The organism is Streptomyces sp. PT12 (genome assembly GCF_003311645.1).
Taxonomy (GTDB): Bacteria; Actinomycetota; Actinomycetes; order Streptomycetales; family Streptomycetaceae; genus Streptomyces.
Window position 1 is genome coordinate 1 of record NZ_QEST01000182.1, and the last position, 50,955, is coordinate 50,955.

The 50,955-nt window shown below is 74.1% G+C and carries 39 protein-coding genes and 4 pseudogenes; 30 read left to right on the plus strand and 13 right to left on the minus strand.

Features of this window, described 5'->3' with window-relative positions:
* Positions 1-245: 245 nt before the first annotated feature.
* Positions 246-1,508: a BNR repeat-containing protein gene (locus DEH69_RS20020; protein WP_258534812.1), complete on the minus strand. Its 1,263-nt coding sequence runs from the start codon at positions 1,506-1,508 to the stop codon at positions 246-248.
* 180 nt (positions 1,509-1,688) lie between these two features.
* Here DEH69_RS20020 and DEH69_RS20025 point away from each other — a divergent pair, with 180 nt between their 5' ends.
* Genes DEH69_RS20025 through DEH69_RS20040 form a run of 4 tightly spaced genes read left to right on the plus strand, consistent with a single transcriptional unit; the run spans position 1,689 to position 5,736 of the window.
* Positions 1,689-2,528 (plus strand): IclR family transcriptional regulator, encoded by an 840-nt coding sequence (locus tag DEH69_RS20025; RefSeq protein WP_113688366.1) that lies wholly within the window; start codon positions 1,689-1,691, stop codon positions 2,526-2,528.
* On the plus strand, positions 2,525-3,436 hold the full coding sequence (locus DEH69_RS20030; RefSeq protein WP_113688367.1) for a carbohydrate ABC transporter permease: 912 nt from the start codon (positions 2,525-2,527) through the stop codon (positions 3,434-3,436). Before DEH69_RS20025 ends, DEH69_RS20030 begins: the two co-directional genes overlap by 4 nt.
* Entirely contained in the window at positions 3,433-4,362 is a 930-nt protein-coding gene (locus DEH69_RS20035; RefSeq protein WP_258534813.1) for a carbohydrate ABC transporter permease, read from the plus strand. The genes DEH69_RS20030 and DEH69_RS20035 overlap by 4 nt, the downstream gene beginning before the upstream one ends.
* A 36-nt stretch (positions 4,363-4,398) precedes the next feature.
* Positions 4,399-5,736: an ABC transporter substrate-binding protein gene (locus tag DEH69_RS20040; protein ID WP_258534814.1), complete on the plus strand. Its 1,338-nt coding sequence runs from the start codon at positions 4,399-4,401 to the stop codon at positions 5,734-5,736.
* 68 nt (positions 5,737-5,804) lie between these two features.
* On the opposite strand, the gene DEH69_RS20045 is transcribed toward DEH69_RS20040, so the two are convergent.
* Positions 5,805-6,599, minus strand: a complete 795-nt coding sequence (locus tag DEH69_RS20045; RefSeq protein ID WP_113688369.1) for an IclR family transcriptional regulator — start codon at positions 6,597-6,599, stop codon at positions 5,805-5,807.
* Between the two features lie 167 nt (positions 6,600-6,766).
* Between DEH69_RS20045 and DEH69_RS20050 the strand changes: the two genes are divergently transcribed.
* The gene (locus DEH69_RS20050; RefSeq protein ID WP_113688370.1) at positions 6,767-8,761 is read left to right on the plus strand and encodes a hypothetical protein; all 1,995 of its coding nucleotides are present in this window, start codon (positions 6,767-6,769) and stop codon (positions 8,759-8,761) included.
* A gap of 30 nt (positions 8,762-8,791) precedes the next feature.
* On the opposite strand, the gene DEH69_RS31645 is transcribed toward DEH69_RS20050, so the two are convergent.
* Positions 8,792-9,820 (minus strand): hypothetical protein, encoded by a 1,029-nt coding sequence (locus DEH69_RS31645; RefSeq protein WP_181727521.1) that lies wholly within the window; start codon positions 9,818-9,820, stop codon positions 8,792-8,794.
* Positions 9,821-9,864: 44 nt separating this feature from the next.
* Between DEH69_RS31645 and DEH69_RS20060 the strand changes: the two genes are divergently transcribed.
* The 16 genes from DEH69_RS20060 to rfbH all read left to right on the plus strand — a co-directional run bounded on the left by DEH69_RS20060 (position 9,865) and on the right by rfbH (position 27,282).
* Positions 9,865-10,482 (plus strand): TetR/AcrR family transcriptional regulator, encoded by a 618-nt coding sequence (locus DEH69_RS20060; protein ID WP_258534820.1) that lies wholly within the window; start codon positions 9,865-9,867, stop codon positions 10,480-10,482.
* Positions 10,483-10,493: 11 nt separating this feature from the next.
* Positions 10,494-11,753: an MFS transporter gene (locus tag DEH69_RS20065; protein ID WP_113688372.1), complete on the plus strand. Its 1,260-nt coding sequence runs from the start codon at positions 10,494-10,496 to the stop codon at positions 11,751-11,753.
* Positions 11,750-13,381, plus strand: coding sequence for an ATP-binding cassette domain-containing protein (locus tag DEH69_RS20070; protein ID WP_113688396.1), 1,632 nt, complete (start codon positions 11,750-11,752; stop codon positions 13,379-13,381). The genes DEH69_RS20065 and DEH69_RS20070 overlap by 4 nt, the downstream gene beginning before the upstream one ends.
* Before the next feature lie 293 nt (positions 13,382-13,674).
* Entirely contained in the window at positions 13,675-14,739 is a 1,065-nt protein-coding gene (locus tag DEH69_RS20075; RefSeq protein ID WP_113688373.1) for a glucose-1-phosphate thymidylyltransferase, read from the plus strand.
* Complete coding sequence (rfbB, locus tag DEH69_RS20080; protein WP_113688374.1) at positions 14,736-15,749, plus strand: dTDP-glucose 4,6-dehydratase; 1,014 nt, start codon at positions 14,736-14,738, stop codon at positions 15,747-15,749. Before DEH69_RS20075 ends, rfbB begins: the two co-directional genes overlap by 4 nt.
* The gene (locus DEH69_RS20085; protein ID WP_113688375.1) at positions 15,749-16,732 is read left to right on the plus strand and encodes a GNAT family N-acetyltransferase; all 984 of its coding nucleotides are present in this window, start codon (positions 15,749-15,751) and stop codon (positions 16,730-16,732) included. Before rfbB ends, DEH69_RS20085 begins: the two co-directional genes overlap by 1 nt.
* Positions 16,733-16,758: 26 nt before the next feature.
* Complete coding sequence (locus DEH69_RS20090; protein ID WP_113688397.1) at positions 16,759-17,250, plus strand: nucleotide pyrophosphohydrolase; 492 nt, start codon at positions 16,759-16,761, stop codon at positions 17,248-17,250.
* Positions 17,240-18,349 carry a DegT/DnrJ/EryC1/StrS aminotransferase family protein gene (locus tag DEH69_RS20095; RefSeq protein WP_113688376.1) on the plus strand — a complete coding sequence of 370 codons (1,110 nt, stop codon included), beginning with the start codon at positions 17,240-17,242 and terminating at the stop codon, positions 18,347-18,349. The genes DEH69_RS20090 and DEH69_RS20095 overlap by 11 nt, the downstream gene beginning before the upstream one ends.
* A gap of 24 nt (positions 18,350-18,373) precedes the next feature.
* Complete coding sequence (locus DEH69_RS20100; RefSeq protein ID WP_113688377.1) at positions 18,374-19,894, plus strand: glycosyltransferase family 4 protein; 1,521 nt, start codon at positions 18,374-18,376, stop codon at positions 19,892-19,894.
* A gap of 5 nt (positions 19,895-19,899) precedes the next feature.
* Positions 19,900-20,640, plus strand: coding sequence for a trans-aconitate 2-methyltransferase (locus DEH69_RS20105; RefSeq protein WP_113688378.1), 741 nt, complete (start codon positions 19,900-19,902; stop codon positions 20,638-20,640).
* Positions 20,637-21,254 carry a hypothetical protein gene (locus DEH69_RS31650; protein ID WP_181727517.1) on the plus strand — a complete coding sequence of 206 codons (618 nt, stop codon included), beginning with the start codon at positions 20,637-20,639 and terminating at the stop codon, positions 21,252-21,254. Before DEH69_RS20105 ends, DEH69_RS31650 begins: the two co-directional genes overlap by 4 nt.
* Positions 21,251-22,552, plus strand: a complete 1,302-nt coding sequence (locus DEH69_RS20110) for a hydroxymethylcytosylglucuronate/cytosylglucuronate synthase (protein ID WP_181727518.1) — start codon at positions 21,251-21,253, stop codon at positions 22,550-22,552. Before DEH69_RS31650 ends, DEH69_RS20110 begins: the two co-directional genes overlap by 4 nt.
* The gene (locus tag DEH69_RS20115; RefSeq protein ID WP_113688380.1) at positions 22,549-23,880 is read left to right on the plus strand and encodes an NDP-hexose 2,3-dehydratase family protein; all 1,332 of its coding nucleotides are present in this window, start codon (positions 22,549-22,551) and stop codon (positions 23,878-23,880) included. The genes DEH69_RS20110 and DEH69_RS20115 overlap by 4 nt, the downstream gene beginning before the upstream one ends.
* Positions 23,877-24,887 carry a Gfo/Idh/MocA family protein gene (locus DEH69_RS20120; protein WP_113688381.1) on the plus strand — a complete coding sequence of 337 codons (1,011 nt, stop codon included), beginning with the start codon at positions 23,877-23,879 and terminating at the stop codon, positions 24,885-24,887. The genes DEH69_RS20115 and DEH69_RS20120 overlap by 4 nt, the downstream gene beginning before the upstream one ends.
* Positions 24,884-25,798: an NAD(P)-dependent oxidoreductase gene (locus DEH69_RS20125; RefSeq protein WP_113688382.1), complete on the plus strand. Its 915-nt coding sequence runs from the start codon at positions 24,884-24,886 to the stop codon at positions 25,796-25,798. The genes DEH69_RS20120 and DEH69_RS20125 overlap by 4 nt, the downstream gene beginning before the upstream one ends.
* Positions 25,799-25,881: 83 nt before the next feature.
* Positions 25,882-27,282: a lipopolysaccharide biosynthesis protein RfbH gene (gene rfbH / locus DEH69_RS20130; RefSeq protein ID WP_113688383.1), complete on the plus strand. Its 1,401-nt coding sequence runs from the start codon at positions 25,882-25,884 to the stop codon at positions 27,280-27,282.
* Here the strand turns inward: rfbH and DEH69_RS31655 are convergent.
* From DEH69_RS31655 to DEH69_RS32930, 5 genes and pseudogenes are all read right to left on the minus strand, one after another.
* Entirely contained in the window at positions 27,194-27,814 is a 621-nt protein-coding gene (locus DEH69_RS31655; RefSeq protein ID WP_258534823.1) for an LLM class flavin-dependent oxidoreductase, read from the minus strand. The genes rfbH and DEH69_RS31655 overlap by 89 nt on opposite strands.
* A 30-nt stretch (positions 27,815-27,844) precedes the next feature.
* Positions 27,845-28,461: pseudogene (locus DEH69_RS31660) on the minus strand (ATP-binding cassette domain-containing protein); the annotation flags it as partial.
* A pseudogene (locus tag DEH69_RS20140) lies at positions 28,458-28,679 on the minus strand (ABC transporter permease); the annotation flags it as partial. The pseudogenes DEH69_RS20140 and DEH69_RS31660, both read right to left, overlap by 4 nt.
* Positions 28,680-28,810: 131 nt before the next feature.
* Positions 28,811-29,611 carry an NrtA/SsuA/CpmA family ABC transporter substrate-binding protein gene (locus tag DEH69_RS20145; protein WP_309302883.1) on the minus strand — a complete coding sequence of 267 codons (801 nt, stop codon included), beginning with the start codon at positions 29,609-29,611 and terminating at the stop codon, positions 28,811-28,813.
* A gap of 88 nt (positions 29,612-29,699) precedes the next feature.
* Positions 29,700-29,912: pseudogene (locus DEH69_RS32930) on the minus strand (ABC transporter substrate-binding protein); the annotation flags it as partial.
* Positions 29,913-30,377: 465 nt separating this feature from the next.
* Here DEH69_RS32930 and DEH69_RS20150 point away from each other — a divergent pair.
* From DEH69_RS20150 to DEH69_RS20165, 4 genes and pseudogenes are all read left to right on the plus strand, one after another.
* Positions 30,378-31,194, plus strand: a pseudogene (locus tag DEH69_RS20150) (IclR family transcriptional regulator).
* A gap of 42 nt (positions 31,195-31,236) precedes the next feature.
* Complete coding sequence (locus DEH69_RS20155) at positions 31,237-32,562, plus strand: cytochrome P450 (RefSeq protein WP_220131313.1); 1,326 nt, start codon at positions 31,237-31,239, stop codon at positions 32,560-32,562.
* 335 nt (positions 32,563-32,897) lie between these two features.
* Entirely contained in the window at positions 32,898-33,653 is a 756-nt protein-coding gene (locus DEH69_RS20160) for a transglycosylase SLT domain-containing protein (protein ID WP_113688384.1), read from the plus strand.
* Positions 33,654-33,802: 149 nt separating this feature from the next.
* Positions 33,803-34,249 carry a DUF6508 domain-containing protein gene (locus DEH69_RS20165; protein WP_113688385.1) on the plus strand — a complete coding sequence of 149 codons (447 nt, stop codon included), beginning with the start codon at positions 33,803-33,805 and terminating at the stop codon, positions 34,247-34,249.
* Positions 34,250-34,300: 51 nt separating this feature from the next.
* On the opposite strand, the gene DEH69_RS20170 is transcribed toward DEH69_RS20165, so the two are convergent.
* On the minus strand, positions 34,301-37,087 hold the full coding sequence (locus DEH69_RS20170) for an AAA family ATPase (RefSeq protein WP_113688386.1): 2,787 nt from the start codon (positions 37,085-37,087) through the stop codon (positions 34,301-34,303).
* A gap of 536 nt (positions 37,088-37,623) precedes the next feature.
* On the opposite strand from DEH69_RS20170, the gene DEH69_RS20175 reads away from it, so the two are divergent.
* A complete protein-coding gene (locus DEH69_RS20175; RefSeq protein ID WP_181727519.1) occupies positions 37,624-40,281 on the plus strand; it encodes a BTAD domain-containing putative transcriptional regulator in 2,658 nt (885 codons plus the stop codon).
* A 262-nt stretch (positions 40,282-40,543) separates the two neighbouring features.
* On the opposite strand, the gene DEH69_RS20180 is transcribed toward DEH69_RS20175, so the two are convergent.
* A complete protein-coding gene (locus tag DEH69_RS20180; RefSeq protein ID WP_113688388.1) occupies positions 40,544-41,590 on the minus strand; it encodes an ROK family protein in 1,047 nt (348 codons plus the stop codon).
* 7 nt (positions 41,591-41,597) lie between these two features.
* Positions 41,598-42,032 (minus strand): type II 3-dehydroquinate dehydratase, encoded by a 435-nt coding sequence (locus DEH69_RS20185; RefSeq protein WP_113688389.1) that lies wholly within the window; start codon positions 42,030-42,032, stop codon positions 41,598-41,600.
* A gap of 254 nt (positions 42,033-42,286) precedes the next feature.
* Here DEH69_RS20185 and DEH69_RS20190 point away from each other — a divergent pair, with 254 nt between their 5' ends.
* The 3 genes from DEH69_RS20190 to DEH69_RS20200 all read left to right on the plus strand — a co-directional run bounded on the left by DEH69_RS20190 (position 42,287) and on the right by DEH69_RS20200 (position 45,404).
* Positions 42,287-43,453 (plus strand): DegT/DnrJ/EryC1/StrS family aminotransferase, encoded by a 1,167-nt coding sequence (locus tag DEH69_RS20190; protein WP_113688390.1) that lies wholly within the window; start codon positions 42,287-42,289, stop codon positions 43,451-43,453.
* Entirely contained in the window at positions 43,450-44,622 is a 1,173-nt protein-coding gene (locus DEH69_RS20195; protein WP_258534819.1) for a Gfo/Idh/MocA family protein, read from the plus strand. Before DEH69_RS20190 ends, DEH69_RS20195 begins: the two co-directional genes overlap by 4 nt.
* 80 nt (positions 44,623-44,702) lie before the next feature.
* Positions 44,703-45,404 carry an HAD-IA family hydrolase gene (locus tag DEH69_RS20200; RefSeq protein ID WP_113688391.1) on the plus strand — a complete coding sequence of 234 codons (702 nt, stop codon included), beginning with the start codon at positions 44,703-44,705 and terminating at the stop codon, positions 45,402-45,404.
* 93 nt (positions 45,405-45,497) lie between these two features.
* Here DEH69_RS20200 and DEH69_RS20205 read toward each other — a convergent pair whose 3' ends face one another.
* Together DEH69_RS20205 and DEH69_RS20210 are read right to left on the minus strand one after the other, a co-directional pair.
* Positions 45,498-46,535 carry a 3-dehydroquinate synthase gene (locus DEH69_RS20205; protein WP_113688400.1) on the minus strand — a complete coding sequence of 346 codons (1,038 nt, stop codon included), beginning with the start codon at positions 46,533-46,535 and terminating at the stop codon, positions 45,498-45,500.
* 84 nt (positions 46,536-46,619) lie between these two features.
* Positions 46,620-47,417 carry a hypothetical protein gene (locus DEH69_RS20210; RefSeq protein ID WP_147255726.1) on the minus strand — a complete coding sequence of 266 codons (798 nt, stop codon included), beginning with the start codon at positions 47,415-47,417 and terminating at the stop codon, positions 46,620-46,622.
* 265 nt (positions 47,418-47,682) lie between these two features.
* Here DEH69_RS20210 and DEH69_RS20215 point away from each other — a divergent pair.
* On the plus strand, positions 47,683-50,955 hold a 3,273-nt coding region (locus tag DEH69_RS20215; RefSeq protein ID WP_113688393.1), incomplete at its 3' end, for an AMP-binding protein.

Consider the following 50,955-nt stretch of genomic DNA (forward strand, 5'->3'; position numbering starts at 1 on the left):
CCCCAGACTCCGTCCGGGAGGTGCCCCCACCCCAGACTCCGTCCGGGAGGTGCCCGGGGCCGGGGGGCCGCGCGGGGGCGCCTACCGGGCCCGAAGTGCCCCGCTCGTGTGGGTACTTCCCGTGCTTCGGGGGCCGTCCATGGGGACACGGGCCCTGAGGGGCCCGCGGCGTGGCCCCCAAACGGAGTCCGGGCGCGGCAGGTGCCACGCCGCGGACCGGTCCCCGAAAGCCGCCCGGCCAGGTCCTAGTGACGGGCGTAGTGCAGCCTTCCGCCCTGGGTGTCCACCAGATAGAGGATGTCCTGGCCGCTGGCGTTGCGCCGCACCGCGAGTCGGTCGATCGGCAGCCCAGGGGCGACGGGCGCGCTGCTCCATGTGCCGCCCGACTCGGTGGCGACCCGCGCGCGGTCGGCCCCTGACGCGGTGGCGAAGTAGACGCGCTTGCCCTCCGTCTCGTCCCACGTGAGGCCGAGCGCCGCGGTGGTCTGGCCGCCCGAGTACACCGTCTGCCGCGCCCACGCGCCGTCGCGGAGATAGGCGTACCGCACATGGAAGAGTCCGCCGCTGGTCGCCGAGCGGTAGCGGTAGGCGACCTTGGGCGAGGTGCCGTCGAGCGTCAGCTTGGCGCTCTGCACCGCGGGGCCCGCCTCGTCCTGGTAGCTCTCCCCGGCCTCGATGGGCTGGATCACATCGGCGCTCGCCGGGGTCACGGGGACGGCGGCCTCGGCGCCCGCATGGTCCCTGAACACCCCCGTGGACGGGCTGTACTTCAGGTAGGACAGCTCGTGCCTGAAGGCGGACGAGGGGGCGAGCGACCACTCGAAGAGGAGGTGCAGATCGCCCTCGGAGTCCACCTGGAGGTCGTCGGGGTAGACCGAACGCCCGTCGGCGACGGCGAAGCTGCCGACCTTGCTCCAGGACGAGGCGTCGTTGTCCCAGTGGTACAGGTTGCCCGCGCGCCGCGTTCCCTCCTGCACCCGGGCGATCAGATAGAGGTCGCCGTCCGGGGTGCTGGTGAGCACGGGATAGGTGACGTTCTTCCCCTGGTCGGGGAGGTCCGCCGCGTGGTTGGTTGGGGCGCCGCCCGTGGTGTCCGAACGGAAGTAGCGCCACGTGTTGTTGTGCATCGAGGCGAAGACGTGGAATCTGCCGCTGCCGTCGCGGGCCATGGAGGGCTGGTTGTGGCCGATGTCGTCGGTGTACTCGGCGGGGCTGCCGCCGTTCAGCACCGGCAGCCTGCTCCAGCCGCCCGAGGGGTCGCGGCGGGCGATGGCGACGCGGTGGGTGCCGGGCTCCGAGCCCGGCTCGTTGAACGCGAAGTAGGCGTACTCCCCGGCGCCCCGGTAGGTGGCGACGGGTGTCCACCAGGCGGCCTGGTTGGAGGAGTCCATCGGATAGGGGACCTCGGTGAGGTCGGCGGGCGCGGCTGCCGCGGGCGTGCCGAGCGGCAGCACGGTGGCCAGTGCGGTCGCCAGCACGAGGAGCAGGCGCCTCAGGGGCACGTTCATGGAATCATCTCCCTTAACATGCATGGAACATGCGTGATGCAGGGAGCGTTGCCACATGATGCGCGTCTGTCAATGCTTCCCGCGCCGCCCGGTGCAATTGATACCCGCAGAGGGGTTGACGCGGGCTCAATATGCGGTCGACCATCCCACATGTTGCAAGTGAGATTCACTGGAGAGGGCATGGCTTCCGATCAGGGCAACAACCAGAGCGTCGAACGCGCGGTCTCCGTGCTGCGCGCCTTCCTCGCGGGGCCGCCCGAGCTGCGCGTCTCCGACGTCGTGCGGCACACCGGGCTCGGCGCCTCCACCACCTCCCGGCTCCTGACCACCCTGGAGTCGCTCGACTATGTCGAACGCGACGGCGTCAGCGGCCTCTACCGGCTCGGCGTCGCCCCCATCACCCTGGGCGGGGTCGCCCTCAACCAGCACCCGGTGCACCGCGAGGCCAGGCAGCTCGGCCAGGAGCTCGCCGCCCGCGTCGGCCTCGGCGTCAACGTCGCGGTGCGCCGCTCCGCCTCGCTGTTCTACCTCCTCAACTTCGAGGGCCCGCTGGCCCCCCGCAACACCGTGCTCAGCGGCCAGCGCAAGCCCCTGCACGCCACGGGCCTCGGCAAGTGCCTGCTGCTCGCCCTCGACGCCGGCGAGCGCAGGGCCCTGCTGCCCGAGGAGGCCCTGCGCCCCTTCACCGCCCGCACTCTCGCGAGCCACCGCGCGCTCGACGAGCAGCTGGCCGAGGCGGCGCGGCGCGGCTACGCCACCGAGGTCGAGGAGCTGGCGCACGGCCGGTCCTGTGTGGCGGCCCCCATCAGGGACCGCTCGGGCTCCATCACCGCCGCCATCTCCATATCGGGGCCGCTCTCCACCGTCGATCTCGACCACCGCGAACGGGAGTTGGCCCGCGCCGTGATCGAGGCGGCCGACTCCGTGAGCGTCGCCCTCGGCTATGTGGGACCACCGGGGCCCGGCGCGGACCCCGGGCCGCGAGCCGGTGCCGCGGCGCGCGCCGGGGGCAGGCCATGACGCCCCTGACCGGCGCGGCCCGCCCCCGGCGCGGCGAGCGGCTTTCGAACACCGCGTTCGCGCTGCTGCTCACGCTGCCCGGCGTGGCCCTGTTCGCCGCCATCGTCTGCTACCCGCTGATCGCCTCGCTGGTCACCGGCTTCTTCGAGCAGTCCCTCGTGCTGCCTGGGCGTTCCTTCGTGGGCCTGAGCAACTACCGCGAGGCCCTCGAAGGCGACTTCTGGCCGGTGCTGCGCCAGACGGCGGTCTTCACCCTGGGTGCCACCGCGATCCCGTTCGTCCTCGGGTTCGCGCTCGCCCTCGCGCTGAACTCCGGGATCAGGGGCAGCGGCTTCCTGCGCGGCCTCTTCCTCTTCCCCTGGGTCATCCCCGGCGTCGTGGTGTCCTTCCTGTGGATGTGGATCTTCAACGCCAACTACGGGGTGCTCAACGGCGTGCTGACCCGGCTCGGGCTGATCGACGAGTCCGTCACCTGGCTCGGCGAGCCGGGGACCGCGATGCTCGCCGTGATCGTCACCAAGAGCTGGGCCAGCTTCCCCTGGATCATGGTGATGATGCTGGCCGCGCTCCAGACCGTGCCGAGGGAGCTGCACGAGGCGGCGGCCGTCGACGGCTCGGGGGCGATCCGCCGCTTCCGCACCGTCACCTGGCCCGGGGTGCGCGGGGTGGCGGCGATCGCGATCCTGCTCGAGTTCATCTGGAACTTCCAGCACTTCGACACCATCTACGTGCTCACAGGGGGCGGCCCCGCGGGGTCCACCGAGACCTTCGCGGTCGCCGTGTACCGGGAGGCGTTCCACGGCTTCGACCTGGGCCGGGCCACCGCGCTCGGCGGGCTGTGGATGGTGCTGCTGCTCGGTCTTGTCGGGCTGTATCTGCGGATGTTCGAGAGGGAGACCGACCGATGAGCGCCATGGACACCGTGACCCCGGCCGTGCGCCCCACCAAGGGCGGGCCCCCCGCGCCACCCGCCCCGGCCCCCGCGAAGCGTCGGCGTCGGCGCCGACCCGACCAGCGGCGTTCGAGCGTCGCCGCGTGGGCGGCGGTGGGCGTGATCGGGCTCTTCGGGCTGCTGCCCGTCTACTGGATGCTCGTCACCGCGCTGAGCCCGGACGACCGGGCGTTCCGCTTCCCGCCCGACCTGTTCCCGCGGGCCGTCACCCTGGAGCACTTCCGCGCCTTCGCCGAGAACGAGGCGCTGTTTCGCTACATGCTCAACAGCGTCGTGGTGGCCTCGATCACGGCGGTGCTCAGCGTCGTCGTCTCGGCCTACATGGGCTACTCGTTCTCCAAGTTCCGCTACCGCGGCCGGACGTCGCTGATGAACTTCGTGCTGGCCTCGCAGATGTTCCCGCAGGCCCTGCTGCTCATCACGCTCTACGCGGTCTTCAGCGAGTTCGGGCTGCTCAACACCTATGCCGCGCTGATCCTCTCCTTCACCACCTTCACCATGCCGCTGTGCGTGTGGATGCTGAAGGGGATCTTCGACACCGTGCCAGACGCCCTGCTGGAGGCGGCGGCCATCGACGGCGCATCGCGCTGGCGCACCCTGCACACCATCGTCGCCCCGCTGGCGGCGCCCGGCATGGTCGCCGCGGGGCTGTTCGCCTTCGTCCGCGGCTGGAACGACTTCATCTTCGCCCTCACCCTGGCCGACCAGGACACCCAGACCCTGCCGCCGGGGCTGGTGAACACCTACATCGGGGAGTTCCAGACCTCCTGGCCCGCCCTGATGGCGGCCTCGCTCGTCGTCTCGCTGCCCGTGGTCATCGCGTTCACCTTCCTCCAGCGCTACCTGGTCGGCGGGCTCACCGCCGGCGCCGTCAAGAGCTGAACCTCACTCAAGACTTGAACCACAAGGAGAACTCCCATGTCCAGATTCCGCACCCGCCAGCTCATGGCGCCAGGGACGGCGCGTCCCGACGCCGGGCTGCGCCGCCGCGACACGCTGCGCCTGCTCGGCCTCGGCGCCATGGGGGCCGTGGGGGCGGGGGCGCTGTCCGCGTGCGCGCCGTCAGGCGGCTCGGGCGGCGGCGGCGACGCGTCCGCCACCTCGTTCGGCTTCTCCTCCTGGTCGCTCAATGAGGAGGCGAGCAAGCCGGTCGTGGAGGCGATCATCGCCGACTGGGAGAGCGCCGAGGACGTCGCCATCGACCCGGTGTCCTATCCCTACAACGACTACCTCACCCAGCTCACCCTCAAGCTGCGCGGCGGCCAGGTCACCGGCGCCGTCCAGCTCGACATCGCCTGGCTCGGCGCCCTCGCCCCGATGGGCAGGCTCCTCGACCTCTCGGAGGCCGCGGCGCGCGGCGGCTACACCGAGGCCGCGCTGACCAGCGGGCAGTACGACGGCACCCAGTACGGCCTGCCCTGGACCACCGCCTCCATCGGGCTGATCGCCAACTCCACCCTGCTCGACGAGGCCGGGATCACCGAACAGCCCACCACGATCGAGCAGTTCGAGGAGGCGCTGCGCGCGCTCAAGGACCTCGACGGGATCACCCCCTACGCCGCGGCGACCAAGGTGGCCCAGCTCAAGGACATCTTCCCGTGGATGCGGACCTTCGGCTGCACCCTGGTCGAGGGGGACACGGTCACCATCGGCGACGACGCCTCCGTCGAGGCCGTCGAGTGGTACAAGCGGCTCTACGACGACGGGCTCATCGCCGCCGACGTCGACCGCTTCGACGCGCGCGCCCTGTTCGCGCAGGGCAGGGTGGGGTTCTACGACGACGCGGTGATCGGCAAGGGCGCGACCGTCGCCCAGGCGAGCGACCCCGCCCTCGCGGACGCGATGGTGCCGGTGCCGCGCCCGGTGCTGGCCTCGGGGGACACCCCGCAGGCGCTGCTGTGGGGCCATGTGATCGTGGTGGTCGACGGCGAAGGCTCGGACGCCGCAACCGAGTTCGCGCTGCACACCACGTCCGACACGGCGACGGTCGCCGACTACTTCGAACGCCTCGCGCTGCCCCCGACCACCGAGGAGGGCCTGGCGGACCCGGCCGTCGCCCAGGACACGTTCACCACCGAGTGGACCGAGCGGATCACCGCGACGGCGACCCCTGGCCCGTTCTGGCACCTCACCCAGAACGCGCAGATCGAGGAGGTCGTGGCCCAGCAGGTCCAGGCCGTGCTCGTGGGCGGCTCGTCGGCCAGGGACGCGATGAACGCCGCCCGCGAGGAGATCACCGGCCTCATGGAACGCTGAACGATCGCCCGGCGCGAGCGCAGCGTCGGACGGCGCGGACCGGCGCTCCAAGCCCGCCCGGGCAGGGCCTAGTGCAGGTAGCCGAGCCCCGTCGAGATCTGGTCGGCGTACTCGATGGCCCGGCGGGCCAGCTCGGCCTCCCGCTCCGGCAGGTCGAGGGCGGACAGCGACCCGGAGACGGAGAGCGCCGCGACCACCTCGCCCGAGCGGTCCCTGATCGGGGCCGCCAGGCACGCGCGGCCGAGCGCCAACTCCTCGACCTCGGTGGCGTATCCGCGGGCGCGCACGTCGTCGAGCGCGCCGAGCAGCGCGTCGAGGCCGGTCAGGGTGCGGCCGGTGAAGGCGGGATACTCCTCGCCCAGGAGCGCCCTGACCTCATCGGCGCGCCTGCCGCACAGCAGGGCCTTGCCCAGCGCCGTGGCGTGCAGGGGCGCGAGGCGCCCGGTGAGGGTGAAGGAGCGCGGCGCCCTCGGGCCCTCGAAGTGGCAGAGGTAGAACAGCTGGTCGCCGTGCCGCTCGGCGACGTTGGCGCCGAGCCCCGTCTCGTGGGTGAGGTTCTGCGCGACCTGGCGCGCGGCGCGGTGCACCGGCGACTGGTTGAGCGCGACGCCCGCGAGCGAGATCAGCCGAGGGCCGAGCCGGTGCAGCCCGCTGCGCTCGTCCCGCGCCAGATACCCCAGCGCCTCGAGCGCGCTGACCAGGCGGGAGACGGTGGACTGCCCCAGGCCGGTCAGCTCCACGAGCTCCGCGATGCGGCGCTCGGGGTGCTCGTCCGTGAAGTACGCCAGCAGGGACAGTGCCCGCTCCACGCTCTGGGTGCCCGCCACCGCGGTGGCCACGCTGGGATTCGTACGCGACGCCATGGGTACCCCGATCCCTTTTAGGAGTGCCATCCAGATAGTGGATCCTACAGGCCATGTCCGCGGCATCTCCCCACACCGCCCGTGCGCAAGGGGTTGACGGGCTCCGCCATGTGGGAGAGGTTCTCGCTAAATGAATCGCTCATGCCAATAAAGAGCCGGAGGACCATATGAAGGCGCGGGCACTCATCGCCGCAGGGACGCTCATCGTCGGCGTCATCCCAGGGGCCGCCGCCGCGGCGGCGGCGGAGCCGGGCTCCGCCCCCGCCGCCGCCCCTGGCGACCCGACCGCCGCGCAGCCGGTGCTGCTCAACCAGAGCGGATTCGGCCTCGGCGAGCCCAAGCGGTTCACCGCGCCACGGGCCGAGGACGGCGCGGCCTTCGAGATCACCGACGCCTCGGGCGAGGTCAGGTTCCGCGGCAGGGTGCACGGGGGCGTGGGCGACTTCACCGCGTTCGACCCGCGCGACACGGGCGACTTTGTGGTCACCGTCGAGGGCTCGGCGGGCGTCGGCACCTCGGTGCCCTTCGGGATCGGCGCCTACTGGATCGACCGGGTGTCCTACCAGCGCGCCATCGAGTTCATGTCGGGAAGCCGCTGCTACTTCGGCGACTTCACCCGCTTCGCCGACGGGCCCGGGCTCGCCAGCGACGAGTACGGCCACCGCGAGTGCATGAAGGCCGTCACCTGGCGCGACGGGGCGCACTACTCGCGGGAGATCCAGACGCTTGTCGACCTGTACTTCGTCAACCCCAGCGCGTTCGAGCAGATCTCCGTGGACGACGCGATCTACGAGGGGCTGCCGGTGACGCTGCCCGATGACACGCCCGAGATCGTGCGCCTCATCCACTGGGGCGTCGAGCTGCTGCTCGCGGCCGATGTCAACGAGCCCCAGCTCAAGGAGCAGTTGGCGGCCTTCGTGCACGCCTATCCCCAACTCGCCGAGTACATACCGGCCGACGTCTACGAGCGCGCCCGCGACCATGTCTTCGCCACCTGGGGCGACCCCGAGGGCGACCGCTACTACTGGCAGGCGTTCACGCCCCACACGGGGGATCTGTTCCAGACATACACCGAAGTGGGCACGGGCAAGGGCGAGTTGGCGCCCGGCCACTCGGTGTGGCCGAACGTCATGATGTACGAGGTCGCGCTGCGCGAGGGCCGCGATGACGCCGAACGCTACCTGAACGCCGCGCGCGACCAGGCCGCGTGGCTGGTCGGCAACCTCGACCTGGCCGACCCCGCCGTCACCAAGGGGCAGCGGCAGAGCGAGTATGTGCTGATCACCGGCCTTGTGCAGTTCGCCGAGAACTACCCCGACCAGGCGCCGGACGGCATCGAGGAGTTCGTCCGCGACTGGGCCGAGGTCGCCACCGAACGCTCAGACAACCTCTGGGACTTCCGCCGCTACTCCGACGAGCGCTGGACCATCCCCGCCTTCACCGGCGGCGGCGCCGACGACCCCAACGAGACGGGCAACGTCGCGGGCTTCGCCGCGCCCGCGCTCGCCGCCGCCCGGCTCCTCGGCGACGACGACCCGCTGGCCGACCGGCTGCGCGAGATCGCCGCGGCCCACGTCGACAACCTCTTCGGCCGCAACCCCACGGGCCGCCACGCCTCGTACGACGCGCCGAGCGAGCAGGACGGGTTCGAAGGCGTTGAACGAGGCTGGTTCTCCGAGTACCAGGGCGGCGCCGGGCTGCTGGAGAACCTGCCCGGCGTCCTCGACGGCAGCCCGAAGAACGGCCACTACCCCTTCAACCCCGCCACCGGGAACATCGGCCACACCGAGGGCTGGGTCGCGTTCAACACCTCGTGGAACGAGTCGCTCGTCTGGCGCGCCGTCGACCTGACCAGCATCGAGGTGCGCAACCGCGGCGGCGCCCCCGCGCGCGTCGTCCCCCGCGACGGGGAGGTGACGGTCGAGCTTGCCGCGCCGCTCAACCTGGACGCCGACGCCCTCGACCAGGGCACGGTCGAGGTCCACGTGAGCGACGGCGCGGCCGAGCCGCTGACCGTGACCCAGACGGGCCCGAACGCCACGACGTTCCGCGGCACCCTCGACGTGGCGGAGCTGGACGCGCGCCACGGCGACGAGGTCACGGTGTCGTACGGCTACGGCGCGTTCGCGGTGTCGCACTCCTTCACCGTGGTCGGACGCTGACCCCGGGTCCCGCGCCCTGACGACGGCCGGTCACACGACGCCGGTCAGGCCCGCCCGCGGCAGCTGCCGCAGCAGGTCGTCGATCAGCTCGGCAAGCGCCTCGAAGCCGGGGGCGACCGCGCTGTTGTTCTGCTGGTTCTGGGTGACCGTTCCGTTGTTCCAGGCGAGCTGGGCGCCCGACACCTCGGCGTTGAACACGGGGCCGTTGAAGTGGTTGACGACCGTGGGCGGGCGCTCGTCCGGCTCGGTGCTCGGTACGACCCGCAGCGAGGTGCGGAGCCCGACCAGGTCGACGCGCCCGTTGGCCTGCACGGCCGCGCCCCGCGTCCCGCGCACGGCGCAGTCCACCAGTCGGCCGCCGCACGCGTCGGCGAAGCGCGCCCCCGTCGCGGCGCAGCCGTGCAGGAACGGCTGGGCCTCCTTCCCCACGCCGAAGCCCAACGGCCCGCGCTCGGCCACCGCGCGCCTGAGCGTGGCACGGGCCTGGCCGAGTACCGACACCGCGGCGAGGTCGAAGTCGTGGAACGCCGCGTCGGTGACGTCGGCCGTGGTGCCGCCGCCTCCCCAGATGTCCAGGCCCGCGGAGCAGCGCGCGACGCGGACCCCATCGAACACGGCCCTCGACTCGCCGAAGACCCGCAGCGCCGAGCTCGTCAGACCGCGGATGTCAAGGCGGGAGAAGCGGCCCCGGCGCGACCTCGACCACCGCGGCCCCACCCCGCCCTGCCGCCGCGGCGAGCGCGGAGGCGATGTCACGATGGGCCCGGCGGCCGCCCCGCGGCGCGACGACATACCTCGCGACCATGCCCACACCTCCCCGCACCGCTCACGCGGAGCCACCCGCCGACGGTAGCCAAGGAGTTCGGGAAAGGCCGCTCCCATGATCGGCTGCCCCTCGACGTCGACGCCGTAGTGCCGGGCCAGCGTGGCCAGGCCGTGGTCATGGCCCTGGCCGACGGCGCGCAGCCGCCACGGGGGGCCGCGGGCCGGGCCGGACTCGCCGGGCGCGTTGGCGCGTTGGCGCCATCGCGGACGGAAGCGCACTGGTGTCCGAAACATCCTGGTTCACCTCACAGGCGTGATAATCTCGCCGCGTGGTCACGATGGGTGAGCGGCGAATCACCATGCGGGCGCGGGTTCTTGACGCCGTCTTCCGGCTGGTCGTTCGCCAGGGAGTGGCGGAGGTCTCGCTCCGCAAGGTCGCCGAGGAGTCCGGGGTCAACATCGGCTCGGTGCGGCACTACTTCGGCAGCCACGAGGGGCTGATGGTCGCCGCCGTCGAAGAGGTCGGCGCCCGCATGGAGCGCAGGTTGAACGCCGTCGCGGCCTCGGCGGGCGAGAACGGGCCCGAGGCGGGGCGGCACGCCCTGCTCGAGGCGGTGGTCTCCGCCCTGCTGCCCCTCGCGCCCAGGGACAGGGCCGAGTTGATCGTGCTCGTGGAGTTCATCGGCGCGGCCAGGATCCGCCCGGAGTTCCGCGCGGTGGCCGAACGCATGGGCACGGACATGCGCCGAATACTGCGGGAGGCGCTGGGTGCGGCGGGGCTCGCCGACGGCGAGGTGGACGTGGAGGTGCTCGCCGCGCTGATCACGGGCCTCACGTTCGAACTCGTCCACCCCCACGGGGCGTCGGGCGCTCCCGACCCCCTCACCGTGCTCCGCCACCACCTCTCCCTCCCCGCCCTCGTCCCCGACCGTGTCAGGACACATCACCGCCTCTAGGAGGCTCGGCCATGCCCCGATGGCTGGTAGCGCTCGCCGTGGGAGCGCTGATCTTCTACACCGACGACTATGTGATCGCCGGCGTGCTCCCCGAGATCTCGGACGACCTCGGCGTCTCCGAGGGCGCCGGAGGGCAGTTGGTGACGGCGTTCTCCGTCACCGTCGCGCTGGCGGCCCCCGTGGCCGCGATCGCCACCGCACGCCTGCCCCGGCGCGGCGTGCTCACGGCGGCGGCGGCCGTCTTCACTGTCGCCAACGTCCTTGCCGCCGTGGCCGACAGCTATGGACCGCTGCTCTTCCTGCGGGTCGTCGCGGCCCTCGCCGCGGCCACCGCGACGCCCGCGCTGTTCGCCCTCGCCGCCCAACTCGCCCCGCCCGAGCGGATCGGACGCTATGTGGCGATCGTGGCGTTCGGCGTGACGGGCGCCATCGCGCTCGGCGTTCCGGCCGGGACCTGGATCGGCGGCACGCTCGGCTGGCGCGCGACGTTCGCCACCATGGCAGCGGCCGGTGCGCTCGTCGCGCTCGGCTTCGCCACGCAGCTGCCGCGGCGCGCAACGGGCGGATCGGCGCTGCCGCTGCGCTCGCAGCTGGTGATCCTGGCCCGCCCCGCGATCTCCCTGGGCCTCGCGGCGAACGTCGTGCTGATCCTCGGCTCGATGATGCTGCTGACCTATCTCGCGCCGTTCGCCGACGGGATCGCCTCGGCGGGGACGGGCGGCAGGACCGCGCTGTTCGCCGTCTCGGGCGTGGCGGGGATGGTGGGCATCTGGCTCGGCGGGCTCGCCACCGACGCGTGGGGCGCGGATCGCACGCTGGCCGTCGGCGTGGCCGCCTTCGTTTTCTCGATGGCCCTGTTCGCCGCGCTGTGGCAGGCTCGCCCGGTGCCCGTCGCGCTGCTCCTCCCGGTCGTCGCGGTGTGGGGCGCCGCGGCGTTCTGGAACTCTCCCGCGGTGCAGACGCGGCTGCACCTGCTCGCGGGGCCTGCCTCGACGCAGGCCCTGTCGCTGAACACCTCGGGCACCTATCTCGGCGTCGCCATGGGAGGGGCCATCGGCGGCGCCCTGCTCGACGCCTGGGGCCCGGCGCCGCTGCCGGTCGTCTCGGGCGCGGCGGGCCTCGTGGCCCTCGCCCTGCTGCGGCTGGCCGCGAGCCGCGGGACCCCGAACCCGGCATCGGCATTGACACCGGCATCGACGCCGACCCAGGGAACGGCGGACGCGCCGCGCGCGGAGCTGCTCGACCCCGCGGATTCCAAGGAGGAGTCATAGGCCACATCGAGCTCAACAGAGTGGGATACACGCTGCCCGGCGGGCGCGTGCTGCTCGACGAGGTCTCGTTCGACGTCGGCAACGGCTCGAAGACGGCGCTCATCGGCGCCAACGGTGCGGGCAAGAGCACCCTGCTGCGCTTGGTGAGGGGCGAGGAGCGGCCGCACAGCGGCACGGTCACCGTGGACGGCGAGCTGGGCGTGATGCCGCAGTTCATCGGCCGCGCCAAGGGCGGCACCACGGTGCACGAGCTGCTGGTCTCGGCGGCTCCCCCCGCGGTCCGCGCGGCCTGCGCGGAGCTTGAGGCCGCCGAGCTCGCGATGATGGAGCGCGACGACGAGCCCACCCAGATGCGGTACGCCCACGCCATCGCGCGCTACGGGGACGCGGGCGGCTACGAGGCCGAGGTCGTGTGGGACCAGTGCTGCGTGGCCGCGTTGGGCCTGCCCTACGAGCGCGCCCGGTGGCGCGAGGCGCGCACGCTGTCGGGCGGCGAGCAGAAGCGGCTGGTCATCGAGGCGCTGCTGCGAGGCCCCACGCCGGTGCTGCTGCTCGACGAGCCCGACAACTACCTGGACGTGCCGGGGAAACGGTGGCTTGAGGAGGCGCTCGTCGAGACCGCCAAAACCGTGCTCCTCGTCTCCCACGACCGCGAGCTGCTGACCCGGGTGCCGCAGCGGATCGTCACCCTGGAGCTCGGCGCCTCGGGAAACACCGCGTGGACGCACGGCGGCGCGTTCGGCACCTATGGCCAGGCGCGCCGCCAGCGGTTCACGCGCCTCGAGGAGCTGCGGCGCCGCTGGGACGACGAGCACGCCAAGCTCAAGGCCCTGGTCACCACCTACAAGCAGAAGGCCGCCTACAACTCCGACATGGCCTCCCGATACCAGTCGGCGCGCACCAGGCTGCGGCGGTTCGAGGAGGCGGGGCCGCCTCAGCAGGTCCCCCGCGAGCAGAACCTGCGCATGCGGCTGCGCGGCGGCCGCACCGGCAGGCGCGCGCTGGTGTGCTCGCGGCTCGAACTCACCGGGCTCATGCGGCCGTTCGACCTGGAGCTCTGGTACGGCGAACGCCTCGCCGTCCTGGGCTCCAACGGCTCGGGCAAGTCGCACTTCCTGCGGCTGCTCGCGGCAGCCGCGCCCCCGGTGGCGCACACGGGGGAGGCGCGGCTCGGCGCGCGGGTCGTCCCCGGGTGGTTCGCGCAGACGCACGAGCACCCGGAGTTCGCCGGGCGGACGCTGCTCGACGTGCTGCACCGCGGCGAGGGGACGCGGGCCGGGCTGCCGCGCGAGGAGGCCAGCCGGGCGCTCGACCGCTATGGCCTCGCCGCCTCGGCCGAGCAGCTCTTCGACTCGCTCTCCGGCGGCCAGCAGGCGCGCTTCCAGATCCTGCTGCTCGAGCTCAGCGGGTGCACGATGCTGCTGCTCGACGAGCCCACCGACAATCTCGACCTCGTCTCCGCGGAGGCCCTCCAGGAGGCGCTCGACGCCTACGAGGGAACGATTCTCGCGGTCACCCACGACCGCTGGTTCGCCCGGGAGTTCGATCGCTTTCTGGTCTTCTCCGGTGAAGGGCACGTGTACGAGTCGCCCGAGCCCGTATGGGAAGAAAAGCGCGTGGCGCGATAAGGGCGGAGCGGAGAAACGCATCTTCTGTTCGCCTTTATCCCGCTCGTGATAAAGCCCCGCTGACCCTCGGTGAGAATGGCTGGGCAAAGGTCGTTCCTGGGTAGCGGGACAACGCCGCCGACGGCGGCGCGCATGGCCGGAAAGCGCAGGTGAAGCCCCTCACGCGGCGCCTGAAGCCCGCGGTGGCCCTTGCCGGTGAACGGGCGATCGTGTTCCCTGAGAGAGGCGATGCGGTGAAATCCGCGCTCCCCGGGGGATCGTCGCGGCGGGACAGTCGGCGAAGGGATCGTGTTGTGAAGGCGTTGGTGCTTTCCGGCGGGCGTGGCACGCGCCTGCGGCCATTCACTCATACCTTGGCCAAACAATTGGTTCCGGTCGGCAACAAGCCGGTTCTCTTCCATGTGCTGGAAAGCATGGGCGCGGTGGGAATCACCGACATCGGCATCGTGGTGGGCGAGACGGGCAACGAGATCCGCGCCGCGGTCGGGGACGGCTCCCGCTTCGGCGCCGCGGTCACCTATGTGCGGCAGGACGAGCCCCGCGGCCTTGCCCACGCCGTGGCGGCCGCCCGCGGCTTCCTCGGCGAGGACCCCTTCCTGCTGCACCTGGGCGACAACTTCATCGAGAACGGCGTCGCCAGGCTGCTCGACGGCTTCGAACGGCACGGCGGGGACGCCGAGTTACTGCTCGGCCGGGTGGCGGACCCGCGGGCCTACGGCGTGGCCGAGCGGACGCCGCTCGGGCGGGTCACCCGCCTGACCGAGAAGCCGTCAGCGCCGCGCAGCGATCTGGCGGTCATCGGCGCCTACGCCTTCACGGCCGCCGTGCACGAGCGGATCGACCGGCTGACGCCCTCGCGCAGGGGCGAGCTGGAGATCACCGACGCCGTGCAGGGCCTCGTGGACGGCGGCGCGCGGGTGTGGTCGACCGAGGTGGAGACGTTCTGGCGGGACACCGGCAGCGTCGCCGATGTCCTCGACGTCAACCGGCACCTGCTGGGGCGGATGGAGGCGCGCTGCGCCGGGTCGGTCGACGCCGAGAGCCGTCTGATCGGCCGGGTGGTCGTCGAGGAGGGCGCCGAGGTGACGTCTTCGCGCCTCGTCGGGCCGCTGCTCGTGGGCCGCAACTCGCGCGTGGCCGGGGCGTTCATCGGCCCTCACACCTCCATCGGGGAAGACTGCGCGGTCGTCGACAGCGGGATCGACCACTCGATCGTCCTGGACCGGGCCGTGGTCGAAGGGGCGGGCCGCATCACCGACTCGCTCATCGGCCGCGACAGCAGGGTCACCGGCACGGGCGCGCGGCAGGGCCATCGGGTGGTCATCGGCGACCACAGCACGGTGGGGATACCGGCATGAGGATCCTGGTCGTCGGGGGAGCCGGATTCATCGGCTCGACGTTCGTCAGGGCCGTGCTCGAAGGGCGGCTCCCGGCGTACGCGGGCGCGGCGGTGACCGTGCTCGACAAGCTCACCTACGCGGGGCGCCGCGCCAACCTCGGCGCTGTCGCCGACGCGCCACGCTGCCGCCTGGTGCACGGGGACGTGTGCGACGCCGAGCTGGTGCGCGATGTCGTGCCGGGGCACGACCTCGTCCTGAACTTCGCCGCTGAGACCCATGTGGACCGTTCCATCCGCGACGCCTCGGCGTTCGCCAGGACCAACACCATGGGCGTGCAGACCCTGCTGCACCGCTGCCTCGAAGCGCGGGTGGGGCGGGTGGTGCAGGTCTCCACGGACGAGGTGTACGGCAGCATCGCGACCGGCGCGTGGGCCGAGGACGCGCCGCTGCGGCCCAACTCGCCCTACGCGGCGACCAAGGCGGGCGGCGACCTGATCGCGCTCGCGTTCGCCCGGACCCATCGGCTCCCGGTGAGCGTCACCCGCTGCTCGAACAACTACGGGCCCTACCAGTACCCGGAGAAGATCGTCCCGCTGTTCACCTGCCGCCTCCTGGACGGCCGCCCCGTGCCGCTGTACGGCGACGCGCTGCATGTGCGCGACTGGCTCCATGTGGACGACCACGTCAGGGGCGTCGCGCTCGTGGCCGAACGCGGCCAGCCGGGCGAGGTCTACCACATCGCCGGGGGCGAGGAGCTGACCAACCACCAGCTGACGCGGGCGCTGCTCGACCTGTGCGGCGCGGGCTGGGACCGGGTGCGGCGCGTCGCCGACCGCAAGGGGCACGACCGGCGTTACGCGCTCGACTGCGCCAAGCTGCGGGCGCTCGGCTACGCGCCGCGGGTGCCGTTCGTGAAGGGGCTGGCCGAGACCGTGCGCTGGTACCGGGAGCACCGCTCCTGGTGGGAGCCGCTGATCACGGGCGGGGCCGTCCACGGGGGAGCGATCGAGGAAGGAGCCGCCAGGTGATGCTCCGCATCCGCGAGGCGGAACGGGCCGACAGGCCGTTTGTCCGCCGCCTGTTCGACGAGGCGCTGGCGCCGCACTACGGCGGTGACCACCGGGCCCACGCCGACCGCGTCCTCGACGCCCACCTGGGCGGGGGACACGACAGACACGGGCACTTCTCGCTGCTCCAGCGGATGTTCCTGCTCGTCGAGCGGGAGGGGCGCAGCGGCCTGGTCCACGTCGTGTACAAGCGGCAGGGCACCGTCAAGATCAGCCCGCTGATCGTGGCCCCTGGCCACCGCAACGGCGGTGGCCGCGGCAGCGCGCTGCTGAGGGCGGCCGAGACGTTCGCCCTCGGGCACACGGCGCGGCAGATCTACTGCACCGTCGCCGAGACCAACGCCCCCGCCCTGCGGTTCTTCCGCGGCCACGGGTTCGTCGACGCGGGGTCGGCGGTCGGCCAGTACAAGCCCGATGTGCGGGAGTTCATGCTCTACAAGCCCCTCATCCCCGCCTCGCGCGAGGCGCCGGAGCGCGGGCCGCTGCGGCTGCGCGAGGTCGAGGACCGGGACTGGCCCACGCTGCGGAAACTGGTGCTTGCCGCGTTCGCGCCGCACTGCGAGGGCGTGAACGACCGATGGGTGCAGTCGCTCGTCGACGGTCACGCCCGGCGGGCCGGGCGGGACGTCAACGCCAAGTTCAAGGACGTCCATGTCGTCGCCGACGAGCGGGACGAGGTGCGGGGCGTGGCCGCCACCGGGCCCAAGAAGGGCGGCTCGGTCAAGGTGATGCCGCTGTGCGCCGCGAGCGACGCCGCGTGGCGGACGCTGCTGCGCGAGCTGCCCGCGAGGGTGGGCGGGCCAGGCACCCGCCTCTACACCCACCAGGCGCCCGACGCGCGCTCCACCGCGGCGTTGCAGCGGCACGGTTGGCGGCTCGAAGGGCTCCTGCCGGGCGCCTACCACACCACCCAGAGCATGGCCCAGTGGGGCTATCTCACATGAGGGGCGCCAAAGGAGGGCGTGTGTCCATGACGGAAGTGCGCAACGGAACGGGCGGCGGGCCAGGGGAGCCAGGGGAGCCCTCGGGGCCAGGGGGGCCGGGGGAGGCGTTCGACGCCTATGCCGCGCGCCTGTTCGCGTTCGTTCGCGAGCGCGCGTGGGAGGCGTTCGAGACCCCGAAGAACCTCGCGATGGCGCTCGGCGGCGAGTGCGGCGAGCTGCTCGCGGCGCTCCAGTGGCTCGGTGACGAGGAGATCGCCGCCCGGATGCGGCGCGATCCCGCGTTCCACGAGGCGGTGGCGTCCGAGCTGGCCGATGTCCTCAACTACCTGCTGCGGCTCGCCAGGCACCTGGACGTCGACCTGCTCGCGGCGGCCGGGCGCAAGCTGGAGCGCAACCGGGCCCGTTACCCCGTGGAACTGGCGCGCGGCACCGCGGCCACGTACACCGAGCTCGCGGCGGCGGCCGGGAACGAGCCGCGGCCCGACGGGCGACCCGACGGGTGGCCCGATGGGCGGTGAGCCGCGCATCCCGCTCTTCCTTCCCGTGGTGCCGCCGGGCGCCAAGGAACGGGTCGGCCGGGTGCTCCAGTCGCCCTGGATCGGCCTCGGTCCGGTCACCGAGGAGTTCGAGAACGCCTTCGGCAAGGCGATCGGCGCCCCGCACGTGATCGGCGTCAACTCCGGCACAGCCGCGCTCCACCTGGCGCTGCGGCTGATCGGCGCCGGACCTGGCGACGAGGTGGTGCTCCCGGCCAACACCTTCGTGGCCACCGGGCACGCCGTGCTCTTCCAAGGCGCCACCCCGGTCTTCGCCGACATCGACCCGCGCACCGGCAACCTCGACCCGAACCACCTGCGGGCGCTGCTCACCCCGCGCACCGCCGCGGTCGTCCCGGTCCACTACGCGGGCGCCCCTTGCGACCTCGACGCCATCCACGCCATCGCCGCCCGCGCCGGGATCGCGGTTCTCGAGGACTGCGCGCACGCCGTCGGGGCCCGCCACCGGGGGCGGCCGATCGGCGGGAGCGGGGCGTTCCAGGCGTACTCCTTCCACGCCACCAAGACCCTGGCCATGGGCGAGGGCGGCGCGCTCGTCGTCCCCGACGCCCACCTCGCCGCGCGGGCGCGGCGGCTGCGCAGACTCGGCATCGAGCCGCGGCCCGACGCCGAGGGCGTCGCGCCCTGGGAGTACGCGGTCGATGAGGTCGGCTTCAAGTACAACATGGGCGACATCCAGGCGGCCATCGGCCTGGCCCAGCTCGACGTGCTCGACGACGTCGCCCGCCGCCGCGCCGAGGCCGCCGAGCACTACGCCCGCCGACTGGCCGGGATCCCCGGCGTCGCGCCGCTCGACCACGACAGGCGCGCCAGCGGCAACTTCCTGATGCCCGTCATCGCCGACGACCGCGACCGGCTGATGACCCACCTCGCCCGGCGCGGCATCGAGACCGGCGTGCACTTCCGCCGCATCGACAGCTACCCCATGTACACCCGGGCCAGGCTGCCGCACACCGAGCGGTTCTGGCGGCACCAACTGTCCCTGCCGATGCACTCGGCCCTCACACCGGGCGACGTGGACCGCGTGTGCGACGCCGTCGCGGACGGCGCGCGTTCCTGAAGAGCGTTCCTCAAGGAGGGATCCATGCGGATTCTGTACGTGTGCAGCGTCTACCTCCCCAACACGGGAGGCTGCCAGGACCCGATCGACCAGGTGGGACAGCGTTTTGTGGCCCAGGGCCACGACGTCCACGTCCTGACCAAGCGGTGGCCCGAGCACCTTCCCGCCACCGAGGACATCCACGGACTGACCGTGCACCGCGTCACCAGCCCGATCCTGCCGAGCGAGTTCAGGGAGCTGGTCTCCCCGGTCGCCCGCCTGCTGCGCGACCACGCGCCCGACGCCGTGCACGTCATCGGGCTGCGCCGCCCGCTGCCCGCCGTCGCGCTGATCGCGGCGCGGGCTTCGGGGGCGCCCGTGGTGATGACCGTGGGCGGCTGGGACATCCCCGACCCGACCGACCCCGAGCCGGGCAAGGTGTGGCGCACCGGTGCCGAGTTCGTGCCCCAGGCGATGCGCCGGGCGGACCGCGTCACCGCGGCGTCGCGGGACCTGGCGCGCCTGACCGCCCTGGCGCTGCCGGAGCTTTCGCCGGTCGGCGTCACCCATGTGGGCATCGACCACGCCTACTTCGCCGAGGCGCGGCCCCACCCGCACCCCAGGCCCTATGTCCTGGCGCTGCGCCGGCTCGAGGTCTCCAAGGGCATCGACCGCCTCATCCGCGCGTTCCACGCCCTCGCGCCCCGGCTGCCCGAGCTCGACCTGCTGATCGCGGGCGACGGCGCCGAGCGGGACAACCTCGTGCGGCTGACCGGCGAGCTGGGCCTGGACGCCCGCGTGCGGTTCATCGGCGAGGTGCCGCTCGACGCTGCGGCCCGGCTGCTGCGCGGCGCGGCCATGACGGTCGTGCCCTCCCTGGCGGAGGGCGGCGGGCTGGTCAACGTCGAGGCGCAGGCGGCCGGTTGCCCCGTCATCGCCACCCGGGTCGGCGGCATCACCGAGTATCTGCAAGGCGACAGGGGCGCCCATCTCATCGACGCCCCTGACCCCGCCGAGATCGCCGCCGCCGTCGAACGCGTGTGGCGCGACGAGCCGTATCGGCGGCGGCTGATCGCCGCGGGGCGCGAGCTGGCCCGCCGCTTCGACTGGTCGAGGCTGGGCGACGCCTACCTGGAGATGTACCGCGCGCTCGCGCCCGCCGCCGTCGGCCGCCCGCTCGCGCCATGGTCGGAGCTCGTCGACCTGCTGCACCGCAACGTGGTGGCGGAGCGGGACGGCGGGCCACCCGCGGACTTCGACGCCGAGTGGGCCGCGCGTGGCCTCGCCGAGGAGGAGGCGCTCGCGCCAGCCCCGCCCGAGTTCCTCGCCTACGGCCGGGGCGGCCGCCGCTGGTACTACGCGGGCCGCGTCGCGGGGCGCGCCGTCGCGCGGCTGAACGACGTGGCGCGGGAGTGCGTGGCCGCGTTCTGCTGCGCCCCGGCGCGCGTGGTCGACGCGGCCCTGTCGGAGGCCGCCGAGTGGGGCCGCTTCGACCTCGACGAGGTCGCTGCCTACGCCGACTACAAGGCGCGGGAGCTCGCCGCGGCCTGGGCCGTCGAGCGGTGAGCGCCATGGCCCCCGACGAGCACGGCGACCCGCTCACCTCGGACGCGTTCTACCACGAGCTCGCCGAGCGCTACGACGCCGACGTGGCCGCGGAGCGCCGCCCCTATCTCGACGCGGTCGACGCCCTGGTGTGCCGGGGCCGCGCCGCGCCGCGCCGCATGCTGGACATCGGCTGCGGCCCCGGCGTGCGGGGCGCGGGCCTCGCGCGGCGGCTCGGCGCCGGTGAGCTGTGGCTCGCGGACAGCAGCGCTGGCATGGTGCGCACCGCGAAGCGCGGCGTCCCCTGGGCGCGCGTCGTCAGGGCCGACCTGGCCGACGCGGAGCAGTGCGGGGAGCGGCTGCCGGGAGGGTTCGACCTGATCACATGCCTGGGCAATGTCCTCGGGCACATGCCCGAGAAGGCGCGCGTCGCCGCCCTGCGCACCGTTGGCGCGCTGCTCGCGCCCGGTGGAAGCGCCGTGCTCGACCTCAACAACCGCTACAACGCGGCCCAGTACGGCGTCGGGGCCGTCGCCGCGAACATGGCCAAGGACCTGCTCGGCCTCGGCGGCGGCGACTATGTGACGCGCCGCCGCGTGCGCGGCCGGGTCATCGCCACGCCCGTCCACCTCACCACCCCGCGCGAGGCGCGGCGGCTGATGGCCAGGGGCGGCCGCACCGTGCGGCGCACCTGGTTCGTGCACTACGCGCGGGGGTGCCCCGCGCGCGGTCCCCTGTCAGGCCAGATCGTCATGGAGGTCGTGTGAGCGCCACCCCCGAGGACCCGCGGACCGAGCCGGAGCCGGGGTCGGAGCCGCAGCCGGAGCCCTGGCCCGAGGAGAGCTGCCGGATCTTCATGGCCGCGCCGTTCGCCCAGCTCGTCGCGGACGGCGAACGCGTGGACGCCACCTGGCGCGACCGTCTCGAAACGCTGCGCCTGGCCCTGCTCGACCGGGGCCACGCCGTCTTCAACGCCCACCACAACGAGGACTGGGGCGCCGCGGGCCTCCCCCCGCGCGAGTGCGTACCCTCCGACTTCCGCGCGATGCTCGCGTGCGACGTCGTCTGCGCCTACCTGGGCAGCCCCGTGTCCGCGGGCGTCGCCGTCGAGCTGGGCTGGGCGTCCCTGCTGCGCAAGCCCGTCGTCCTCGCCCACGACCGCGGCGCGACGGTGAGCCCGATGCTGCGCGGCCTCGACTCCCTGACCCGGGTGACGCGGATCGTGCTCCCCCGCGGCCTGGACGAGGCGGGCGCCAGGGAGCTGGCCGAGGCGACGGACCGGCTCGCCGAGGCGGCCCTGGCCGACGGCGCGTCCCCCTGGCGCTGCGCGCGGCTGACCGCGCCCCTGCGCTATGTCGCGGCGACGGGGCGGACGAAGTGAACGCGGCGAACGACGTGAACGGCGCGAACGCGGTGAGCGCGGTGAGCGCGGTGAACGACGTGAACGGGGAGAACGGGGAGCGGCCGCTGACCGTCGCCGTCGTCGGCGTCGAGTTCGGCTGGGGCAGCGCGGGGCTGCTCGACTCGATCGTCGGGCGGCTGCGCGCCCAGGCCCCTGGACCCGTGCGCCTGATCGGCGTCAGCTCGGGGCTCGGCCGCCCGCTGCTCGACGAGATCGCCGTCGAGCGCTGGTACGGGCTCTCGGGCGCCGAGCCACGGCGTTACGCGGAGGTGGCCGCCGCCGAGGGCGTGGACGTCGCGCTGTCCGTGCTGGACGCGCCCGCCGCCAAGAGCTGGGAGGCGGCGGGCGTCCGCACCGTCTTCGTCGACGTGCTGTCCTTCCTGTGGACCATGGGAGACCGCGACTGGCTCCCCGGGGCCGTCACCCGCTACTGCGCCCAACGCTGCCCCGAACTCCCCGACGAGGCCCGGAGGTTGCTCGCCCATGTCGAACGGCTCGAGTGGGTCGGCGGCATCCTGCCCGAGCCCCCGCGCGGCGGCGCCCCGCCCCGCGAGCCCCGCCCTGGGCACGCCGTGATCGCCCTCGGCGGGCTGAGGTCGCCGCTGGTGACCGACCCGTTGGCCTATCCACGGCTCGTCGTGCCCCCGGTGCTGCGGGCGCTGGCCGCGCTCGGCTTCACATCGGCGCACCTGGCGGGGAACGTCCCCGCGTCCCTGGCCGACGAGCTGCGCCCCAGGGCGGTGCCGGGGATGCCCGCGGTGCCCGACCTGGAGATCACCGCGGGGATGGTGCCGCACGGCCGCTTCCGCGCGGCGCTCGGCGAGGCCGAGATGGTGCTCACCCAGCCCGGCCTGATGTCCCTGCTCGAGGCGGGCGCCACCGGGGTGCCGCTGGTCAGGCTGCCCCCGCAGAACGTCGCTGGCATCCTCCAGGCGCGCTTCCACGAGGCGGCCACCCGCTCAGGCTGTGGCGTGCCCTGGCCGCCCGAGGTGCTGGACGAGGAGCGCGTGCTCGCCGCCCGCGCTCGGGGCGAGGAAGCCGCCAACCGCCTCCACTACGGCCGCGTCGCATGGGCCGCCGCCCACCCACGGCAGGTCAGGCCCGCGCTGCGCGCCGCCACCGAGGCGGCCGTCGCACGGGCAAGAACGGTCGACCCGGCGCGCTGGACCGCGTTCACCGACGCGATCGGCACCGAAGGGGCCGCCACCGTCGCCGCCCGCGTGCTCGCCCTGGGCGACGAGGCCAGGAGGCGCCGGGCCGCGGGGAGGGCGTCATGACCGCGTCCGTCGCGGCGGACGACCCGAGGGCGTGGCTCGCCGCCAGGAACGCGCGGGACGCGTGCGCGGTCCGGCGCGTCCCCTTCGCCGAGCTGCGCGGCTGGGGCTTCGCCCCTGGCACGGGCGACCTCGTGCACGACAGCGGCCGGTTCTTCGCGGTGCGCGGGCTGCGGGTGAGCGCGCCCCACGGGCCCGTGGCGTCCTGGAGCCAGCCGATCATCGACCAGCCGGAGACCGGCATCCTCGGCATCCTCGTCCGCCGCTCGGGCGGCCTGACGCACTGCCTGATGCAGGCCAAGGCCGAGCCGGGCAACGTGGGCGGCGTCCAGCTCTCGCCCACCGTGCAGGCGACCCACAGCAACTACACCCGCGTGCACCGCGGCGCCCGCACCCGCTACCTCGACTACTTCACCCATGGGGCCCATGCCGCCCGCGGCCGGGTGCTGGTCGATGTCCTCCAGTCCGAGCAGGCGAGCTGGTTCCTGCACAAGCGCAACCGCAACATGATCGTCGAGGTGCCCCAGGACGCCGACGTGCCCCTCGCCGACGGCTACCGCTGGATCCCGCTGACCGAGCTGCGCGCCCTCCTGCGCGTCGACAACGTCGTCAACATGGACGCCCGCAGCGTGCTGTCCAGCCTGTCCTTCCCCACGGGGCGAGGGCGGGCGGCACCCCCCGTCGCCGAGACGCGCGATGCCCTCGACTGGCTGGCCAGGATCAGGGCGGGGCGCCGACTGCGCGCCCGCACCGTGCCGTTGGCCCAGGCGAACGGCTGGCGCCGTGAGGCCGACGAGATCGTCCACCGGGAGGGGCGGTTCTTCCGGGTGATCGGGGTCGAGGTCACCGCGGAGAGCCGCGAGGTCGGGCGCTGGTGCCAGCCGCTGCTCGCCCCCTGCGCGCGCGGCATCGTCGCGTTCCTCGTCACCCGCTCCACGGGCCCGATGCGGGTCCTGGCCTGCGCCAGGACCCAGCAGGGCCTGCGCGAGGCCGCCGAGATCGGCCCCACCGTCCAGGTCAGCGAGGACCTGCCGCCCGGGCCGCGCCCGCCCTACCTCGACGACGTGCTCGGCGCGCCGCCCACGCGCGTGCGCCGCGATGTCCTGCTGTCGGAGGAGGGCGGCCGCTTCCACCACGCCGTCAACCGCTACCTGGTGGTCGAGGCGCCCGAGGAGCGGGTCGCCGAGTCACCCCCCGAGGGCTTCCGCTGGATCAGCGCGCCCTGCCTCGCGGCGCTCAGCCGCGGCGGCCATGTCAACGTCGAGGCCCGCACGCTGCTCGCCTGCCTCCCTGATCTCGGGGAGCCCGATGACCCGGGGGACGCGGAGTGAGCCGCTCTCTCGGGCTCGGCCTGCTCGGCTGCGCCGACATCGCGTGGCGGCGCACCCTCCCGGCCCTCGCCGACGTCCCCGGGATCGACCTCGTGGCGGTGGCGAGCCGCGACCCGCGCACCGCCCACGCGTTCGCCGAACGGTTCGGCGGCAGGCCGGTGCCCGGCTACGAGCGGCTGCTCGCGCTGCCCGACGTGGAGGCCGTCTATGTGCCGCTGCCGACCGGGCTGCACGCCCCGTGGGCCCGCCGCGCCCTGGAGGCGGGCAAGCACACCCTGGTCGAGAAGCCGCTGACGACCCGCGCGGCCGACACCGCCGAGCTGCTTGCCCTCGCGCACGAGCGGCGGCTGGTCCTGCGGGAGAACCTCACCTTTCTCCACCACGCCCAGCACGCCGCCGTGCGCGCCCTGCTCGACACCGGCAGGATCGGCGAACTGCGCGAGGTGCGGGCCGTGTTCGGCGTTCCGCCGCGCGCCCCCGACGATGTGCGGTACGACCCCGGCCTGGGCGGCGGCGCCCTCGTCGACGTGGGCGTCTACCCGCTGCGCGCGGCCTCCCTGTTCCTGGGCGAGGGGCTGAGCGTCACGGGCGCCGGGCTGCGCCTCGACCCGGCGACCGGCGTCGACACCGCGGGGGCCGCGCTGCTCGAGGCGCCGGGCGGCGCGTTCGCGCAGCTGGCGTTCGGCTTCACCCACCACTACCGCTCGGCGTACGAGCTGTGGGGCAGCCGCGGGCGCATCGTGCTGGAGCGCGCGTTCACGCCGCCCGACGACTTCCGCCCCATCGCTGTCCTCCATGACCCCGACGGGGCGCACGAGATCGCCCTTGAGCCGGACCGGCAGTTCCGCAACAGGCTGCGCGCGTTCGCCGACGAGGCCAGGGCCGGAGCCGACGCGCGGTCCGACGCCCGCGCCGAGGAGCGCGCCCTGCGCGAACAGGCCCGGCTCGTCGACGCCATCGCCTCCCACGCCGCCATCGCCTCCCACGCCGAAGGGGCCAGGGCGTGACGGCGTCGGGCGCCGTCGTCCTCGGCGGACACGGCTTCATCGGGCGGCACGTGTGCGCGGCCCTGCGCCGCGCGGGCTGGTCGCCCGTCGCCCTCGGCAGCGCCGAGACCGCCGCGGGCCGCTCCCTCGACATCCTGCTCGCCGCGCACGCCCCCGCGGTGGTGGTCAACGCCGCGGGCGCCGTATGGACGCGCGACCCTGGCGAGTTGCACGCGGCCAACGTCGTGCTCACCGAGCGCGTCGTCGCCGAGGTCGCCGCCGCCAGGCCGCGCCCGCGGCTCATCCACCTCGGCTCGTCCCTCGAGTACGCGCCCACGCGGGTCGGCGTGCCCTGCCGCGAGGACTCGCCCACGGGCCCGGCCACCCGGTACGGGCACACCAAGCTCCAGGCCACCACCCGGGTCCTCGACGCGGTGGCCGCGGGCTCCCTCGACGCCGTTGTCCTGCGCTTGTTCAACGCGTTCGGCCCCGGGGCGCACCCGGCCAGCCTGCTCGGCAGGCTGGCAGGGCGGCTGCGCGTGGCCGCGGCCACCCGCGCCCCGGTCACCGTCCCGCTGCCGAGGCCCGTGGCCTACCGCGACTTCGTCGACGTGCGGGATGTCGCGGACGCGGTGGTCGCCGTGGCACCCCACGGTCCGGGCACCGGAGTTGAGGGGGCCCTCTTCAACGTCGGCAGCGGCACCGCCCTGGCCACCGACGACCTGGTCCGCGGCCTCGTGCGGGCGAGCGGCGTGCCCGCCGTCCTGGTCGACGAGCCCGACGGGCCGTCCGTGCGCCCAGGCGGCCCGCCGTGGCAGTGCGCCGACATCGCCCGCGCCAGGCGGCTCGGCTGGCGCCCGCGCCGCGCCCCGGAGCGGACGCTCCGCGACCTCTGGACCCGGGCGAGCCACCCCATGAACGACGCCCCATGAACGACGCCCCATGAACGACGCCCCATGAACGACGACCCATGAACGACGACCGATGAGAGGAGCGAGGATGAACGAGGGCAGCCATGGCCGATGACGCGAGGCGCGCCGTTTCCGACCTAGTGCGCGCCGTCCACCGCGCCGCCCCCGCCCAGGAGTTCGTGCCGGGCGTCACCCCCGTCACGCCCTCAGGCGCGGTGCTCGACGCCGACGACCGGGTGGCCCTCGTGGAGGCCGCCGTCGACCTGCGGATCGCCGCCGTCACCCACGCCCCCAGGTTTGAGCGCGCCTTCGCCAGAAGGCTCGGCCTGCGCAAGGCGTTCCTGACCAACTCGGGCTCGTCCGCGAACCTCCTCGCCGTCTCCGCGCTCACCGCGCCCCAGCTCGGCGAGCGGCGGCTGCGCCCCGGCGACGAGGTCGTCACCGCGGCCGCCGGCTTCCCGACGACGGTCAACCCCCTGGTGCAGAACGGCCTGGTCCCGGTCTTCGTCGACATCGAGCTGCCCACCTACAACACCACGGTCGAACGCGTCGCCGCCGCCGTCGGCCCGCGCACCCGGGGCATCGCCCTCGCCCACGCCATGGGCAACCCGTTCGAGGCGGCCGAGCTCGCCGCGTTCGCCCGCGACCGCGGACTGTGGCTCGTGGAGGACAACTGCGACGCGGTTGGCTCCCGCTACCGGGGCGAGCTCACCGGGCACTTCGGCCATCTGAGCACCGTGAGCTTCTACCCCGCGCACCACATCACCATGGGCGAGGGCGGCTGCGTCCTCACCGACAGCCTCGAACTCGCGGGCCTGGTCGAGGCGTTCCGCGACTGGGGGCGCGACTGCTGGTGCGCCCCAGGGGAGGACGACCGGTGCCACAAGAGGTTCGACTGGCAGCTCGGCACCCTGCCGCACGGCTACGACCACAAGTACGTCTTCTCCCAGGTCGGCTACAACCTCAAGTCCACCGACCTCCAGGCCGCGCTCGGCCTGAGCCAGCTGGCGAAGCTCGACCGGTTCGGCGAGCGGCGCCGCGCCAACTGGCGGCGGCTGCGCACCGAGCTCGACGGGCTGCCGGGGCTGCTGCTCCCCGAGGCGACCCCGGGGAGCGACCCCAGCTGGTTCGGCTTCGTGATCACCGTCGAGCCCGGCGCCCCCTTCACCCGTCGCGACCTCCAGCTGCACCTCGAGGGGCGCAGGATCGGCACCCGCCTGCTGTTCAGCGGCAACCTCACCCGCCAGCCCGCGTACGCCTCGGTGGCCTACCGGGTCTCAGGCACCCTGGAGAACAGCGACCTCGTCACCGCGCGGACCCTCTGGATCGGGGTCCACCCCGGCATCACCGACGCGATGCTCGACCATGTCGTCGACGAGATCGGCACGTTCGTCCGCTCCCGCGCCCGCGGCCGCGTCAGGGGCGCGGCGCCGCGCCAAGCGCGGGCAGGATCGTCTCCCCGACGCGGTACGCCTCCTCGAGCAGGGGGTTCCCCGAGAGGATGAACGTGTCGACGCCCAGGTCCTCATACTCCTTGAGCCGCTCGACGACCTGGGCGGTCGAGCCGACGACCGCGGTGCCAGGACCCGGCCGGAACAGACTCATGCCGGGCCAGAGGTTCGGGTGCCGCTCCAGCTCGCGGGCCCGCGCCGGGACCCGGCCGCCGTGCTGCCTGAACTGCCGCTGCCAGCCGACCCCTTCACCGCCCGCCCGGTCCCCGAGCTGGCGGGCGTAGGTGGCCTCGCTCGTCACGTCGAGCAGCCGGTCGGCGGCCGCCCACGCCTCGTCCTCGGAGGCCCGCGCGATCAGGTGCACGCGCGGCCCGAAGCGCGGGGTCCTGCCGTGCGCGGCGGCGGCCTTCCGCACCCGGTCGAGCTTCTCCTCAAGCTGCCGCGGCGGCTCGGCCCACGTGAGGTAGACATCCATGTGCCCGGGGGCCACCTCGATCCCCGGGGGCGACGAGCCGCCGAACCACAGCGGCACTTCCGGGGCCTGGACCGGCCTCGGATCGCCGAACGAGGCGCCCGCGCCGGTCAGTTCGTAGAAGCGGCCCTTGTGGTCGACGACCTCGTCGGTGACGAGCCGCCCCTCGCGCAGGACGCAGACGCGGTCCGCGAGGCGCACCGCCTCCTCGACGTCGTGGGTGACCAGCAGGACGGCGGGGCGGTGGACTCGGCACAGCTCGTTCACCAGGTCCTGCATGCGCAGCCGGGTCAGCGCGTCGAGCGCGGCGAACGGCTCGTCGAGCGGCAGGAGTTCGGGCTCCCGCACCAGCGCGCGGGCGAGCGCCACGCGCTGCGCCTCCCCGCCGGGGAGGGTGGTGGGCCACGCGCGGGCGTGCGTCTCGTGGCCGACCTCGGCAAGCGCCCTGCGCCCGCGCTCGGCCGGGCCCTGGGGAGCGCGACCGACACATTGGCCAGGACCCGCTTGGCGGGGACGAGCCGCGGCTCCTGGAAGACGGTGGTGCGCGCCCTCGGCACCAGGATCTCGCCCGAGTCCGCCTCGTCGAGGGCGCCGAGGATCCGCAGCAGCGTCGTCTTGCCGCTGCCGCTGCCGCTGCCGCCGCCGCTCGCGCCGAGCAGCGCCACGAACTCGCCCTCGCCGATGGGGAGGTCGAGCCCGTCGAGCACGGCCCGCCCGCCGAACGCCTTGCGCAGCCCGCGTACATGGACGGCGACGCTCATCGGACCGCCCTCCGCCACGGCATCAGCAGCCGTTCGAGCACGCGCACGATCACATCCGGGCACAGCCCGAGCAGCCCGTACACCAGGATGCAGACGGCGAGGATGTCGGTGCGGGCGAAGTCGCCCGCCTGCACCATCAGGTAGCCGATGCCCGCGGTGGTGTTGATCTCCTCGGCGGCGATCAGGGCGATCACGCTGAGGGTCATCGACACCCCCGCCCGCTCGGCGGCCCGCACGCCGGGGACTTCGTCGGTGGTCTTCATCGCAGTGTTGTCACATCGAGCACGTGCGCGGCGACGTCCACCTCGTCACGGGTCACCCCGTGCTCGGCGTAGAAGCGCGCCACATCCTAAAACCGCTCGATGTCCGCGTCGGTGATCGGCTCCACGGTGCCGCCCTGGGCGGCGAACTCCACCTGCCCGCGCGGGGCGTCGCCGGTGAGGGCCTGGGGGCCGACCTCGGTGTTGACGTTGGGGAACGCCTCGGGGTCCTCGCGCTGCCGCGCGCTGGCCTCGTGCAGGTACGCGTAGGGGGCCCGCACCACGTCGGGGTGCTCCTCGGCGAACTCCGTCCTGACGGCCGTGAGGCTGTAGTTGTCGGACGCGATGTCCTCGCCGTCCACCAGGAAGTGGGCCTCGCCGCCGCCGATCTCGGCCACGGAGTACGCCGCCCACACCGCCCAGGCGTCCACCTGGCCCGCGGTGAAGACGGCGCCGGTCTGGTCGGGGCGGAGATAGACCCGCTCGGCCTCCCCCGGGGCGATGCCCTCCTGTTCCAGGGCCTTCAGCAGCAGATACTCGCCGGTCCCGCCCTCGTTGACGGCGACCTTCCTGCCGACGAGGTCGTCGATGGACTCCATGCCCGAGCCGTCCCTGACGAGGATCCCCTCGCCCGCGGGGTCGGGCGCGGTGGCGGTGAAGAACGAGAACCTGGGGTTCTGGGACAGCGCGGTGATGCCGGAGGTGATGGATCCGGTCGCGATGTCGAGCTGGTCGGCGTTGAGGGACTGGGTGGCGGGCGCGAACGGTCCCGCGCTGCCCGTCCAGGCGACCTCGGCGCCCACACCGGCGAGGGCGCGCTCGAGCGAGCCGTCCCTCTTGCCGAGGGCGAGGGCGCCCGAGTTGCCGGGGTCGGGAACGCGGACGGTCACCGTCGGGGCGTCGCCGTCGCCGGTGTCCGCCCGGGAGTCCCCGCAGCCGGTGAGGGCCGCGAGCGCGGCGGCCGACGCGAGTGCGGTGGCCCTCCCTGAACAGGGCGGCCTCGGCGTGGGTGTAGTGGGTGCCGCGGGGCACCGCGTCGGCGTCGGTTGCCGCGTCCTGGAGGGAGCGGACCGCGATGCCGTCGGGCGCGAACGCGTCGGACAGCCACCCGCGGTCGGCGGCGATCCCGGTCGCCGTGGGCACAGGACAGCGCGTGTACCACAGGACCGTGGGCAGGGCTGGGTGTGTCATGGACTCTTCCCTGAAGGAGCTGATCCCCTGGGCGGGGCGGGGCGGGGCGGACGCGCGGCGGGCGCGGGGGCGCACCCGCGCATCGAGGGCGTGGGCCGGAAGGGCCGCGGGCGCGGGCGGACCACCACGGGGGGCCCGCGCGTCGCGGGGTGGGGCTCAGCGACAGACAGCGCTGGAGACGCGCCCCAGGTCGACATGGCGGCGGGCCGTGAGCGGGCACGGGACAACGGCGGTGTGGCGCAACGTTCCGCTCCCTTCCGGCTCCCGCCGCACGCGATCCGGCGGCTGACCCGGAGCCTGGCACAGCCGCGAACGCCCGGCCAAGGAACGTCCCACCCTGTGGGAGCGCACATGAACCCGGTGTTGCCAAGGGCGGTGCGGCCGCCGCGCGCATGCCGCCATGTGAGACGTTCGCGGCCCCGCGCACACGAAGGGGCAGGGCGACCCCACCCCACGAAGGGACGCATGGTGACGCCGACTTCGGGGACCGGCGCGCAGTCCGTCGGGCCCGCCCTCGACATCCTGCTCTGCTTCCACGACAACGCGCCCGACTTCCACGACAACGCGCCCGACCTCAGCGCCTCGGAGATCGCCCGCAGGCTCGAGCTCTCGACATCCACCGCGCACCGGCTGGCCCGCGCCCTGCTGGACGCGGGCTTTTTCGAACAGGACCACCGCACCGCGCGTTACCGGCTCGGCCCCGCGGTCACCGAGCTGGGGCGGCTCTCCTACCACCGGCGTGGCCCGCACCTGGTCGCGCGCGAGCTGACCGACCTGGCCGAACGCACGGGCACCACCGCCGACCTGGCGCTGCGCGGCGGGCCCTACGCCGTCATCGTGGCCGGTGGCTCCGTCACCCCGCGCGTCGGCCCGCGCAGGCCGCTGCACTCCACCGCGCTCGGCAAGGTGCTGCTCGCCTGGCCGCCCCCCGGCGAGGGCGGCGTGGAGTCACTGCCGCCGCTGCCCGCGTTCACCGACCGCACCATCGTCGACTCCGCGCGGCTCGCGGCCGAGCTCGACCAGGTGCGCGCGCGGCGTTACGCGGTCAACGACGGCGAGTCCGCGCACGGCATCCGCACCGTGGCCGTTCCCGTGCTCGACCACATCGAGGCCGCGCGCTTCGCCCTCGCCCTCCGCGGAACGCCCGACCTGATCACCGCCGAGCGCACCGAGTGGTTCCTCGACCAGGGCCCGCGCCTGCGCCTGGGCCATCGAGGTGCTGCTGCTGCCCCCGGCCGAGCGCCGCCGCACGACCGAACGCCGTGTGCCCCGAGGCGATTAAGCGGCCGTGAATCGGTCGATGATACGGACGGGTGGTGAGGTCATGAGCATGGCTGACGCGGCGTCCGGCGAGTCGAACGGGCCGGACGGACCGGACGGACCGGACGGATTGCATGGGGCGGGCGGATCGCATGGGGCGGGCGGCCCCGATGGATCGGACGGCCTGCTCACCTGTCCGCTTCCCGGCTCCTTCCGCTTCGAGCCCTCGCCCCTGTGGGCCCGCCTTCGGGAGTCGAGCCCGGTGGTGCGCGTGCGCACCGTCTCGGGGCATGTGGCCTGGCTGGTCACGCGCTACGAGGACGTCCGCACCGTGCTGAGCGACAGGCGGTTCTCCCGGGCCCTGATGACCGCCCCAGGCGCGCCCCAGGCGGGGGTGACCAAGCCGCGCCGCGGCTCCCTGCCCACGATGGACCCGCCGGAGCACACCCGCGTCAGAAAGCTCCTCACCGCGGGGTTCAGCCACCGCTATCTCGAGGGCCTGCGGCCCTGGATCAGGGACCTGGCGGAGCGGCTCGCGGACGACCTGGCCGCCGCGGGCACCCCGGCCGATGTGCGCACGACCTTCTCGCAGCCCCTCCCGATCCAGGTCATCTGCCAGATCCTCGGCGTCCCCTACGAGGACAGGGAGCGCTTCGCCGCATGGTCGGCGAGCGTCTACGGCCTGTCACCGGCCGAGGCCGACGCGGCGAACGAGTCCTACGACCGGCTGGAGAGCTATCTCGGACGGCTGCTCGCCGCCAAGCGCGCCGAGCTGAGGAACGGGCGCGCGCCCGACGACCTGCTCGACCAGCTCATCGGCGCCAGCGACGAGCACAGGCAGCTGGACGAGGAGCAGCTTGTCGCGTTCGGCCTCAACCTGCTGATCGGCGGCTTCGAGACGACCGCCAACCAGCTGGGCACGTTTGTCGCGTCCCTGCTGGGCAGCCAGGGCGAGTGGCGGAGGCTGGCCGCCGACCCCGACCTCGTGCCAGGGGCCGTGGAGGAGCTGCTGCGGCTGCACCGGCTGTCCGAAACCGGCCAACTACGCATAGCCACCGAGGACATCGAGCTGTCGGGCACCCGCATCCGCGGCGGCGACGGGGTGATCGCCGCCATCGGCGCGGCCAATCGTGACCCCGGGGCCTTCCCCGACCCCGACCGGCTCGACATCACGCGCTCCCCGAACCCCCACCTGGCGTTCGGGCACGGGGCGCACTTCTGCCTGGGGGCGCACCTCGCGCGCATCGAGCTCCAGGAGGCGCTGCGCACGCTCACCCGGACGTTCCCCGCCATGCGCCTGGCCGTGCCCGCAGCGGAGCTCGGCTGGCGCAGGGCGCTCATCAGCGGCCTCGAGCACATCCCCGTCGTGTGCGGGCCGCGCGAGGGCTGAGCCTTTCGAAAGGCGTGACGCGGCGTATCGCGCGCCGATCCGGAGCGTGCGCGAACGGCGGCCCCGCTGTGAGCCCGGCCACGCGACGCCCGTCACATCCGAAGGGGAATAGGAGGCCACAGGGCGGCGCCTCGGTGGGGGAGTGCCGCGGGGCGTAAGACGGCGGTCCGGTGGCGCGGGGAACTACGGCCCGGCCTAGTGGATCTTGTTTTTGCGGTGCCCTGACGGCAGTTCCCACACTGGGCCACGTCGCACATCGCGGCACACCCCGCACCCCCCGCGCACCACTCGTGCGCCCCCGTACGCACCCCGGAGAGAGAAACGAGGTACGTCTCATGACCGCCAGTACGCACGGCACCCGCCGCACCCTGACCCGCAAGGTCGCGCTGGCCGGCATCGTCACCGCTGGCGCGGCCGCCCTGACCCTCCCCTTCGCGCCCGGCGCGGCCGCCGACGACGGGAACGCCCACGTCGCCAGGACCGCCGACGAGACCGCCGCCCCCGCGGCGTTCGCCCCGCAGAGCCCCGACGGCGCCCTGGGCCAGGTCCCCGGCACCGGAGACGACGAGAACGGCGACGACGCGAAGCGTGACAGCGCCGAGCGCGCCGACCGTGGTGACCGCGCCGACCGTGGTGACCGTGGTGACGACGGCGCCGCCCGCGGCGACGACCGCGAGCCCCGTGACAAGGGCCGTGGCGCCCAGTACCGCGAGGACGGCACGCTGATCACCGTCGAGCGCCACGAGCAGCCCAAGGCGCAGGCCGCGTCGGGCGAGGACATCGACCGCTGGATCGACGAGGCGCTCGAGGTCATGGACGAGCAGGGCATCCCCGGCTCCTACGAGGGCATCCACCGCAACCTGATGCGTGAGTCGAGCGGTGACCCGCTCACGATCAACCTGTGGGACAGCAACGCCGAGAAGAACATCCCGTCCAAGGGCCTGCTCCAGGTCATCGACCCGACGTTCGAGCAGTACCACGTCGAGGGCACGAGCAAGGACATCTACGACCCGGTCGCCAACATCGCCGCGGCCTGCAACTACGCGGCCGACCGGTATGGCTCCATGGACAACGTCGACAGCGCGTACTGACCCGGCCCCCGACCCACGAAGCGCACCAGGATCCACGAAGAGCGCCAGGACCCACGAAGCGCACCAGGACCGGCGCCCGCGCCCGGCCCGCCCCCTCGGCGGACCGGGCGCGGGCGCTTCGCGCGCCACGGGCGGGTAGCGTCTCCCCCGTGAGCGAGGACGGCAATCCGGATGACGCCACGCTGCTGGCGGGGCTCGACACCACCACCCCCGCATGGGCTCGGCTGCTCGCGCTCGCCGATCGGTTCGCCGCCGAGCCGCACGCCGCCGACGACTACCGCTGGACGCGGCCCGAGCGGCGCGCCGACGGCGCCGTCACGATGGCCTACCCCGTCTATGGCGAACGCGTCACGCAGGCCCGTCGCGCGCTGGCCGAGGTGGGGGCGGTCACCCCGGCGTACCACTGGATGCGGCGGCCCCGCGTGCGCTACGACGACGGCGCGCTGTCGCCGGGCGACGCGATCCGCATGGCCACGTCCGTCGTGCGCGGGGAGCGCTTCAACGAGGGGACCCTCGGCCGGGCGGTGGAGAGCGGCGCCCTGCGGGCGGTCCTGGTCGCCCTGGCCACCTGGTACCGGGACCGCCCCGGCGCGTGAGCCGCGTCGGCCCGCCGCCGCAACCGGGCGGCGGGCCGAACGCCGGTGCGTTCAGGCGGCGTTGCCCCCGTGCTCGGCACCGCCTGGCGCTTCGGTGCCGAGGTGGACGGGCAGCTCCTGCCGCCGCTTGACGTTGAGTTTGCGGTACACGCGGGTGAGGTGCTGCTCGACGGTGCTCGCGGTGATGAAGAGCTTCCCCGCGATCTCCCGGTTGGTGTAGCCCATGACGGCGAGCGACGCGACGCGGCGTTCCGATTCGGTGAGCCGGGACAGCTCCGCCCGCCCCTCGGGCTCGGCGACGGCGCCGCTGAGCCCGGAAGGCACGGACAGCAGCTCCTCGGTCAGCGGCCTGGCCCGGCACAGCCTGGCGAGGTGCCAGGCGCGGCGGAAGACCATGCGGGCGCGGCGCTTCTCCCCGATGGCGTAGTAGGCGCGGCTGAGGTCGGCCAGCGTGTGGGCCTGTTCGAGCCGGTTCCCGTGGTCCTCGAAGATGTCAAGTGCCTCCGTGAGGAGTTGGGGCCAGCGGGTGGCGGGTCCCGAGGTGGCCAGGATCCGCAGGGACGACGCCCGCGCGGCGGTGCCGTCGGTGCCGGGGCGGGCGAGCTGGTCGGAGGCCAGGCGCCTGGCGCGGTCCTTGTTGCCCAGGCGCAGCCACGCCTGCGCCGCGCTGGTGCGCCAGGGCACCAGGTCGGGCAGGTCGAGGCCCCAGCCGCGCATCAGCTCGCCGCAGGACATGAAGTCGGCGAGCGCCGCGTGGGGGTGGTGGGTGGCGAGGTAGTAGTGGCCGCGGGCGTGCAGGTAGCGCAGCCCGTGGCGGCCGGTGTTGAGCGCGAACGGAACGGGGTGGGCCAGGAGCCGGGCGCCCTCGTCGTAGTCGCCCGCCCTGGTGGCGGCCGTGATCAGGAGGGCCAGGGGGAAGCCGACGGCCAGGCCCCAGGCGCCGGGCGGCAGATGGGCCAGCGCGGCGCGCGCGCCCTCCATGGCCTTGGTCAGCTCCCCGCGCCGCAGGGCGGTGTCGGCCCTGACGGCGGCGAACACGGCCCGCCAGACCGGGGTTCGCCGGGTCGCGGCCTGCGCCAGGTCGTCGCACCAGCGCTCGGCGGCCCGGTACCGGCCCGCCTGGACGAGCTCCTGCAGCGCGAGCATCGCGGCCTCGACGGCCCATGGGTCGGGGCGGCCCAGGCTCAGGTCGTTGAGCGTCCGTTCGGCCCCTTCCGCGGTCTCCTCGCGGCGACCGCGGGAGATGAGGTCGCACAGCGCGGCGAGCGAGCGGAGCCTGGCGTCGTCGTGGGGCCCGCCCAGGCCGTCCTCGGGCTCGCGGGGCGCGGCGCTCCGTGGGCGGTGGGCGGCGAGGGGCGGGTGGACGACGGCGAGCCACGCGTCGAGATCGCGCAGCCCCGTGGCCTCGTGCGCGGGCAGGGTGCGCAGGTGCTCGATGACCCCGGTGGCCTCGGCGACGCGGCCGAACCACAGGAGCTGGCGGATCAGCGGAACGCCGTGGCGGGGCGCGAGCCTGCCGGAGCGCAGGTCCATGACGAGCGCTTCGAGGTGGTGGGCGGCGGCCAGCGGGTTGAGCTGCCACTCCGCGTCGGCGAGCCTGGCGCGGGCAACGGCGCGCTTGGGGCCTTCCTCGCAGCCGCGGTGAGCCAGCTCCAGGCACTCGACGGCCCAGGGCACGCGGCCGTCGAGCAGGGCGTGTTCGGCGGCTTCGAGCAGCAGGTCGCGCGCCCATGGCGGGCCCGCGTCGCCCGCGTCGGTGAGATGGCGCGCGACCGCCACCGGGTCGGCGCCGTGGCGGTGCAGCAGCTCGGCGGCACGGCGGGAGTGCGCGGCCCGTTCGGCGCTCGGCAGGTCGTCGAGGACGGCGGCGCGGGCGGCCGGGTGGCGGAAGTCACCGCCGTCGAGCAGTCCCGCGGCGGTCAGGGTGCGCAGCGCCCGCTCGACGGTCCCCGGCGCCGTGTCGGCGAGGCCGCCGAGCGGGGCGGGCGGGGCGGGTTCGCCGAGGACCGCCAGGGCGCGCGCGATCCGCACGGCCTCGGGCCCCGCGCGGTGGGCGCAGCGCAGCACGGCGCGGCCGTAGCCCTCGGCGCGCACCCCGCCCGCCACCCTGTGGTCCTCGATGAGCGCGTGGAGCAGCAGGGGGTTGCCTCCGCTCGCGGCGTGCAGCGCGGGGGCCAGCCGCTGGGCGGCGCTGGCGCCGAGCTCGTCGGTGAGCAGCCCGGTGACGGCGTCCTGGCCGAGGAGCCCCACATGGAGTTCGGCGACGTTGGGCAGGCGGAGCAACTCGGTGCGCAACGGAGAATTCTCGGGCTCGGGGTGATCCTCACCCGCGAGTGCGAGCAGGATACGGGCCGAGCCGATCCTGCGGGCCAGGTAGTGCAGGCAGCATCGGGACGGACCGTCGGCGTTCCCGATGTCGTCGATCCCTATCAGCAGCGGCGTCTCGGCGGCGAGATCGAGGATCACCTGACTCAGCCCGTGGATCACCTGGACCGCTTCGAAAGTCAGCTCTTCGTACGGTGACGTGGCGGGCGCCGTCGTGGTCAATGCCCGGTCGATCAACTGCCCGGCCCTTGCGACGAGTCCAGGCGGCAGCGGCGCGCTGCGGAAGAGCTGACTGAGAACACTGAACGGAATCCTCCGCTCCGTTGGTGAGCAGATGGCGTCAAGGACGAGGACATCGGATTTTGTGGCGGCCTCGGCGAAATTCCGCAGCAGTTCGGTCTTCCCGCTGCCTGCGGGGCCGTTCAAAAGAACGGTGCGCCCTTCCCCGCGTATTGAGTCGTCGAGCAGTAGTCCCAGCCGCACCAGGTGGTCGCCCCGTTCGAGCAGACGCACCGGTCACCCCCTTGTCGAGATCTGGCATAACCTCGTTGACCTGCGCACTCCTTCGTGAACAGCGGCTCGGCGCTCACTCTAACAATGCCCCTGGGGGGGAAGTTGCATCTGTCACCCATTCCTCGGGAATCGCACGGCAATTGCATTAGCGTCACCCATGGAGGGAGCGGGGGAGTGAGAGATATCCCACATGTGAAGTGGGCGATTTGGTGCCCTCTTACCGGTTTGATGCCGTTCCTCCGTGAAGGCTGGGATCGTTAATGGAAACGTCACAGTGCGAGGACACCAGCGCCGTGCCGGGCTTCCCGCCCCGGTGGGGGCGGTAACACCCTTGACACCGACTTCCCTTGACAACAGAATTGATGCTTGATTTGAGGCTTGTCGCCATGTGCCCCCCACCGCACATCGATCGCTGGCAGCGGTCTGTCAATTGCGCGTGAAAAACCGAACCGAGACGGAGGTTCAGTCGCATGCAATTCAGGATCCTGGGCACCATGGAGATCACCGACCAAAGCCGTTCGATTCAGCTCAGAGGAATGACGCAGAGAGCAGTGCTCGGCTATTTGCTGCTGCATGCCAATGAAACCGTGGCAACCAGTCAGTTATTGCGTGCCCTATGGGGGGATAAACCACCGATCACCGCACGCAAGATGCTTCAGAACGCGGTCGCGGGGCTGCGCCGCCGACTGGACGCCAGGGACGCGCGGCAGGTGTCCCTGCTGACGCACGCGCCGGGCTATCTGCTGCGCGTCGACCCGGAGCGGGTGGACTGGTTCCGCTTCCGCGGCGGGGCCGAGCAGGGCCGGGCGGAGCTGGCGGTGGGCGCGTGGGGGGCGGCCGCCACGCTGCTGCGGGAGGCGCTGGGCCTGTGGCGCGGCCCGCTGCTTGCCGACCTGGCCGAAGTCGGCGTCGACTGGCCCGAGTTGGCCACCGCGGAGGGCATGCGGCTCGCCGTGCTCGAAGACTGCGCCGAGGCGGAGCTGGCGATCGGCCGCCACCACGAGGTGATCGACGAGCTCGCCGCCGCCGCGGAGGCGGCGCCGCGCAGGGAGCGCCTGTGTGGCCTCCTGATGATGGCCCTGTACCGGTGCGGACGGCAGGCGGACGCGCTCGAGTCCTATCGGCGGACGCGCACAGTCCTGGTGGACGAGCTGGGCCTCGACCCGGGGCACGAGCTACGGGAGTTGGAGCGTTCCATCCTCAACCACGATCCGTCGCTCGCGCTGCTCGCGGCCGGCGGAACGGCCGTTTCGCTGCGCAGCGCGCCCGCCGACCTGACCGGTCCGGCCGAGGCCGCGGCGGACGGGGCGGACGCGCGGCAGGGCGCGGCGGCCCAGGGCGCCGACGAGCCTCCGCCCCAGGGCGACGCGCGGGCCGCCGGGTCCGAGCGGGGGGCGTGCGGTGCCACGGTGGAGCGCAAGTGGGTGAGCGTGCTGCTGGTGCGCGCCCAGGAGGGCGAGGGCGGCGAGGCGCAGGACCCCGAGGACGCCGCTGAGGGCATGCGGTGGGTGACGGCGGCAGTGCGTGAGGAGGTCGACCGGTACGGCGGGGTGCTGCACGGCCGGATGGGGTCGGTGTGGCTGGCGCTGTTCGGCGTGGAGCGGAACCGCGAGGACGACGCGCAACGAGCGGTGCGGGCCGCGCTGGCGATCCGCGACCGTGTCGCGGCGCGGCAGCCCGCCGACGCCCTCCCCGAGCCCGCGCCACGGGCCGCGGTGGCCACCGGGGAGGTGCTGGTGACGCCGAGCCGGGAGCCTGGCCATGACGCGGGCACACCCGAGGTGGCCGGTGGGGTGCTCGACGTCGGGATGCGGCTGCTGATGCTGGCCGCCCCGCGCGAGGTGCGGGTCTGCGACGCGACCCGGCAGATGAGCGAGGCCGCCTTCGTCCACGGGGCGTCCGCGCAGCCGATGGGCGGCTGGCGGGTGACGGCGATCAGGGAGTGCCGCGTCGCCGACCAGCCCACCCCGCCTTTTGTGGAGCGCGAGCGGGAGTTGGAGATCCTCCGGGCCCTGCTGCGGGACGTCCTGCGCCGCCGCAGGCCGCAGCTGGCCGCGGTGGTGGGCGAGGCCGGTGTCGGCAAGAGCCGCCTGGTCGCCGAGCTGGCCCTGACGGTGGGCGACGTGGCCGACGGCTTCCGCTTCGTCCTCGGCCGCACCGCGTCCTTCCCCACCAACACGCCCTTCGGGCCGCTGGCCGATGTGGTCAGGTCGCTCCTGGGCGTGCGGCACACCGACTCGCCCACGGTGGTGGAGGAGCGGCTGCTGCACACGGTGCGGCGCCTGGTCGGGCCCGGTGAGGCCGCGGCCCGGCTGCTGCCGCACCTGCGCCCGCTGGCCGGGCTGACCCCTGGCCCGCGGCCGCGCGGCGGCACGCCTGAGGCGTTCGCGGCATGGCGGCGCTTCCTCGAAGAGGCGGCGACCGAACGGCCGTTGGTGATGGTCTTCGAGGACCTGGACCGGGCCGAGACGCCGATGATCGAGTTCGTCCAGGAGCTGATCGCCAACGCCCGCCCCGTGCCGGTGCTCATCGTGGCGACCGCGCGCCCGGTGCAGAGCCAGCCCAGGCCCTGTCGGCACGCGGGCTTCCGCGACTCGACCACCCTGCTGCTCGACCCGCTGTCCGACGCGGGCGCCGCGTTCCTGCTCTCCTCCCTGCTGCCTCCGCTCGGCCCCGGCGAGCAGCCGCTCGACGCCCGCCATCCGCTGGTGGCGAGCATCGGGGGGAACCCCCTGTTCGCCGTGGAGTACGCCCGGGCGCTGCGGGACGGACCGGCCGACCGGGAGATACCGACGCCGCCCGCGGTGCGCAGCATCATCGCGGCCCGGCTCGACACGCTGCCCAGGGGGGCGAAGGCGGTGCTCCAGGACGCGGCGATCTTCGGAGCCTCGGTGGACGCGGTGGCGTTGGCCGCGGTCGGCGGCCGCAGCTGGATCGAGGTGCGTCGGCACCTGGAGAGCCTGGAGCGCGGGGAGTTCCTGCGGCGCAACGGGCGGGTGTCGGTGACCGGCGACCCGGAGTACGACTTCCAGCAGGTCGTGGTGCGGGAGGTGGCGTATGCGCAGATGCCGCGTGAGGTCAGGTCGGCCAAGCACAGCAGGGCAGCGCGGTGGCTGGAGATGCGGGAGGCCGAGCGGGCCGTGCCGCGCGCCCACCGCCCCAGGGCCGCGCCGCTGGCCGCCCCCGCGGGGTAGGGCCCGTCTGACCATCCCCGGCGGGATCGCGACAACTGGCATCCCTCCCCCGGACTTCGTCCGGGGGGGACCCCAGGCTGCGTTGCCGCATCGCGCGAGTACCTCCCCCGGACTCCGTCCGGGAGGTGCCCCCACCGTACGAGCTGCGATCCGGCGCCTTGCCAGGCGGGCGCCATCCGCCGCTCGCCGATCCACCGCGGATTATCAGACAGGCCCTGGCGCGGTGGCCCTGGCCGCGCCGGGGCGCCGGGCGCGGTGCGACTCAGACCGGGCCCGGCCTCGCCGGGTGCGGGGCCAGGCCCGGGTCCGGGTGCGGGGCCAGGTCCGGGGTCAAGTCCCCTTCGGCACCCGGGCCTTGGGCCAGCAGGACCGCGCCGTGCAGGGAGGACAGGCCGCCGAGCACCGCGGGAGCCACCGGGGGCGGCGGGTGGCCCGGCCTGGCAAGGCCGCGGGCGTGGTCGGCGACCGCGGCCACGAACCCCGGCAGCCCGTCGGCGAACCCGCCGCCGACCAAGGCGCGGTCGGGGGCGAGCAGTTCGCCGAGCGAGACGATGGCGGTCGCGAGCGCGGCGCAGCTCTCGTCCACGGCGGCCACCGCCCATGGCGCGCGGGCGGCGAACGCCTCACGGAGCGCGGCGAACGGCACCTCGCCACCGGTGCCGCGCAGCCGCGCGGCCCGCCGCAGGGTGGCAGGACCCGCGGCCACCGCCTGGAGGCAGCCGCGCCGCCCGCAGCCGCAGCGCGGCCCCGCCCTGTCCACGATCAGATGGCCGATCTCGCTCGCCCCCCGGCCGAGCCCAGGACAGGGGCGGCCGCCCAGCACGACCCCGCCGCCGACGCCGGTGCCGACACCGAGGTAGACGAGGTTCGCGCAGCCGGTGGCGTGCGCCTCGGCGAGGGCCGCGAGGTCGCCGTCGTCCGCCCAGGCGACCCGGGCGGCGGGGAACAGGGCGCGCAGCGAGGCGCCGAGGTCGAGACCGGTCCAGGACGGTCGGCCCGGCCAGGTGATGACCCGTCCCGCGGGGTCGACGGTGCCCGGCATGGCGACGCCGACAGAGGCGATGGGCGCGTTCCAGCGGTCGCGCAACGCCCGTACCCGCTCGGCGAGTTCCGCCAGATCGCGGTCCGCGTCGCCGGTTTCGGGCCAGCGGAAGACATCCTCCCAGGCGTCGGCCCTGCCGTTGCCTCCGTCGTTGCCCTGGCCGTCGCCCTGGCCCTGCGCGCCGCCGCCGACGGCGCGCAGGGCGACCTTGGTGCCGCCGATGTCGATGCCGAGGCGGCCTGTGGGCGCGTTTGTCGGCGCGTTCATCGGCCGGTCAGCCGTCCACCACGCCCAGCAGGGCGCGGGCCGCCAGCCGGTAGCCGAGCGCGCCGAGGCCGACGATGACGCCGCTGGCCAGCGGCGCGATGACGGACTCGTGGCGGAAGCGCTCGCGCGCCCAGACGTTCGACAGGTGGACCTCGATCCACGGCCTGGGGTAGTTGGCCAGCGCGTCGCGCAGGCTCCAGCCCGCGATCATCAGCGCGCCCGGGTTGACGATGGCGCCCACCGTGTCGTAGCTGTCCTGGATCGCGTGGATCAGCTCGCCCTCGGAGTCGTGCTGGACGGCCACGACCTTCCAGCCGCGCCCGGCGACCTCCTCGCCCACCGCCTCCTCGACATCGGCGAGCGTGGCGGTCCCATACACCTCGGGCTCACGTTTCCCAAGAATTCCCAGATTGGGGCCGTTCAACAGCAGTATGTCGCTCAAGGGTCACCTCACCCAGCAATTAACGGGGCCTTTATTTGGAATGCCGGATTGTCGCGGCGTTGACGCATCGAAGGTATAGCAGCGAGCCTCTTGGGCGCAGCGCGGCCTCGCGATCCCCCGGAAATCAAGGGGATATATAGGGGGATCCTTAGGGGGTGTTCCCCTTTATCGCGAGCGGATAGCATGCCGCACGTGCGATGGCGGGCATCCACATTCACCCGTCGTTATGCCGCATCCATTCTGCGAGGAGAATCATGAGTGATCCCGCGCGCCAGGCACCGGAATTCCCGGCCTGGCCCCAGTTCGACGAAGCGGAGCGGGCGGGGCTCATCCGCGCGCTCGAGCAAGGACAGTGGTGGCGCAACGGCGGCAGCGAGGTCGACACCTTCGAGCGGGAGTTCGCCGCCTACCACGGCTCCCCCTACGCCCTGGCCGTCACCAATGGAACGCACGCCCTCGAGCTGGCCCTCGAGGTCCTGGGCGTCGGGCCTGGCACCGAGGTCATCGTCCCGGCGTTCACGTTCATCTCGTCCTCCCAGGCCGCCCAGCGCCTCGGCGCCGTCGCCGTGCCGGTGGACGTCGACCCTGAGACGTACTGCATCGACGTGGCCGCGGCCGAGGCGGCGATCACCCCGAGGACCCGGGCGATCATGCCGGTGCACATGGCCGGGCACTTCTCCGACATGGACGCGCTGGAGAAGCTGTCCGCCGACTCGGGCGTGCGGCTGATCCAGGACGCCGCGCACGCGCACGGGGCGCAGTGGCAGGGCAAGCGCGTCGGCGAGCTCGGCTCGGTGGCGGCGTTCAGCTTCCAGAACGGCAAGCTGATGACGGCCGGTGAGGGGGGCGCCGTCACCTTCCCCGAGAGCGAGCTGTACGAGGAGGCGTTCCTGCGGCACAGCTGCGGGCGGCCGCGCGACGACCGCACGTACCGGCACCGCACCTCGGGCTCCAACTTCCGGCTCAACGAGTTCTCCGCCTCGGTGCTGCGGGCGCAGCTGGCCAGGCTCGACGGGCAGATCGAGACCAGGGAGCGGCGCTGGCCGCTGCTGGCCGACCTGCTCGCCGAGATCCCCGGCGTGATCCCGCAGGGCCGCGACCGGAGGGCCGACAGGAACCCGCACTACATGGCGATGTTCCGCGTCCCCGGCATCACCGAGGAGCGCCGCAACGCCCTGGTCGACGCCCTCATCGAGCGCGGGCTGCCCGCGTTCGCCGCGTTCCGCGCGATCTACCGGTGCGACGGGTTCTGGGAGACCGCGGCGCCCAGCGAGTCGGTGGACGACATCGCACGACGCTGCCCCAACTCCGAGGCGATCAACGCCGACTGCGTCTGGCTGCACCACAGGACCCTGCTGGGCACCGAGCGGAACATGCACGACATCGCGACCATCGTGGCCGACACCCTGGCCGAGGCGTGAGCGCCCCCGCGCGCGCCGCGGCCGTCCGCCCCGTGCGGGTGGCGCTGGTCGGCCTCGGCTGGGCGGGGCGGTCGATCTGGCTGCCCCGGCTCCGCGAGCACCCGGCGTACACGGTCACGGCCGTGGCCGATCCCGACCCGGCCGCCCGCGCCGCGGCCGTCGCCGAGCACGCGGGGGCGCGCACCCTCGCGGGGGTGGCGCAGCTGGGGCCGGGGGTGGCCGACCTGGCGGTGGTGGCGGTGCCCAACCACCTGCACGCGCCGGTGGCGGAGGAGCTGCTGGGCCGCGGCATCCCGGTGTTCGTGGAGAAGCCCGTCTGCCTGACCCCGGCGGAGGCCGACCGGCTCGCGGCGGCCGAGCGGGCGGGCGGCGCGGTGCTGCTCGCCGGGAGCGCGGCCCGCTACCGGGCCGATGTGCGCGCGCTGCACGCGCTCGCCGGGGACCTCGGCACCGTGCGGCACATCGAGGCCGCGTGGGTGCGGGCCAGCGGGGTGCCGGACGCGGGCGGCTGGTTCACCGACCAGCGGCGGGCGGGCGGCGGCGCGCTGCTCGACCTGGGCTGGCACCTGCTGGACAGCATCGGCCCACTCCTCGGCGGCGCCGTCTTCGAGCAGGTGGCGGGGACGGTCTCCGACGACTTCGTCAGCAGCGGCTCACGGCGGGCGGCCTGGCGGCGCGACGGCGCCCTCGGCACGGGGAACGCGACGGGGAACGCCTCGGGGAGCGCCACCCGGAACGCCACGGGCGACGTGGAGGACACCGCGCGCGGCTTCCTGGTCACCGGGGACGGGGTGTCGGTGTCGCTGCGGGCCAGCTGGGCGTCGCACGAGCCGCGCGACGTGACCCTGATCCGCGTCGAGGGCAGCGCGGGAACGGCGACGTTGCGCTGCACCTTCGGGTTCAGCCCCAACCGCCAGGAGCGCTCTGAGCTGACCCGTACCAGGGACGGCGAGACGCGCCCCGTGGCGGTGCCGGACGAGCCGGTCGGCGCCGAGTACCTCAGGCAGCTCGACGCGCTGCCCGCGTTGCTGGCCGACCCGGCCGTCAGGGGCCGCGCGGTGGCGGACGCCCGCCGCGCCATCGGGGTCATCGAGGGGCTCTACACCTCGGCCAGGACCTCCCGCGACCGCCGGGCCGCCCCCGGGCCCGCGGTGCCCGCCGAGGTGTGAAGGGCCGCCCACCGCACGCCCCGGGCCCGGCGCACGGGCGCGCAACGCACGCAATCCGACTCTCAGCGCGGAGGAACGCGATGGACACCCACCTGATCAGGAACGCGCCACATCCGGCCACCGCCGTGCCCCCCAGGCCGCGGGCGGTGGTGTTCGACCTCGACGGGGTCCTGGTGGACAGCTTCGAGGTGATGCGGGAGGCGTTCACCATCGCCTACCGCGAGGTCGTCGGCGAAGGCCCGGCGCCGTTCGACGAGTACAACCGGCACCTGGGCCGGTACTTCCCCGACATCATGCGCATCATGGACCTCCCGCTCGAGATGGAGGGGCCGTTCGTCAGGGAGAGCTACCGGCTGGCCCACCGCGTGCCCCTGTTCGACGGCGTGCCCGAGCTGCTGCGCGCCCTGCGGGACCGCGGCCTGCGGCTGGCCGTCGCCACGGGCAAGAGCGGCCCCAGGGCCCGCTCACTCCTGCAACAGCTGGGCGTGCTCCCGCTGTTCGACCACGTCATCGGCTCCGACGAGGTGGCCAGGCCCAAGCCCGCGCCCGACATCGTGGAGCACGCGCTCGCCCTGCTCGGGGCCTCGGCGGCCGAGGCGCTGATGGTCGGCGACGCGGTCACCGACCTGGCGAGCGCGCGGGGCGCCGGGGTCGCCGCGGTGGCCGCCCTGTGGGGCGAGTCCGACGAGGCGGCGCTGCTCGCGGCGGGCCCCGACGCGGTGCTGCACGCCCCGGCCGAGCTGCTTGCGCTCTGTCCCGCGGTGGACACGCCCGACCGCTGACCCGCCCGTGGGCGTGCGCCCCCCCGCGCACGCCCCGGGCCGCGCGCACCGCCCCGGGGGCCCGCGCCGCGCCCGGCCGCGCACCGGCCCCGGTCAGGGCGTCGCGCGCGGCATCGCCGCCAGGGCGTCGAGCACGACGCCCTCGGGAACGTCGGGGACCAGCTCCACGCCGTTCGGCCCGTCCAGCACGAACGTCAGGCCGCGCATCGCCTTCTTGTCGAGGCGCATCAGGGCGACCAGGGCCGCAGGGTCGACGTCCGCGGGGAGCGCGGTAGGCAGCCGGTAGGCGCGGACCACCTCCAGGTGTTCGGCGACCCGCGCCCGCCCGATGCGCCCGAGCGCGCCCGCGAGCCGCCCCGCGAAGACCGTGCCCACCGCCACCGCCTCTCCGTGCCGCAGCGCGAAGTCGGTGGCGCGCTCCAGCGCGTGGCCCAGCGTGTGACCGTAGTTGAGCGTGTGCCGCGGCCCCGTGTCCCGCTCGTCCGCGCTGACCACGGACGCCTTGAGCGCCACGCTGGCCGCGATCTGCTCGTCGACCGGCAGTCCGCGCAGGTCACCGGCGCCGATGAAGTGGCAGCGGGCGATCTCCCCATAGCCGTTGGTCCACTCCCTCGGCGGCAGGGTGCGCAGATAGTCCGTGTCGCACAGGACCGCCTTGGGCTGCCAGTAGGCGCCGACCAGGTTCTTGCCCTCCGGCAGGTTGACCGCCGTCTTGCCGCCGACGCTCGCGTCCACCTGGGCCAGCAGCGACGTCGGCAGATGCACCACAGGCACCCCGCGGTGGTAGAGCGCGGCGGCGAGACCGACCGAGTCGGTCGTGGTGCCGCCGCCGATGGAGATCACCGCGTCGGTGCGGGTCAGCCCGAACCTGGCGAACGCGCGGCACATCTCCTGCACCCCCGCGAGCGTCTTGTCCTCCTCCCCGTCCCTGGCGCGCAGCACCAGGGAGGGAACGCCGGGGTCGGGCACCTCGTCGAGCGGGCGGGCCGAGACGACGGCCACCCGGCGGGCGCCGAGCCCCGCGACGACCCCCGGCAGCTCGTGCCGCGCCCCCGCCCCGATGATGACGGGGTAGGAGTGGCCGCCGAGCGCCACCTCGATCCTGCGGTGTGCCGCTTCCGTCCGTGTCACGTCGTCCACGTCCTTTCCCGAACGCCGGTTGTCGCCGTCACCATTACCGTCACCGCCCGAGGCGGGCCGCGCGGGCGGCCGCCGTCACGCGGCCCGCTCCCCGGCGCGCCCGGCCGCGCGCAGGGCGCGCGCCGCGAGCGCCGCGGTGGCGCGGGGGATGCCGAGGCGGTTCGCGGCCAGCCGGGCGTGCTCGAAGAGCAGATAGTTGAGCGAGACGCCCCCGCCGTCGCCTCCGCCGCCCGCGTTTCCGCCGTCCCCGTTTCCGTCGAGCGCGTTCCCTCCGGGGCCGCGGCGGCGGTCCGCGACGATGCCGCGGACGGTCTTGACGTAGTGCTCCCAGGAGTCCCCCAGCCGCCCGTCGCCGGGGAAGCCCGCCTCGGGCCCCGGCAGCAACGCGGCCCGCCGATCCGCCCGCACCCCCAGGTCCACGCGGCGGGCCGGGGTCAGCTGCCCGGTGTCGCGCAGCCAGCAGGCGAACAGGAACGCCGGGCGCTCCGCCGTCGGCAGCAGCCCGGTGAGGAGCCGCAGGTGCGCCACGGCCGCGGGCAGCCGCCCGCCGGGGGGCAGCCCGCCATCGCGCAGCGCGTCGAGCGCGAAGTCGCTGTGAGCCGTGGCGAGTTCGACGGCGGGCTGGCCGCCGCGCAGCGCCGGGGCCGCCGCCTCGCCCGCCGACCCCAGCCGCCTCCCCACATCGGCGAGAACGCGCGGGGTCGACCTGACCCACACCCGGAATTCCGGCTCCCCTTCGGGCCAGGCACCGTCGCCGTCCCGAAGGAAATGCCATTCGGCGCCGCTGTCCGCGGCGTTGACGAAGCGTAGGGAGTCAAGCAGGGGGAACAATCCTCGGCCAGGCGTCCGGTAAAGCCACCACTGACGGAACACGCAATCTCCCGCGATTTCTGTGGACCCGATTCTGGGGACCAGGAAAGGACCCGGAAAATCTTCCCCCGCGAGGGTAGTGTCCTCGCCCGTTCCCTCTCCATCGGCCACGACCCGAAAACGGCGGGAGATCCAATACAGGGATGCCGTAGGGGGGTGGTTAGGGGATCGGCCGGTCCGCCACGGTGCGACGCTGTGATGGCGTGCCGCGTTCTCCTACCGCGCTCTCGTCGTTTCCTTTCCGCTGGACAGAGGGATGTGTCGTGCCATGCTGCGTACCGAGCTGATCCGGCCGCTGCCCGAGCTCATCGAGGCCAACGCCCTTCGCTTCGGGGACAAGACCGCGTTCCGCGACGACCGCAGGAGCGTCACCTACGGCCAGCTCGCGGCGCGCACCCGGCGGCTCGCCGGGCACCTGACCGGGCTCAGGCTCCAGCCGGGCGACCGCGCGGCGATCTACCTCGGCAACCGCGTCGAGACGGTGGAGAGCTATCTGGCGATCACCAGGGCAAGCGCGATCGGCGTGCCGCTCAACCCCCGCTCCACCGACGCCGAGCTGGCGTATCTGCTGGACGACAGCGGCGCCCGCGTGCTGATCACCGACCCGGCCCACGCCGCCCAGGTGCGGCGCGTGCTGACCGGCGCACGTCGGCCGAAGGTCATCGTCACCGGCGAGCAGGGCGTACCGGCCGAAGCGCCCGTCGGCGCGCTGTCGTTCGCCGCGCTGGCCGAGACCGAGCCGGGCGCGCCCGCGCGGGACGACCTGGGCCTGGACGACCTGGCGTGGATGCTCTACACCTCGGGCACCACGGGCAAGCCCAAGGGCGTGCTCTCCACCCAGCGGAACTGCCTGTGGTCGGTCGCCGCCTGCTATGTCCCGGTGCCGGGACTGTCCGCCGACGACCGGGTGATCTGGCCGCTGCCGCTCTTCCACAGCCTGGCGCACATCGTGTGCGTGCTGGGCGTCACCGCGGTGGGCGCCACCGCAAGGATCGTCGACGGCTTCGCGGCGGACGACATCCTCGAGGCCATCGCCGAGGAGTCGGCGACGTTCCTCGCCGGGGTGCCCACCCTGTACCACCACCTGGTCCAGGCGGCCAACGAACGCGGCTTCCACGCCCCTGACCTGCGGATGTGCCTCGTGGGCGGCGCGATCACCACCGCGGCGCTGCGGCAGGCGTTCGAGGAGACCTTCGACGCCCCGCTGCTCGACGCCTACGGAAGCACCGAGACCTGCGGCTCGATCACCATCAACTGGCCCACGGGCGCCCGCGTCGAGGGGTCCTGCGGGCTGCCGGTGCCCGGGCTCGGGGTGCGGCTCGTGGACCCGGAGACCGGCAGGGACGTGCCCGCGGGGCAGGAGGGCGAGGTCTGGGTCAGCGGCCCCAGCGTGATGGCGGGGGGCTACCACAACCAGCCCGAGGCCACCGCCGCGGCGCTCCGCGACGGCTGGTACCGCACCGGGGACCTGGCCCGCAGGGACGAGGCCGGGTACTTCACCGTCACGGGCCGCATCAAGGAGGTGATCATCCGCGGCGGCGAGAACATCCACCCCATCGAGGTCGAGGAGGTCCTGCGCGCGGTCCCCGGCGTGGCCGATGTCGCGGTGGCGGGCAAGCCCCACGACGTCCTGGGCGAGGTCCCGGTGGCCTACCTGGTCCCCGGGCCCGAAGGGCTGTCCCCCGAGGCGCTGTTCGCGGCGTGCCAGGAGCGGCTGTCGTACTTCAAGGTGCCCGAGGAGCTGTACGAGATCGACCGCGTGCCGCGCACCTCGTCGGGCAAGGTCACCCGCCACGCCCTGGTCGACCGGCCAGCCCGGCTGCTCGCGACCAGCAGCGGCCACTACGAGACGCTGTTCAGGACCGACTGGGTGCCGCTGCCGCCCATCAGGAACGCCGATGCCCTTGCCACCGCCGCGACCGACGCAACCGCCGCGGGCGATACCGCCGGGACGCCGGACGCCGGTGGCCACTGGGCCGTCGCGGGGCCAGACCCGCTCGGCGTGGGCGCGGCGCTCACGGCTGCGGGGCTGCGGGTCGAGACGTTCGCCGAGCCCGGCGCGGTGCGGGACGCCGTCGCGGGCGGGGCCACCGCGCCCGAGGTGACGGTGCTCGGCCACCCCCCCGCGGGCGATGAGCTGACCCGCGTGCTCACCTGGTGGGCGACCGACGAGCGGTTGGCCGCCACCCGGCTCCTGGTGACTACCCGACGGGCCGTCACGACCGGGACGGAGCCGCCGGCCGCCGCGACCGACACGGCCACCGACGCCGCCGCACAGGCCGCAACCTGGGGCGCGGTCACCGCGGTTCAGGCCGCCCACCCCGGGCGGCTGCTCCTTGCCGACCTGGACCACGCCCCCCACTCGGCCGCCGCGCTTCCTGCCGCCGCCGCCTCGGGCGCGCCCCGCGTCGCCCTGCGGGCCGGGCACGCGTTCCACCCCCGCCCCGCGCACGCCGCCCCCGCGCCGGAGCGGGACCACGCCGCCGCGCTGCTCGACCCCAGGGGCACCGTGGTGATCACCGGCGCGGACGGCGCCGCGGGCGCGGCCGTCGCGCACCACCTGGTCGCCGCCCACCGCGCCCGCCACCTGCTGCTCATCAGCCAGCGCGGCGACGAGGACCCGGCGACCGCCAGGCTCGCCGCCGAGCTTGCCCGCGCCGGGGCCGACCCCACACCGGCCGCCGCCGACGCGACCGACCGCGCGGCGTTGGCCGCCGCCCTCACCCTCGCCCCCCGCCCGCTCACCGCGGTCGTGCACACCCAGGGCGAGCCCGGCGAGCTGTCCGAGCGCGAACTCGCCGCCCTCGCGGACGGCGCCGCGCATCTGCACGCCCTGACACGGAACGTTGAACTGGCTTCGTTCACCCTGCTCTCACCCGCCGCCGCGCCTCCCGCGGCCCCCGGCCGCGCCGACCACGCCGCCGCGACGGCCGTGCTCGACGCCCTGGCCCACCAACGGCGCGCCCTCGGCCTGCCCGCCCTCTCGCTGTCCTGGGACCCCGCGCTGCCCGAGCGGGAACGCCTCGCCGCGTTCGACGCCGCCCACACCACCGACCAGGCCGCGCTCGCCGCGACAGCCGCGCCCCTGGGCGCCGCCCCCGCCACCGCGCCCCGCCCCGCCGCCGGTGCCGCCAACGACGACGCGTCAGGGCGGGCGAACGCGCTGCGCCGCGAGCTGGCGGAGCTGGCCCCCGCGGCGCGGAAACGCGCGCTGCTCGACCTCGTCCGCGCCGAGGCGGCCGCGCTCCGCGACCTGCCGAGCCCCGAGGCGCTCGGCGCCGAACGCGCCTTCAAGGAGCTCGGCTTCACCTCACAGACCGCGGTCGAGCTGCGCAACCGCCTGGTCGCGGCCACCGGGCTGCGGATCTCCGCCGCCGCCGCGTTCGACCACCCCACCCCGGCCGCCCTCGCCCTGCACCTGCGCGACGAACTGTTCGGATCCCGGCCAGCCGAGGCGGAACAGCCACCGGTCACCGTGGCGGCGGACGAGCCGATCGCGATCGTCGGCATGGCGTGCCGCCTGCCGGGCGGGGTGGCCTCG

Bases quoted from the DNA above. Each gene is read 5' to 3' on its own strand.
- DEH69_RS20095 (WP_113688376.1), top strand. From the start codon at position 17,240: ATGGGCGGTGAGCCGCGCATCCCGCTCTTCCTTCCCGTGGTGCCGCCG.
- DEH69_RS20030 (WP_113688367.1), top strand. From the start codon at position 2,525: ATGACGCCCCTGACCGGCGCGGCCCGCCCCCGGCGCGGCGAGCGGCTT.
- DEH69_RS20155 (WP_220131313.1), top strand. From the start codon at position 31,237: ATGAGCATGGCTGACGCGGCGTCCGGCGAGTCGAACGGGCCGGACGGA.
- DEH69_RS20065 (WP_113688372.1), top strand. From the start codon at position 10,494: ATGCCCCGATGGCTGGTAGCGCTCGCCGTGGGAGCGCTGATCTTCTAC.
- DEH69_RS20045 (WP_113688369.1), bottom strand. From the start codon at position 6,599: ATGGCGTCGCGTACGAATCCCAGCGTGGCCACCGCGGTGGCGGGCACC.
- DEH69_RS20050 (WP_113688370.1), top strand. From the start codon at position 6,767: ATGAAGGCGCGGGCACTCATCGCCGCAGGGACGCTCATCGTCGGCGTC.
- DEH69_RS20115 (WP_113688380.1), top strand. From the start codon at position 22,549: ATGACCGCGTCCGTCGCGGCGGACGACCCGAGGGCGTGGCTCGCCGCC.
- DEH69_RS20020 (WP_258534812.1), bottom strand. From the start codon at position 1,508: ATGAACGTGCCCCTGAGGCGCCTGCTCCTCGTGCTGGCGACCGCACTG.
- DEH69_RS20160 (WP_113688384.1), top strand. From the start codon at position 32,898: ATGACCGCCAGTACGCACGGCACCCGCCGCACCCTGACCCGCAAGGTC.
- DEH69_RS20025 (WP_113688366.1), top strand. From the start codon at position 1,689: ATGGCTTCCGATCAGGGCAACAACCAGAGCGTCGAACGCGCGGTCTCC.
- DEH69_RS20060 (WP_258534820.1), top strand. From the start codon at position 9,865: ATGGGTGAGCGGCGAATCACCATGCGGGCGCGGGTTCTTGACGCCGTC.
- DEH69_RS20180 (WP_113688388.1), bottom strand. From the start codon at position 41,590: ATGAACGCGCCGACAAACGCGCCCACAGGCCGCCTCGGCATCGACATC.
- DEH69_RS20175 (WP_181727519.1), top strand. From the start codon at position 37,624: ATGACGCAGAGAGCAGTGCTCGGCTATTTGCTGCTGCATGCCAATGAA.
- DEH69_RS31645 (WP_181727521.1), bottom strand. From the start codon at position 9,820: ATGTTTCGGACACCAGTGCGCTTCCGTCCGCGATGGCGCCAACGCGCC.
- DEH69_RS20190 (WP_113688390.1), top strand. From the start codon at position 42,287: ATGAGTGATCCCGCGCGCCAGGCACCGGAATTCCCGGCCTGGCCCCAG.
- DEH69_RS20100 (WP_113688377.1), top strand. From the start codon at position 18,374: ATGCGGATTCTGTACGTGTGCAGCGTCTACCTCCCCAACACGGGAGGC.
- DEH69_RS20105 (WP_113688378.1), top strand. From the start codon at position 19,900: ATGGCCCCCGACGAGCACGGCGACCCGCTCACCTCGGACGCGTTCTAC.
- DEH69_RS20085 (WP_113688375.1), top strand. From the start codon at position 15,749: ATGCTCCGCATCCGCGAGGCGGAACGGGCCGACAGGCCGTTTGTCCGC.
- DEH69_RS20090 (WP_113688397.1), top strand. From the start codon at position 16,759: ATGACGGAAGTGCGCAACGGAACGGGCGGCGGGCCAGGGGAGCCAGGG.
- DEH69_RS20035 (WP_258534813.1), top strand. From the start codon at position 3,433: ATGAGCGCCATGGACACCGTGACCCCGGCCGTGCGCCCCACCAAGGGC.
- DEH69_RS20040 (WP_258534814.1), top strand. From the start codon at position 4,399: ATGTCCAGATTCCGCACCCGCCAGCTCATGGCGCCAGGGACGGCGCGT.
- DEH69_RS20200 (WP_113688391.1), top strand. From the start codon at position 44,703: ATGGACACCCACCTGATCAGGAACGCGCCACATCCGGCCACCGCCGTG.
- rfbB (WP_113688374.1), top strand. From the start codon at position 14,736: ATGAGGATCCTGGTCGTCGGGGGAGCCGGATTCATCGGCTCGACGTTC.
- rfbH (WP_113688383.1), top strand. From the start codon at position 25,882: ATGGCCGATGACGCGAGGCGCGCCGTTTCCGACCTAGTGCGCGCCGTC.